Source organism: Ruegeria sp. YTSC003, from assembly GCF_059609785.1.
The window spans coordinates 109,857-165,780 of sequence record NZ_JBXWMK010000010.1 but is presented as its reverse complement, the minus strand read 5'-3'; the positions used below and the strand labels follow the sequence as shown (position 1 = coordinate 165,780).

General features: G+C 58.7%; 56 protein-coding genes (2 of these 56 only partly in view). 33 read left to right on the top strand and 23 right to left on the bottom strand.

The window, feature by feature from the left end; all coding sequences use genetic code 11:
* On the bottom strand, positions 1 to 80 hold the start of the coding sequence (locus tag AC2FFH_RS18025) for a DUF1365 domain-containing protein (RefSeq protein ID WP_496765383.1). It extends 694 nt beyond the left edge of the window; the window shows 80 of its 774 coding nt (coding positions 1–80); it begins with the start codon at positions 78 to 80; the stop codon falls past the left edge of the window.
* Between the two features lie 149 nt (positions 81 to 229).
* Between AC2FFH_RS18025 and AC2FFH_RS18020 the strand changes: the two genes are divergently transcribed.
* From AC2FFH_RS18020 to AC2FFH_RS18010, 3 genes are read left to right on the top strand one after another with little or no spacing between them, the layout of a single operon-like run.
* Entirely contained in the window at positions 230 to 886 is a 657-nt protein-coding gene (locus AC2FFH_RS18020) for a sigma-70 family RNA polymerase sigma factor (protein WP_496845029.1), read from the top strand.
* 10 nt (positions 887 to 896) lie between these two features.
* Positions 897 to 1,547, top strand: a complete 651-nt coding sequence (locus AC2FFH_RS18015; protein ID WP_496845018.1) for a ChrR family anti-sigma-E factor — start codon at positions 897 to 899, stop codon at positions 1,545 to 1,547.
* 59 nt (positions 1,548 to 1,606) lie between these two features.
* Positions 1,607 to 2,011 (top strand): hypothetical protein, encoded by a 405-nt coding sequence (locus AC2FFH_RS18010; RefSeq protein WP_496845016.1) that lies wholly within the window; start codon positions 1,607 to 1,609, stop codon positions 2,009 to 2,011.
* Between the two features lie 3 nt (positions 2,012 to 2,014).
* Here the strand turns inward: AC2FFH_RS18010 and AC2FFH_RS18005 are convergent, their stop codons facing one another.
* The 6 genes from AC2FFH_RS18005 to AC2FFH_RS17980 form a co-directional block, all read right to left on the bottom strand.
* Positions 2,015 to 3,244, bottom strand: a complete 1,230-nt coding sequence (locus AC2FFH_RS18005) for a DNA recombination protein RmuC (protein ID WP_496845014.1) — start codon at positions 3,242 to 3,244, stop codon at positions 2,015 to 2,017.
* Between the two features lie 52 nt (positions 3,245 to 3,296).
* Complete coding sequence (gene mutL, locus AC2FFH_RS18000; RefSeq protein ID WP_496845012.1) at positions 3,297 to 5,141, bottom strand: DNA mismatch repair endonuclease MutL; 1,845 nt, start codon at positions 5,139 to 5,141, stop codon at positions 3,297 to 3,299.
* 282 nt (positions 5,142 to 5,423) lie between these two features.
* A complete protein-coding gene (locus tag AC2FFH_RS17995) occupies positions 5,424 to 6,353 on the bottom strand; it encodes a metal ABC transporter permease (RefSeq protein WP_496845011.1) in 930 nt (309 codons plus the stop codon).
* Positions 6,350 to 7,555, bottom strand: coding sequence for a metal ABC transporter permease (locus tag AC2FFH_RS17990; RefSeq protein WP_496845009.1), 1,206 nt, complete (start codon positions 7,553 to 7,555; stop codon positions 6,350 to 6,352). Before AC2FFH_RS17990 ends, AC2FFH_RS17995 begins: the two co-directional genes overlap by 4 nt.
* Before the next feature lie 3 nt (positions 7,556 to 7,558).
* Positions 7,559 to 8,362 (bottom strand): metal ABC transporter ATP-binding protein, encoded by an 804-nt coding sequence (locus AC2FFH_RS17985; RefSeq protein ID WP_496845008.1) that lies wholly within the window; start codon positions 8,360 to 8,362, stop codon positions 7,559 to 7,561.
* 3 nt (positions 8,363 to 8,365) lie between these two features.
* Entirely contained in the window at positions 8,366 to 9,319 is a 954-nt protein-coding gene (locus AC2FFH_RS17980) for a metal ABC transporter solute-binding protein, Zn/Mn family (protein WP_496845027.1), read from the bottom strand.
* A 198-nt stretch (positions 9,320 to 9,517) separates the two neighbouring features.
* On the opposite strand from AC2FFH_RS17980, the gene deoC reads away from it, so the two are divergent.
* The 4 genes from deoC (at position 9,518) to AC2FFH_RS17960 (ending at position 14,511) form a co-directional block, all read left to right on the top strand.
* A complete protein-coding gene (gene deoC, locus AC2FFH_RS17975; protein ID WP_496845006.1) occupies positions 9,518 to 10,516 on the top strand; it encodes a deoxyribose-phosphate aldolase in 999 nt (332 codons plus the stop codon).
* A gap of 11 nt (positions 10,517 to 10,527) precedes the next feature.
* Positions 10,528 to 12,861 (top strand): aldehyde dehydrogenase family protein, encoded by a 2,334-nt coding sequence (locus tag AC2FFH_RS17970; protein WP_496845005.1) that lies wholly within the window; start codon positions 10,528 to 10,530, stop codon positions 12,859 to 12,861.
* Positions 12,862 to 12,885: 24 nt separating this feature from the next.
* Complete coding sequence (locus tag AC2FFH_RS17965; protein ID WP_496845003.1) at positions 12,886 to 13,701, top strand: SDR family oxidoreductase; 816 nt, start codon at positions 12,886 to 12,888, stop codon at positions 13,699 to 13,701.
* Positions 13,702 to 13,788: 87 nt separating this feature from the next.
* On the top strand, positions 13,789 to 14,511 hold the full coding sequence (locus AC2FFH_RS17960; RefSeq protein ID WP_496845001.1) for a cyclic nucleotide-binding domain-containing protein: 723 nt from the start codon (positions 13,789 to 13,791) through the stop codon (positions 14,509 to 14,511).
* Between the two features lie 6 nt (positions 14,512 to 14,517).
* Here the strand turns inward: AC2FFH_RS17960 and AC2FFH_RS17955 are convergent, their stop codons facing one another.
* The 7 genes from AC2FFH_RS17955 to AC2FFH_RS17925 form a co-directional block, all read right to left on the bottom strand.
* Positions 14,518 to 15,822 (bottom strand): M16 family metallopeptidase, encoded by a 1,305-nt coding sequence (locus AC2FFH_RS17955; RefSeq protein ID WP_496765409.1) that lies wholly within the window; start codon positions 15,820 to 15,822, stop codon positions 14,518 to 14,520.
* Positions 15,819 to 17,159, bottom strand: a complete 1,341-nt coding sequence (locus AC2FFH_RS17950; protein ID WP_496777356.1) for a M16 family metallopeptidase — start codon at positions 17,157 to 17,159, stop codon at positions 15,819 to 15,821. The genes AC2FFH_RS17955 and AC2FFH_RS17950 overlap by 4 nt, the downstream gene beginning before the upstream one ends.
* Positions 17,160 to 17,240: 81 nt before the next feature.
* The gene (locus tag AC2FFH_RS17945) at positions 17,241 to 17,759 is read right to left on the bottom strand and encodes a DUF3035 domain-containing protein (RefSeq protein ID WP_496705650.1); all 519 of its coding nucleotides are present in this window, start codon (positions 17,757 to 17,759) and stop codon (positions 17,241 to 17,243) included.
* 50 nt (positions 17,760 to 17,809) lie between these two features.
* On the bottom strand, positions 17,810 to 18,280 hold the full coding sequence (gene lspA, locus AC2FFH_RS17940) for a signal peptidase II (RefSeq protein ID WP_496726341.1): 471 nt from the start codon (positions 18,278 to 18,280) through the stop codon (positions 17,810 to 17,812).
* A complete protein-coding gene (gene purH / locus AC2FFH_RS17935; protein ID WP_496844998.1) occupies positions 18,280 to 19,869 on the bottom strand; it encodes a bifunctional phosphoribosylaminoimidazolecarboxamide formyltransferase/IMP cyclohydrolase in 1,590 nt (529 codons plus the stop codon). The genes lspA and purH overlap by 1 nt, the downstream gene beginning before the upstream one ends.
* Positions 19,870 to 19,891: 22 nt before the next feature.
* The gene (locus tag AC2FFH_RS17930; protein ID WP_496844997.1) at positions 19,892 to 21,631 is read right to left on the bottom strand and encodes a heparinase II/III family protein; all 1,740 of its coding nucleotides are present in this window, start codon (positions 21,629 to 21,631) and stop codon (positions 19,892 to 19,894) included.
* Positions 21,632 to 21,721: 90 nt separating this feature from the next.
* Positions 21,722 to 22,978 (bottom strand): RsmB/NOP family class I SAM-dependent RNA methyltransferase, encoded by a 1,257-nt coding sequence (locus tag AC2FFH_RS17925; RefSeq protein WP_496844995.1) that lies wholly within the window; start codon positions 22,976 to 22,978, stop codon positions 21,722 to 21,724.
* Between the two features lie 89 nt (positions 22,979 to 23,067).
* On the opposite strand from AC2FFH_RS17925, the gene AC2FFH_RS17920 reads away from it, so the two are divergent.
* Complete coding sequence (locus AC2FFH_RS17920) at positions 23,068 to 23,250, top strand: DUF1674 domain-containing protein (protein ID WP_496726345.1); 183 nt, start codon at positions 23,068 to 23,070, stop codon at positions 23,248 to 23,250.
* Between the two features lie 4 nt (positions 23,251 to 23,254).
* On the opposite strand, the gene AC2FFH_RS17915 is transcribed toward AC2FFH_RS17920, so the two are convergent.
* The gene (locus tag AC2FFH_RS17915) at positions 23,255 to 24,109 is read right to left on the bottom strand and encodes a LysR family transcriptional regulator (RefSeq protein ID WP_496726346.1); all 855 of its coding nucleotides are present in this window, start codon (positions 24,107 to 24,109) and stop codon (positions 23,255 to 23,257) included.
* 99 nt (positions 24,110 to 24,208) lie between these two features.
* Here AC2FFH_RS17915 and tmpA point away from each other — a divergent pair, with 99 nt between their 5' ends.
* The 4 genes from tmpA to AC2FFH_RS17895 all read left to right on the top strand — a co-directional run bounded on the left by tmpA (position 24,209) and on the right by AC2FFH_RS17895 (position 27,562).
* Positions 24,209 to 25,345: a 2-trimethylaminoethylphosphonate dioxygenase gene (gene tmpA, locus AC2FFH_RS17910; RefSeq protein WP_496765424.1), complete on the top strand. Its 1,137-nt coding sequence runs from the start codon at positions 24,209 to 24,211 to the stop codon at positions 25,343 to 25,345.
* On the top strand, positions 25,342 to 25,932 hold the full coding sequence (gene tmpB / locus AC2FFH_RS17905; protein WP_496765428.1) for a (R)-1-hydroxy-2-trimethylaminoethylphosphonate oxygenase: 591 nt from the start codon (positions 25,342 to 25,344) through the stop codon (positions 25,930 to 25,932). The genes tmpA and tmpB overlap by 4 nt, the downstream gene beginning before the upstream one ends.
* Entirely contained in the window at positions 25,929 to 26,597 is a 669-nt protein-coding gene (locus AC2FFH_RS17900) for an ureidoglycolate lyase (protein ID WP_496844992.1), read from the top strand. The genes tmpB and AC2FFH_RS17900 overlap by 4 nt, the downstream gene beginning before the upstream one ends.
* Positions 26,598 to 26,704: 107 nt before the next feature.
* Complete coding sequence (locus tag AC2FFH_RS17895) at positions 26,705 to 27,562, top strand: hypothetical protein (protein ID WP_496844990.1); 858 nt, start codon at positions 26,705 to 26,707, stop codon at positions 27,560 to 27,562.
* A 6-nt stretch (positions 27,563 to 27,568) separates the two neighbouring features.
* Here AC2FFH_RS17895 and dapB read toward each other — a convergent pair whose 3' ends face one another.
* Positions 27,569 to 28,378 (bottom strand): 4-hydroxy-tetrahydrodipicolinate reductase, encoded by an 810-nt coding sequence (gene dapB, locus AC2FFH_RS17890; protein WP_496844989.1) that lies wholly within the window; start codon positions 28,376 to 28,378, stop codon positions 27,569 to 27,571.
* Between the two features lie 91 nt (positions 28,379 to 28,469).
* Here dapB and rbfA point away from each other — a divergent pair, with 91 nt between their 5' ends.
* From rbfA to AC2FFH_RS17855, 7 genes are all read left to right on the top strand, one after another.
* Entirely contained in the window at positions 28,470 to 28,865 is a 396-nt protein-coding gene (rbfA, locus tag AC2FFH_RS17885) for a 30S ribosome-binding factor RbfA (protein WP_058274960.1), read from the top strand.
* Complete coding sequence (locus tag AC2FFH_RS17880) at positions 28,862 to 29,599, top strand: phosphodiester glycosidase family protein (protein WP_496765441.1); 738 nt, start codon at positions 28,862 to 28,864, stop codon at positions 29,597 to 29,599. The genes rbfA and AC2FFH_RS17880 overlap by 4 nt, the downstream gene beginning before the upstream one ends.
* A 60-nt stretch (positions 29,600 to 29,659) precedes the next feature.
* Positions 29,660 to 30,565: a tRNA pseudouridine(55) synthase TruB gene (gene truB / locus AC2FFH_RS17875; RefSeq protein WP_496726354.1), complete on the top strand. Its 906-nt coding sequence runs from the start codon at positions 29,660 to 29,662 to the stop codon at positions 30,563 to 30,565.
* Positions 30,566 to 30,586: 21 nt separating this feature from the next.
* Entirely contained in the window at positions 30,587 to 31,090 is a 504-nt protein-coding gene (locus tag AC2FFH_RS17870) for a DUF1643 domain-containing protein (protein WP_496844987.1), read from the top strand.
* A gap of 95 nt (positions 31,091 to 31,185) precedes the next feature.
* A complete protein-coding gene (locus tag AC2FFH_RS17865) occupies positions 31,186 to 32,193 on the top strand; it encodes a calcium-binding protein (protein WP_496726355.1) in 1,008 nt (335 codons plus the stop codon).
* A gap of 144 nt (positions 32,194 to 32,337) precedes the next feature.
* A complete protein-coding gene (gene rpsO, locus AC2FFH_RS17860; protein WP_039543122.1) occupies positions 32,338 to 32,607 on the top strand; it encodes a 30S ribosomal protein S15 in 270 nt (89 codons plus the stop codon).
* A 224-nt stretch (positions 32,608 to 32,831) separates the two neighbouring features.
* Positions 32,832 to 33,257 carry a VOC family protein gene (locus AC2FFH_RS17855; protein WP_496844985.1) on the top strand — a complete coding sequence of 142 codons (426 nt, stop codon included), beginning with the start codon at positions 32,832 to 32,834 and terminating at the stop codon, positions 33,255 to 33,257.
* Between the two features lie 45 nt (positions 33,258 to 33,302).
* Here AC2FFH_RS17855 and AC2FFH_RS17850 read toward each other — a convergent pair whose 3' ends face one another.
* Entirely contained in the window at positions 33,303 to 34,271 is a 969-nt protein-coding gene (locus AC2FFH_RS17850) for a LysR family transcriptional regulator (protein WP_496844983.1), read from the bottom strand.
* 80 nt (positions 34,272 to 34,351) lie between these two features.
* On the opposite strand from AC2FFH_RS17850, the gene AC2FFH_RS17845 reads away from it, so the two are divergent.
* Genes AC2FFH_RS17845 through AC2FFH_RS17830 form a run of 4 tightly spaced genes read left to right on the top strand, consistent with a single transcriptional unit; the run spans position 34,352 to position 41,944 of the window.
* On the top strand, positions 34,352 to 35,881 hold the full coding sequence (locus AC2FFH_RS17845) for a trimethylamine methyltransferase family protein (RefSeq protein ID WP_496844981.1): 1,530 nt from the start codon (positions 34,352 to 34,354) through the stop codon (positions 35,879 to 35,881).
* A complete protein-coding gene (locus AC2FFH_RS17840; RefSeq protein WP_496844979.1) occupies positions 35,881 to 38,247 on the top strand; it encodes a GcvT family protein in 2,367 nt (788 codons plus the stop codon). The genes AC2FFH_RS17845 and AC2FFH_RS17840 overlap by 1 nt, the downstream gene beginning before the upstream one ends.
* The gene (locus AC2FFH_RS17835) at positions 38,244 to 40,622 is read left to right on the top strand and encodes a GcvT family protein (protein WP_496844978.1); all 2,379 of its coding nucleotides are present in this window, start codon (positions 38,244 to 38,246) and stop codon (positions 40,620 to 40,622) included. Before AC2FFH_RS17840 ends, AC2FFH_RS17835 begins: the two co-directional genes overlap by 4 nt.
* A complete protein-coding gene (locus AC2FFH_RS17830) occupies positions 40,619 to 41,944 on the top strand; it encodes an aspartate aminotransferase family protein (protein WP_496844977.1) in 1,326 nt (441 codons plus the stop codon). The genes AC2FFH_RS17835 and AC2FFH_RS17830 overlap by 4 nt, the downstream gene beginning before the upstream one ends.
* A 94-nt stretch (positions 41,945 to 42,038) precedes the next feature.
* Here AC2FFH_RS17830 and AC2FFH_RS17825 read toward each other — a convergent pair whose 3' ends face one another.
* Complete coding sequence (locus tag AC2FFH_RS17825; RefSeq protein WP_058277077.1) at positions 42,039 to 43,640, bottom strand: BCCT family transporter; 1,602 nt, start codon at positions 43,638 to 43,640, stop codon at positions 42,039 to 42,041.
* 292 nt (positions 43,641 to 43,932) lie between these two features.
* On the opposite strand from AC2FFH_RS17825, the gene AC2FFH_RS17820 reads away from it, so the two are divergent.
* The 5 genes from AC2FFH_RS17820 to AC2FFH_RS17800 all read left to right on the top strand — a co-directional run bounded on the left by AC2FFH_RS17820 (position 43,933) and on the right by AC2FFH_RS17800 (position 48,180).
* Complete coding sequence (locus tag AC2FFH_RS17820; protein ID WP_496777314.1) at positions 43,933 to 44,286, top strand: ArsR/SmtB family transcription factor; 354 nt, start codon at positions 43,933 to 43,935, stop codon at positions 44,284 to 44,286.
* On the top strand, positions 44,267 to 44,689 hold the full coding sequence (locus AC2FFH_RS17815) for an SRPBCC family protein (RefSeq protein ID WP_496844975.1): 423 nt from the start codon (positions 44,267 to 44,269) through the stop codon (positions 44,687 to 44,689). Before AC2FFH_RS17820 ends, AC2FFH_RS17815 begins: the two co-directional genes overlap by 20 nt.
* Complete coding sequence (locus AC2FFH_RS17810) at positions 44,686 to 45,054, top strand: DUF1761 family protein (RefSeq protein WP_496777310.1); 369 nt, start codon at positions 44,686 to 44,688, stop codon at positions 45,052 to 45,054. The genes AC2FFH_RS17815 and AC2FFH_RS17810 overlap by 4 nt, the downstream gene beginning before the upstream one ends.
* Before the next feature lie 231 nt (positions 45,055 to 45,285).
* Positions 45,286 to 47,436 (top strand): polyribonucleotide nucleotidyltransferase, encoded by a 2,151-nt coding sequence (pnp, locus tag AC2FFH_RS17805; protein WP_496765468.1) that lies wholly within the window; start codon positions 45,286 to 45,288, stop codon positions 47,434 to 47,436.
* A 258-nt stretch (positions 47,437 to 47,694) separates the two neighbouring features.
* Positions 47,695 to 48,180 carry a PACE efflux transporter gene (locus AC2FFH_RS17800; protein ID WP_496844972.1) on the top strand — a complete coding sequence of 162 codons (486 nt, stop codon included), beginning with the start codon at positions 47,695 to 47,697 and terminating at the stop codon, positions 48,178 to 48,180.
* A gap of 30 nt (positions 48,181 to 48,210) precedes the next feature.
* Here the strand turns inward: AC2FFH_RS17800 and AC2FFH_RS17795 are convergent, their stop codons facing one another.
* Positions 48,211 to 48,846, bottom strand: a complete 636-nt coding sequence (locus tag AC2FFH_RS17795; RefSeq protein WP_496734973.1) for a DUF1326 domain-containing protein — start codon at positions 48,844 to 48,846, stop codon at positions 48,211 to 48,213.
* A 235-nt stretch (positions 48,847 to 49,081) separates the two neighbouring features.
* Here AC2FFH_RS17795 and AC2FFH_RS17790 point away from each other — a divergent pair, with 235 nt between their 5' ends.
* The 4 genes from AC2FFH_RS17790 to AC2FFH_RS17775 all read left to right on the top strand — a co-directional run bounded on the left by AC2FFH_RS17790 (position 49,082) and on the right by AC2FFH_RS17775 (position 51,532).
* Positions 49,082 to 49,354: a PepSY domain-containing protein gene (locus AC2FFH_RS17790; protein ID WP_282119574.1), complete on the top strand. Its 273-nt coding sequence runs from the start codon at positions 49,082 to 49,084 to the stop codon at positions 49,352 to 49,354.
* A 23-nt stretch (positions 49,355 to 49,377) separates the two neighbouring features.
* Positions 49,378 to 49,899: a helix-turn-helix transcriptional regulator gene (locus AC2FFH_RS17785; RefSeq protein ID WP_496734976.1), complete on the top strand. Its 522-nt coding sequence runs from the start codon at positions 49,378 to 49,380 to the stop codon at positions 49,897 to 49,899.
* A gap of 150 nt (positions 49,900 to 50,049) precedes the next feature.
* Complete coding sequence (locus AC2FFH_RS17780; protein WP_496844971.1) at positions 50,050 to 50,739, top strand: outer membrane protein; 690 nt, start codon at positions 50,050 to 50,052, stop codon at positions 50,737 to 50,739.
* Between the two features lie 58 nt (positions 50,740 to 50,797).
* Positions 50,798 to 51,532, top strand: a complete 735-nt coding sequence (locus AC2FFH_RS17775; RefSeq protein WP_496739560.1) for a glycosyltransferase family 25 protein — start codon at positions 50,798 to 50,800, stop codon at positions 51,530 to 51,532.
* 56 nt (positions 51,533 to 51,588) lie between these two features.
* Here AC2FFH_RS17775 and AC2FFH_RS17770 read toward each other — a convergent pair whose 3' ends face one another.
* Positions 51,589 to 52,239 carry a peroxiredoxin gene (locus AC2FFH_RS17770; protein ID WP_058274981.1) on the bottom strand — a complete coding sequence of 217 codons (651 nt, stop codon included), beginning with the start codon at positions 52,237 to 52,239 and terminating at the stop codon, positions 51,589 to 51,591.
* 206 nt (positions 52,240 to 52,445) lie between these two features.
* Between AC2FFH_RS17770 and AC2FFH_RS17765 the strand changes: the two genes are divergently transcribed.
* On the top strand, positions 52,446 to 53,885 hold the full coding sequence (locus AC2FFH_RS17765; RefSeq protein WP_282170196.1) for an aldehyde dehydrogenase family protein: 1,440 nt from the start codon (positions 52,446 to 52,448) through the stop codon (positions 53,883 to 53,885).
* A gap of 58 nt (positions 53,886 to 53,943) precedes the next feature.
* Here the strand turns inward: AC2FFH_RS17765 and AC2FFH_RS17760 are convergent, their stop codons facing one another.
* The 3 genes from AC2FFH_RS17760 to AC2FFH_RS17750 all read right to left on the bottom strand — a co-directional run.
* Positions 53,944 to 54,378 (bottom strand): glyoxalase superfamily protein, encoded by a 435-nt coding sequence (locus AC2FFH_RS17760; protein WP_496765489.1) that lies wholly within the window; start codon positions 54,376 to 54,378, stop codon positions 53,944 to 53,946.
* A 178-nt stretch (positions 54,379 to 54,556) separates the two neighbouring features.
* Positions 54,557 to 55,450: a cation diffusion facilitator family transporter gene (locus AC2FFH_RS17755; RefSeq protein WP_496844969.1), complete on the bottom strand. Its 894-nt coding sequence runs from the start codon at positions 55,448 to 55,450 to the stop codon at positions 54,557 to 54,559.
* A 51-nt stretch (positions 55,451 to 55,501) separates the two neighbouring features.
* Positions 55,502 to 55,924, bottom strand: the final stretch of a protein-coding gene (locus AC2FFH_RS17750; protein WP_496726374.1) for a methylated-DNA--[protein]-cysteine S-methyltransferase. 429 nt of this gene lie beyond the right edge of the window; only the last 423 of its 852 coding nucleotides appear in the window; its start codon lies off the right edge, out of view; it ends in the stop codon at positions 55,502 to 55,504.

The window sequence follows — 55,924 nt, the reverse complement described above, 5'->3', positions numbered from 1 at the left end:
ATGGAATACCGAAACGCATTCTCGATCCTGCCTTTTCGACCGTGGTAAGTATGGCCTGAAATATGGTCGATCCTGTTCATTCTCGGCTGTGTTCCAGTTTTCCTGTAAGCTGTTCAAGTGGCGCTGTTTTTTTCGTCATGTACATACTTATCATACGAAACATGGTCCGGTTTGGATTAATTTCGCATCACAATGTGATCCAGCTTGGGTGTCGCTGCGTATTGTTGTTATGTTTACCGAGATCGATACCGCGACCTTGGATGAACCGGTGGCCAGCAGGCCTTCACAGAAACCGTGGCGCGCAAAGAAACGCATCAAGGGAAAACCGGTGAACCGAGCGCAAGACAGTTGTGACAAACGAGCTGAGTGGGTGGACCACGTCAGACGTATAAGGGACACGCAGGACCAGGTCGCCTTTGCTGAGTTGTTTCAGCATTTCGCGCCGCGGATCAAGGCGTTCCTGATCAAGTCGGGTTCGGACGCGGCCATGGCCGAAGAGTGCGCGCAGGAAGTGATGGCCACTCTGTGGCACAAGTCGCATTTATTCGATCCTGCGCGGGCGACCGTGGCCACATGGGTGTTCACGATCGCCCGGAACAAACGCATCGACGTCCTGCGCAAACAACGCCGCCCCGAGCCCGAAGAACTGGGATGGGGACCCGAGGCTGAGCCGGAACAGGACGACATACTTGTTCTGCAACAGGAAACCGCGCAGCTGCGCAACGCCCTGACCGCGCTGCCAGAAGCGCAAAGACAACTGATCGAGAAAGCCTATTTCGGCGATCTGAGCCATCGAGAAATTGCTTCTCAGACCGGATTGCCACTGGGGACGATCAAATCACGGATACGGTTGGCGCTGGACCGCTTGCGCCATGCGATGAATTGAGATGACGGATATGAGCAATAAGATCAAACATCACCTGACAGACGACCTGCTGATGGCTTACGCCGCAGGCACTCTGCCCGAGGCTTTCGACCTGATGGTCGCGACACATCTTTCCCTGTGCAATCAATGTCGTGCGCAGGCCGAAAGCTTTGACGCCGTTGGCGGATATGTCCTGGAAGAACAGGACGAGACCGTTGCGATGAACGACAAGGCACTTGCGGAAACGATGGCTTTGATCTCAAACGGTGCGCCGATTGCCAAACCCAGGCGACCCGGCTGCTCGGTTTTGCCAAGCCCGTTGCAGGACTACGTGGGCGGTGACGTAAATGACATCCGCTGGCGACCAATCGGCATGGGGGTCAAGCAGGCGATCCTGCCGACGACCGGTGATGCAACAGCTCGGTTGCTGTTCATTCCGGCGGGCACCGCAGTTCCCGACCACAGCCATAATGGTGTAGAGCTGACAATGGTTCTGCAGGGCGCGTTTTCGGATGAGGTCGACCGTTTTGCCCGTGGTGATGTGGAGATTGCAGATGAAGACCTCCACCATACCCCTACAGCAGACATTACGGGGGATTGCATTTGCCTGGCGGTCACTGACGCGCCGCTTAAATTTAACAAGCTGATGCCGCGCCTGTTCCAACCTTTCCTGAGAATCTGACCCTATAAGCGTTCACGTGATACTCTGTTCCGGCACGCCGTTTTATGGAGGCATCTTAAATGATCAGAACTACAATCTTAGCTCTTGGCCTATTAGGCTTTGCATCGGTCGCATCAGCCCAACTGGTCGCTGATGTGAAATTTGAGCCCGGCAATTTCGGTACAATGGTCAATGGTACCGTCACAGGAAACGAGTACTTCGACTACAAGTTGGGTGCAAAAGCCGGGCAAGAGATGTTCGCCGATCTCAAGGTAAGCGACACAAATGGCTATGGCGTGATCTACTTCAACATCCTGCCGCCAGACAGTGATGGTTTCGCGATCTACAACGGGTCGATCGACGGGAACACCGCGCGCATCGAACTGCCTGAGGATGGACACTACACGATCCGGGTCTACCTTATGGGCAATGACCGCGATACGGACAAGACGGTCGGCTACAATCTGGATCTGTCAATCCAGTAATGCCTAGCCTTCGGACTGGCCCAGAGGCACAACGTTGGTCTGATCGTCCGGTGCCAACTCCTCGAAATCAAAATTATCCAACCGCTGCGCACGGCGGCCAGCTTTCTCCGCGCTGATCTTGATTTCCGAGATATCCTTGGCCGCCTGCCCGAAATGGCGGTCAAGGTTCGAGACACGATCCCCCAAACGCTCGACATCCTTGTGCAGCAAGCCCAGCTCTTTGCGGATAGCACCTGCCTGTTCGCGCATCCGTGCATCTTTCAGGATCGCCCGCATCGTGTTCAGTGTCGCCATGCATGTGGTGGGCGAAACGATCCATACACGTTTGCTGAAACTCTCCTGTACCAGTTCAGGAAACTTGGCGTGCAGTTCGGCATAGACCGCCTCGGACGGCAGGAACATCAACGCGCCATCGGCTGTTTCACCGTCCAGAATGTATTTATCGGCAATATCGTTGATGTGCTTGCGCACCGTGCTGCGGAACATCTGCACCGCTGCTTTCAACTCCATGTCATTGGTCGAACCAATCAACGCTTCATAGGCTTCCAACGGGAACTTGCTGTCGATGACAATTGGCCCCGGAGGGTTCGGCAGGTTGATCAGACAATCTGCCCGGCGCCCGTTCGACAGAGTAGCCTGCAGCTGAAAGCTGTCCGAAGGCAGCGCCTTGGACACGATATCATTCAACTGAATCTCTCCAAACGCACCACGGGTCTGTTTGTTCGACAGGATATCCTGCAGAGACAATACATCACCCGACAGTTTGGTAATATTGTCCTGCGCTTTGTCGATGGCGGCCAAACGTTCCTGCAACTGTGTCAGCGAAGTCGCTGTCTGTTTCGAGGACCCGTGCAGCGATTCCTTCATCCGCTCCTGCATCTCGGCCAGGGCGCGCGCCGATTTCATCGCGTTGTCGGCCAGTCGGTCATTCATCTGCTGCTGGACCGAGGACAGTCGGGATTCAACCGTCTGGATGACCTGCACCTGCGCATTGGCCTGCGTGTCCGAGACATGCTGGAGGCCACCGCGCAATTGTTCTTGGCCCTGCCCCAGTTGCTGAACATGCTGGCCCAGATGCGCCATCTGCCGGGCCAGCGGCTCCGCCATCCGAGCCGACCGGTTGGACGCTCGCAAAGACAAGAATAGCAGCAGCAGGATCAGCAGAACAACGCCACCGCCGATCAGCAAAACCGGATCATTCAATGCATATTGGGTGCCTGCAATCTCAATCATTTCAACTCGCGTGTTCTTGTTTTATTCTTCATAGCCCCGCCGGGCCTTGGGATCAACTGCGGCCGAACAATCGCTCGATATCGCTCAGTTTAAGCTCCACATAAGTCGGCCGTCCGTGGTTGCATTGACCGGAATGGGGCGTGGCCTCCATCTCGCGCAGCAGGGCGTTCATTTCCTCGGCCCGCATACGACGACCCGACCGGACCGAGCCGTGACAAGCTACCCGGCTAAGGATCGCCTCGATCCGCGCCTGCACTGTTTGGCTTTCGCCCTGATCGGCCAGTTCGTCCAATATGTCCAGAATCATCGCCCGCGCATCGACCTCGCCCAGGATGGCAGGCGTTTCACGCACGGCGACCGCGCCGCCGCCAAATGGCTCCAGCGTCAGACCAAGGCGCGAGAGATCATCAGCCACAGCCATCAATCGCGCGCAATCGCTATCGGACAATTCAACAATTTCCGGGATCAGCAGTGCCTGCGCTGCGACGCCATTCTCTGCCATCTGTTTTTTGAGCTTTTCATAAACCAGCCGCTCATGTGCCGCATGTTGATCAACGATCACCATGCCGTCTGCGGTTTGGGCGATGATGTAGTTCTCGTGTACCTGCCCACGTGCCGCGCCCAAAGGCAGGTCTTCGACCGGCGTTTCCGCGACCGAAGCCGGTTCGACAATGCTGCCGCTGTAGTCCTGAGACAGTTCCGCAAATCCCGGCGCCTGCGCCTGATACGCCACTTTCCGTACAGCCGGTGAGGGGCGGTCCATCTGATAGACTCGCGCCGGTGCAGGCTGTGCTGGTTCCGGACGCATAGCCCCCAAAGTCGCATTCGCCACTGTGGAGGATGCTCTGTGCCCGGCCTCGGCCAGCGCGTGCCGCAGAGCCGAGACGATCAACCCGCGCGCCACGCCCGGATCGCGGAACCGGACCTCGGACTTTGCCGGGTGCACATTCACGTCCACCAGCGTCGGATCGCAATCAATGAACAGGGCTGCAGCGGGATGGCGATCGCGGCTGAGGAAATCGAAATAGGCCGCCCGCAGCGCGCCCGTCAGCATCTTGTCGCGCACAGGACGACCATTGACGAACAGATACTGCTCCACCGCCGCACCGCGCGAATAGGTCGGCAAGGCGGCGTAACCGTACAACCGGATCCCCTCGCGCGTGGCATCGATCTGCAGGGCATTTTCAGCAAACTCGCGCCCGATCACGCGGGCCAGTCGGGCGTGAAGCGCGTCAAACAGATCACCATTTTCGCGGTCGGCGCGGAAGGTCACGCGCCCCTCTCCACCACCAGAGACGTCACGCAGAGTGAAAGTTACCGCAGGTTCGGCCATGGCAAGACGTTTGACTGTATCGGAAATCGCCTGCGCTTCAGCCCGGTCGGTGCGCATAAATTTCAATCGCGCAGGCGTGGCGAAAAAGAGATCGCGCAGTTCAACCACCGTGCCAGCACGTAAGGCGGCAGGTTTCACCGCCTCGATCCGACCACCCGCCACATGGACCGAGGCCGCCTCGCCCCCCGGCACCCGGCTGGTAATGGTCAGGCGCCCGACGGCGCCGAGCGATGGCAGCGCCTCACCCCGAAACCCGAAGGTGTGGATATTCAACAAATCGGACCCATCAATTTTCGAGGTCGCGTGGCGCGACAGGGCCAATGGCAGATCCTCAGCGGCAATCCCACAGCCATCATCGGTGACGCGAATCAGCGTCTTACCCCCATCGGCAATGTCGATCGCGACGCGGGTTGCGCCAGCGTCGATGGCATTTTCCACCAATTCCTTGACTGCAGAAGCCGGACGTTCAACAACCTCGCCTGCGGCAATACGGTTGATTGCTGCGTCGTCAAGTTGCCGGATGACCGGTCGATTTTCGCTGATATTGGGGTGTGCCTGCGCCATACCACCAGACCTAGCACATACGCGCGCGATTCTGCCACCGCTTTGGCTTGCATTTAATGTGAGGAGGGGGCGTTCGAACAATCGCACGGTGCCAGCCTAGACTTGCGGTCAGTCTGGGCGCGATTGCTCGAACGATCCGGAGTGAGTGGTGGTCATCCAATAATCAACGGGTCATTTCATACCACGAATACGGTTTCACGATGCGAAGACTCTCTGGGCCTCAAGTCGGGTGGCGAAGTTTGGCCGATACCACGCAGGACCCAGCGGCGAGAAAATGCCGGGTCACGCGGTTCCGGGTGCACCCGCCCGGGTCCGGCACGGCCCCCACAAAGCCGTAAGCGCAAGGATCAGGCCGGACATTGTTGCGATCATGCCCGCAGCACTGACCGCGTCCGCCGCCCCCAGCCAGAGCGGACCATATCCGGCCAGCACATACCCGGAGACGGCCGACAGGATGGCAAAGACGATGCTCCATGCGATCTGGGTTTCCAGCCGGTTGGTCATCATGCGCGCCGCTGCGGGTGGGCAAATGAACATGGCAATCACAATGATCGAACCCACGGCGTCAAATGCCGCCACGGCGGCAATAGCTGCCGTGATCACCAAAGCCATACCCAGAACTCCGGTCCGAACACCAATGGTACGCGCAAACCCTTCGTCAAAGGTGGAAATCTTCAGCGGCCGCCAGAACAGCCATACAAAGACAGATACCGCCAGCAAAGTCAGCGCAATCCGAGGCAATTCCGGCGGCAACCCCGCCAGCGCCACAGGATCCAACACCGAAGACCAGCCCACAGCGTCCAACCAGATCAGGCTTTCCAGATTGCCATAAAGCGCATGTTCAACATCCAGGTGCACAGTCGAAGTATCGGTTTGTTCGAGCAGCAGCACACCAGCAGCAAACATCGTAGTGAAAACCACCCCCATCGCGGCACCCGCCTCGATCTGCCCCAGCCGCCTGACGGCTTCGATCAGAACCACGGCCACCACCGCCGCGCCCGCGGCGCCCAGCATCATTGGCCAGGTTGAAATCGTTCCGGTCAGCAGAAAGGCCACAACAATACCCGGCAGCACCACATGGCTGATCGCATCCCCGATCAAGGCCTGTTTGCGCAGGACCAGAAAATTCCCGGGCAAAGCACAGGCGATGGCGGCAAACGTGCCGATCAGCAATGGAGTCAAAGATAGGGGTACGAATTCTTCGCCGTTCATGCCGGAACCTCCTGCGGGCCGCCGATCTGGCGGTCGATCTCGGCGATCTGATCTTGGGTCAGGACGGTTTCGATATCGCGCAACCCGTCGTACAGCGCTGCCGTTGCCTCATGCATCTGATCAGCCCTGACGATTTCCCAGCGCCTTTCATCGCGCAACGCCTTGGCCGCGCGCGCCTTGCCTGTTTCGGTGGCCACGCCATCCGCCCGCGCCAAACCGGCACGCCGCAAGAGACGCAAGGTCAGCGGCTCATAGATCTTTTGCCCTTGCGCCAGTGCCAGCAGACCTTGCCGAATGTGAACCCGGCGCTGGAACCGAAGGTGCCGCAGAACCGCTGCCAGAACACCACGGACCGGCGCAAGCAACAGGGACAGGGCGAAAAAGCCGAAGCTGACCAGAACAATAATTGGGCCGGTGGGCAGATTGGGGGCCGAGGCCGACAGCGCCGCCCCCAGATAGCCCGCCAACCCTCCGGCCAGGCCAGCCAGCAGCACCACGCGGTCCGAGCGGTCCGTCCAGAACCGCGCCGTGACGGGCGGGATGATCAACAGCGCCACAATCAGGATTAGCCCGACAATTTTCAGGCCCACCACAGTAACTGCCATGACCAGCCCCATCATCGCCAGATCAATCCGGTGCACCGGCAGGCCCCTGGCGGCAGCGTATTCCGGGTCGAAAGCCACCATGGTCATAGGTCGGCGGATGATCATGACCAGCAACAGCGTCGCTGCCCCACCGATTGCGATGACCAGCGCATCGGCCCACAACATCCCTGCGGTTGAGCCCAGCAGGAACCCTTCCAGCCCGGCCTGACGACCGACGCCCATGGTCTGGATCACGGTCAACAGCACGATGCCAAGGCCGAAGAACACCGACAGGATGGCACCAATGGCGGCATCCTCGGCTAGTCGTGTGTGGCGAGTCAGCCAGTTCATGCAAAGCAAACCGACCCAGGCCGACACCGCCGATCCGGCCAGTAGACCGATCAGGTTGCGCCCATCGCCGCCAAAGGCGACCAAAACCATGAACCCAAGACAGACGCCGGGCAGAGTCGCGTGGCTGATTGCGTCGCTGACCAGCGCGCGTTTGCGCAGGAAAAGAAACGTGCCAGTCACTCCAGCGGATATACCCAGCAAGGTCGCACCAATCGCGACCAGCGTGGCGTTATAGCCCAGCTGAAGGGTCAAAGCATCCCAAAGCATGATTTACCCCAATGCGCGTGAAATCTGGTCGATCTGGGCTGTGGCCAGACGGCCGCCATACGCCGATTGCAGGGTTTCTGCGGTAAAGGCCTCGGCCACAGTTCCCTCAGCCACTTTGCGGGTATTGATCAGGAATACATGGTCGAAATAATCAGTCACGGTGGCCAGATCGTGATGCACGACTACGACGGTTTTGCCCGCTTCTTTCAGCGACTTCAGCACTGCGATGATTGCTTTTTCCGTCGCTGCATCGACACCTGCGAATGGTTCATCCAACAGGTAAAGATCAGCATCCTGCGCCAGAGCACGGGCAAGAAAAACGCGCTGTTGCTGGCCGCCGGACAATTGACCAATCTGACGATCGGCAAAATCGCGCATCCCGACCCGGTTAAGACAGTCCATGGCCCGGGACATATGCCGGGCACGGACACGACCCAGCAAGCCCAGCTCGCGGGACAGACCCATCAACACAACATCAATCACGCGCGTCGGAAAATCCCAGTCGACGCTTGCGCGTTGCGGCACATAGGCAATTCTTGCACGCTGTTTCTCCAGCGGTTCACCAAAGACGGACACCTGCCCGGACAGGGGCGAAACGATGCTCAGCGCCGCCTTCAGAAGCGTAGACTTCCCCGCCCCGTTTGGTCCGATGATCGCCGTCATCGCGCCGGGTTGCACGGTCATATCCACCGAAAACACGGCAGGTTTCTGACCGTATGAGACAGTCAGGCCGCGAATGGCCAGCGGGCAGTCCTTTGTAATTTTTTCAGCAACCGAAGCACCCTGATGCGCAGCCAGCGACAGCATCGTTCAAGACCCCGCCGACAGTTTGCCGTTCATGCCGCGTTCGGGCACGTCTGCGCCCAGCGCTCCGGCAATCACAGAGATGTTGTGATCCAGCATCCCGATATACGTGCCTTCATAGGTGCCCGGTTCACCCATTGCGTCGGAATACAGCTCTCCGCCGATGCCAACATCATGACCTTTGGCCGCAGCACCTTCGATCAGCGCGCGCATGGACCGATCAGAAACCGAGCTTTCGACAAACACCGCCGTCAGCTGCTGATCTACCAAGGTATCGACCAGTTCACCGATCCGGTTCAGACCAGCCTCAGACTGGGTCGAGATGCCCTGTATACCAAGCACCTCATAGCCGTATTCCTCACCGAAATAGCCAAAGGCGTCATGCGCCGTTACAAGCACACGGTTGTTTTCCGGTACGTCGGCCAGCACTTGTTTGCCGTAGGCTTCCAACTGATCAATCTCGGCCAGATGTGTCTGCGCGTTCGCGGCGAAAAAATCAGCAGCCTCGGGATGGGCTTCTGTCAGGGCTTCTTGAACCTCGACCACCACATCGCGCCAAACGGCCGGGCTCATCCATACATGCGGGTCATACTTATCGGCATAGTCGTCATGCGCGCGCAGTTTGGACTTATCGACACCTTCGGCCACGGCCACGACCGGACGTTTACGTCCGAGATCATGGAAGAAGTCTTCCATCTGCGCCTCAAGGTAAAGACCGTGCCACAGGATCAAATCCGCACGGGTCATTGCCACGATGTCGCTGCGGGTCTGACGGTAAGCATGCGGGTCGACGCCCGGCCCCATCAAGCCCTTGACCTCAACCTGATCACCACCAATCTGACGCGCCGCATCAGCGATCATGCCTGTGGTGGCAACAACCTTTAGCGGTGCCTCGGCCCATGCCACGACCGGCAAAGCGGCGGCAAAAGCCAAAGCCGCAAGAAAACTACGACGAATCATTTCTGACCCCATTTAGGTATCCTCTTGAGAATGAATATGCGAACCATTCGCAACTAAGTCAACGCTATTGCGAATTATTCGCAAGAAAACCTCAAATTTGTCCATTTGGTCAAAAAAATTGCACTCGGAAGGCCGCTATGCCTTCCAATTAGCGCCAAGCCGTGCGAATTTGGCGCAAACCTCCCAAAGGATGTGAAGATGGAAACGCAGAGCTCAGAAAGCCCCGTGCGCACCGCGCATCTGCCGCAAGTGACCGAGCCCAGAAACCCTGGAATGGAATTGGATCTGGACTGGGTACGCGCCGTGCAGGTCAATACTTCGGCCATTGAACGCCGCGCCGCGACCCTGCCTGGTCGTCGGTCTGTCAAAAAAGAGTATCAGGCCGCATGGCTGCTGAAGGCGATCACGATGATCGACCTGACCACCCTGTCGGGTGACGACACGGTCGGACGTGTGCGCCGTCTGTGTGCCAAGGCACGGCAACCCGTTGCACCTTCGGTTCTGAAAGCGCTGGATATGCCGCCTATCACAACCGGGGCCGTTTGCGTCTATCACGACATGATCGAAACCGCCGTGGACGCTCTGCATGGCACCGGCATCCCTGTTGCTGCGGTTTCCACCGGCTTCCCGGCAGGTTTGTCGCCATTCCATCTGCGCGTGGCCGAGATCGAAGAAAGCGTGAAGGCCGGTGCCGAGGAAATTGACATCGTGATCTCGCGCCGTCACGTCCTGTCTGGCGACTGGCAAGCTTTGTATGACGAGATGAAGGCCTTCCGCGTCGCCTGCGGCGATGCGCATGTCAAAGCCATCCTCGCCACCGGAGAGCTGGGCAGCCTGCGCAACGTCGCGCGCGCCTCGCTGGTCTGCATGATGGCCGGGGCGGATTTCATCAAGACTTCAACCGGCAAGGAAAGCGTCAACGCCACCTTGCCTGTTTCGCTGGTCATGATCCGCGCGATCCGCGACTATTATGACCGAACCGGATACCGGGTCGGCTATAAACCGGCAGGCGGCATCTCGAAAGCCAAGGACGCGCTGGTTTATCTGTCGCTGATCAAGGACGAACTGGGCGACCGCTGGCTGGAACCTGACCTGTTCCGCTTTGGCGCGTCATCGCTGCTGGGCGATATCGAACGGCAATTGGAACATTATGTAACGGGCGCGTATTCCGCCGGTTACCGTCACTCTATGGGCTGAGGACAAGAACAATGACAGTCAAAGAGATTTTCGAAACCATGGACTATGGCCCCGCCCCCGAAAGCGCGGCTGAAGCGCTGGCCTGGCTAGTCGATCAGGGCGACAAGTTCGGTCACTACATCGACGGTGCCTTTACCAAGCCGGGTAAGGGGTTTGAGAGCCGCAACCCAGCGACCGGAGAGGTGCTGGCTAAGCTGACACAGGCGAAACAAGCCGATGTGGATGCCGCCGTTACTGCCGCACGTAAAGCGCAGCCGAAATGGGAGAAGCAGGGCGGCGCAGGCCGCGCTAGGTACCTCTATGCCATCGCGCGCCTGTTGCAGAAGCATTCGCGTTTGTTTGCCGTGCTGGAAAGCCTCGACAACGGCAAACCGATCCGGGAGTCACGTGATATCGACATCCCGCTGGCGCAGCGGCATTTTTACTATCACGCGGGCATGGCGCAGCTGATGGAAAGCGAACTGCCCGATGCCGAGGCGTTGGGTGTCTGCGGGCAGATCATCCCGTGGAACTTCCCCTTGCTGATGCTGGCGTGGAAGATTGCCCCGGCACTTGCGATGGGCAACACCGTGGTTCTGAAACCAGCCGAGTACACTTCGCTGACCGCACTTTTGTTTGCTGACATTTGCACGCAGGCCGGGCTGCCCAATGGCGTGGTCAACATCGTCACTGGTGACGGCGCAGTGGGCGAGATGATCGTGAACGCGGATGTGGACAAGATCGCCTTTACCGGCTCGACAGTTGTGGGCCGCCGCATCCGTGAAGCAACCGCGGGTTCCGGCAAGGAACTGACATTGGAGCTGGGCGGCAAGTCGGCCTACGTCGTCTTTGATGATGCCGATATCGACAGTGCCATCGAAGGTCTGGTCGACGCGATCTGGTTCAATCAGGGGCAGGTCTGCTGTGCCGGCTCACGCCTGTTGGTGCAGGAAGGCATCGCTGATCGTTTCCATGACAAGTTGCGCGCACGGATGGACAAGCTGCGCATCGGCGATCCGCTGGATAAATGCATTGATGTGGGCGCGGTTGTAGACCCGGTCCAACTGCAAACCATCAAAAGCATGGTCGAAAGCAACACCGCTGGTCACGTGCACCAAGCCGCGTGCGATCTGCCGGCGAACGGGTGTTATTACCCCCCGACGCTGATCTCGGGCCTCGAAACTTCCGACCCGCTAATGCAGGAAGAGATCTTTGGCCCCGTGCTGGTGTCCTCAACCTTCCGTACACCGGAAGAGGCGGTCGAACTGGCCAACAACACCCGTTACGGGCTGGCCGCGACGGTCTGGACCGAGAATGTGAACCTGGCGCTGGATATCGCACCTAAGTTGGTCGCGGGCGTGGTTTGGGTGAATGCCACCAACCTGTTCGACGCGGCAGCCGGATTCGGTGGCGTGCGCGAAAGCGGCTTTGGCCGTGAAGGCGGCTGGGAAGGTTTGACCGCGTACACCAAGCCCAAAGGCAAAGCTAAGCCATTGGCGAAGGTCGAAGCGGGGACCGGCGAAGGCGCTCCGGTCGATCCGATTGACCGTACCGCCAAGATGTATGTCGGAGGCAAGCAGGCGCGGCCTGATAGCGGCTATTCGAAACCCGTCTGGGGTAAATCCGGGCTGTTGGGCCACGTGGGCCTCGCCAATCGCAAGGACGTCCGCAATGCAGTTGAAGCTGCGGCAGGGGCCAATGGATGGTCCAAGACCACCGGCCATCTGCGGGCACAGATCCTGTATTACATCGGCGAAAACCTCTCGGCCCGTGCCGATGAATTCGCCGCGCGCATCGACGCAATGACCGGCAAGAAGGACGGCGCGAAAGAGGTCGAGGCTTCAATCCAGCGTCTGTTCACAGCCGCAGCCTGGGCCGACAAGTACGACGGTCAGGTGCACGGCGTTCCGATCCGTGGCGTGGCGATTGCCATGAAGGAATCCGTGGGTGTCATCGGCGCGCTGTGCGCGGATGAGGCACCTCTGTTGGGTCTGGTCTCGGCCATGGCCCCGGCGATTGCGATGGGGAACCGGACAGTCCTGGTGGCTTCGGAGCCCTACCCGCTGGCAGCGACTGATTTCTACCAGATTCTCGAGACGTCGGACGTCCCCGCTGGCGTGGTCAACATCCTGACCGGCAGCCATGCGGAATTGGCGAAACCGCTGGCCTCGCACCTGAACGTCGATGCAGTCTGGTCCTTCTCGTCCACCGATCTTTCAAAAGAGATCGAGGTCGTCTCGGCCGGGAACCTGAAACGGACCTGGGTGAATAACGCGACGGCAATCGATTGGGGCGTGGACCATTCCCGCCGCTTCCTGCAGGCTGCGACCGAAGTCAAAAACATCTGGGTGCCCTACGGAGAGTAGGGCTCCCCGCCAAGGGAGGCCTACATGGACTTTTCAGGAAAAACCGTCGTCGTCATCGGCGGAACCAGCGGTATCAATCGCGGCATTGCCGAGGCCTTTGCGGCCTCGGGTGCCAAATTGGCGGTCGCCAGCCGGTCGCAGGAAAAGGTCGATGACACCGTTGCTGCGCTGAAAGCTGCAGGGGCACAAGACGCCATCGGCGCGGCCTTTGACGTACGCGACCCAGAGGCCGTGGCAGACGGGCTGAAACAGTTCCACGACGCGTTCGGTGACTTCGACGTGCTGGTATCGGGCGCGGCGGGCAACTTCCCGGCATTGGCGGCCGAAATGTCAGTCAATGCGTTCAAGACCGTGATCGATATCGACCTGATGGGCACGATCCACGTGATGAAGGGGGCCTATCCTTTCCTCAAGCGTCCGGGTGCCAGCATCATCAACATTTCGGCCCCGCAATCCTACCTGCCTTACGAAGGCCAAGCCCATGTCTGTGCCGCCAAGGCAGGCGTGGATCAGATCACCCGCACCCTGTCGATGGAATGGGGCGTCGAGGGTATCCGTGTGAACTCGGTCGTGCCGGGCTTTATCGAGGGTACCGAAGGGGCCAAACGTTTGGCCCCTACGCCAGATGCCGGAGAAGCGCTGCGTAAGGACGTCCCCCTGGGCCGTTGGGGTCAACCGCAGGACGTCGCGAATGCCTGTATGTTCCTAAGCTCCGACCTGGCCAGTTATATCAGCGGCACGGTATTGGCCGTAGACGGCGCGCTGTACCAGCGTGGTTCGGGCAAGTTCGGCCAGATGATGGGGCAAATGTTGCGCGCGCAGGCGAAAGCACGCTCATAAGACCCATTAACCTGTGAGGTTGTTCATTTACGGCTTCACGCAATTGGCACAGGGTAAGACCCATTCATTGCGAGGGTGGGTCCTTACATGCTGAATAGTCCATTTGAGTTTGTCGAACTGGCCACGATGGTCGGCGTCGCCGGGGCTGGCCTTTACATTCTGAACTACTTTTTACTGCAAATCGGCATAGTCCGCGGCAATGGCGTGCTCTACCCGATTCTGGTTATCGTTGCTGCAAGCTGCGTTCTGATCAGCATGGTTGAAGAATTCAATCTTGCCGGTTCGATCATACAGTTGGCCTATATCGCGATCTCGGTCATCGGATTGCTGCGCGGATACCTGTCGCGGCATCTCATTCGCTTTTCCGCAGCCGAGCGCCAGTTCATCTTGCATCATCTTGGGTCACTGAAACCGCATCACGCCCGAAAGCTATTGAACACTGCATCGGTTCAGGAGTTCGCCAAAGGCGACATTCTGATCGAAGAAGCCAAAACAACAGATTTCCTTGGCTATGTCCTGAGCGGGCGAACAACCATCCTGCAAAATGGTCAGGTCATCAATATTTGCGGCTCGGACGAGACACTAGGAGAGCTGACATTCGGCCTTGGCCTACCCGCAACGGCCACCGTTATCGCCTCAGAGCCGACAACTTGCTTGGTGTTCGACAATTTCCGTCTGTCCCGCCTGCTACGCCGCAACCGGCATATCGACGACGCGCTTAAAGCCGCACATTTCAGGCACGCGCGGCAAAAGCTTCTGAGCAGCAACAAGCATACGATTCGGGCACAGAAACAGCCCGTCGCGGCCTGAACGGGTTTAGCCGTCCAGACCCTCGGGCTTGCCGACAATGGTGAAGTGGAGCCCATCAGGGTCCAGCAATTCGCTGGCGACCCGGTTGATCTCTTCCAGCGTGATCGCATTCACCTTGTCGTTGCGGGTGGCGATATAGTCGATGGGCAGGTCTTCCATCTGCATCCCGACCATGATCCCCGCAATCTGGCCATTCCCATCAAACCTCAGCGGGTAAGCGCCCGTCAGGTAGGTTTTGGCATCGTCCAGTTCTTTCTGGGTCACACCTTCGGACGCGGCCCGTGCCCACTCGGCGCGGATCACTTCGACCGCTTCGGCAATGCGATCATTGCTGGATGAAACGGATCCCAGATAGACCGAGGCCAGATCCTTGGGCACCAGGTAAGTGCCGACGCCATAGGTCAAGCCGCGCTTCTCTCTTACCTCCTGCATCAGGCGGCTTTCAAACCCGCCCCCGCCAAGGATGTGGTTCAGGATAAAGGCGGCAAAGAAATCGGGATCATCGCGGTCAATGCCCGCATGTCCGAACAGGGCCACAGATTGCGGCGTGTCGAACTCGACCACGCTCACGCCACCAGGAATGGACACATCGGCACGTTCAGGGATCGGCTTGCCTGTTTCCGGTAGGTCGGCCAGCAGTTTATCCAGCAACGCGCCCAATTCTTCGGGGGTGATGTCACCCACCGCGCCTATATACATCCGGTCTTTGGCAAAGACATACTGATACGCTGTGACCACGTCTTCGCGCGTCAGGGCTGTCACACTTTCGATCGTGCCTTTGCCTTCTGTGCCATAGGGATGATCGCCATAGGCCATGCGCGCAAAGTTACGACCCGCAATGTCATTCGGGTCGGTTTGATCGGATTTGAGGCCGGACAGCACCTGCGCCTTTACCCGGTCCACCGCATCCTGATCAAAGCGGGGTTCGTGAATTGTGGTGCGAAGCAGGTCGAACACATCGTCCCGGTTTTCAGTCAGGAACTGCGCGGTGATCGACACCGTGTCATCAGTTGCATTGTACCGGAACGAGGCCGCCAGCGATTCCAGTTCACGCGCATAGGTGCGGGCATCCATGTCGCCTGCGCCTTCCTCAATCAGGCCGCTCATCAGGTAGACCGCACCGCGTTTGCCCGCGTCATCCAGCGATGTGCCGCCGCGAAAACGCAGCTCCAGCGCGGTGAAGGGGATTGAGTGATCCTCGACTAGCCATGCGGTGATACCACCCGGAGAAGTAACCTCTTCGATCTCGATATCGGCCCACGCGGGCAGAGCAACAACGAACGCGATCAGGGTTGCGAATATCCGTTTCATTGCGTCACCTCATCATCGCGCATCAACCAGCCGGTGACCGATGTTTCCGGCTGTATCACCTCGCGCGCGGCGGCGATAATCTCTTCCCCGGTGACAGCCTGCAGAATATCGGGCCAGGCCTGCACATCCTCGACCGTCAGACCACTGGTCAGAGCGCGACCATAGCGGTTGCCAATCCCATCCACATTGTCGCGCGCATAGGTCTGCGAAGCCCGCAGCTGCATCTTGATCCGGTCAAGGTCTTCTTCATTCACACCCTCAGCGATGAAGTCGGCAACCGCCTGATCCATTGCATCCTCGGCCTCTTGCAAAGATACACTGGCGGCTGGAACAACCAGAAGGTCAAAGGTCGTATCATCCAGCGAGACACCCCGGTAGAACGCCCCGGTGTAGACAACCTTCTGCTGCTCGAACTGCAGCTTTTCGTTCAGGTAGGATGTCGTGCTTCCACCCAACAGTTCTGCCAACAGAAACAGAGCAGCTGCCTTCTCCTGTTCGCCCGGATCACGTTCGGGGGCCAGATAACTACGCTGAACATAAGGCTGCGACACGCGCGCATCCTTGTAAGTAAGACGGCGTTCTGCCGTTTGCGGCGGTTCCTGTGACCGGACCCGTTCGGGTAAGTCAGGGTTGGCGGGGATCACACCGTAATATTGCTCGGCCAGCGATTTGACCTCGTCTGGTTCGACATCACCGGTGACGACCAGAATGGCGTTATTGGGCGCATAATGGGTCTGGTAGAAGGACAGCGCGTCCTCCATGTCCAACGTCTCCATCTCGTGGCGCCAGCCGATGATTGGCACGCCGTAGCGATGGTTGAGGTACTGCGACGCGCTCATCTGTTCACCGAACAGCGCACGCGGGCTGTTGTCGGTGCGCTGGTTGCGTTCCTCAAGGATCACGTCGCGTTCAGTGACAATATCATCTTCGCTCAGGCGGATATTGCGCATCCGGTCCGCCTCCATCCGCATCATCAATTCCAGCCGGTCAGCAGCGACGCGTTGGAAATAAGCGGTGTAGTCATATGATGTGAAGGCGTTGTCGGTGCCGCCATTGGCCGCAACGGTGGCGGAAAATTCGCCCGGGGCCAAAGTGTCAGTGCCTTTGAACAGCAGATGCTCAAGGAAATGCGCCACACCCGATGATCCTACGGGTTCATCCGCCGACCCGGCGCGATACCACACCATATGCTGCACAACAGGCGCGCGGTGGTCTTCGATCACGACGACATCCATGCCGTTGTCCAGCGTAAATGTAGTCACGGCCTCGTGCCCCTCGCTTGCGGCAAGAGGTGTTGCGGCGATCAGGGCAGCCAACAGTGCCAGGGCCCGAACCATAGGGCGTCCTCCGTTTGATTTATGCTGTTCAAACTACGGTTGCGCCGCGCGGGTTCAAGGCTAATGACGAAAAGTTAAAGATTATTCATCTACCGGTGGCGCCGATGGTGTTTCGATCCCGGCTTGGCGTGCAGCCTCATTCTGACGGTCGGGGTTCAACGTTTCGCGGCGATAAACTTGCGAATAACGATCCACGTTGAACAAGCGCAAGCGCGTCAGGCGGCTCTGCTTTCTGCGGAACTCTGCATCCTCGGCATCAACAACCTGCCGGGCATTCGCCGGAACTCCATACCGGCTGGAGGCCGTCACAAGGGCCGCGTCCGTGGACGGGATGGCCGTATTTGCGTTCAGCGAAGATTCGTTCCCGCCAAGGGCAACGACAGCTTCCGCCTTAGGGTTCGGATCGGTCAGGTTATTCCCCCCCAGCGTAGGCGCAGGCAGGAACTTGTAATCCTTGGGCTGAGTCAGTGGTTTGACAGGCAGGACCGAGAATTCGTCCGGCCCCTGCCCGGGCGCTTCCAAGTGGCGCAATCCGATATCGGAACAGCCCGCAGCCGCAAAGGCCAATGTCAAAGCAAATATGGAACGCGGCAGCCGCATCAGAGTCTCCAGCCTGTTTCAGGCGCTTTTATCGCATTTCAAATGGCACGTCACGAGGCCTTTTTGCCTTCGAACAGCACCAGACCAATCGCTCCTGCAAAAATGAACACATCAGCAAGGTTGAACACGAAAGGGTTGTTGATGCCGCAACAGGACATGTTCAGGAAGTCCAGAACATAACCATAAAGCAGGCGATCCACGACGTTGCCCAGCGCCCCGCCAATCAGCAACCCGCCGCAAACCAGCATCAGTTTCGACGGAGCTGTGCGCATAAGCCAGATCAACACACCGATAGCGATGAGCATGGAAACACCGATCAACGCCCATCGGGCAGCATCGGTATTGCCTTGAAACAGGCCGAAATTGATGCCCCGATTCTCACCGTATTTGAACACCAGCAGCGGCGGTAGGACATCAATGTTCCCTTCGGCTACGCGCATCACGTGAACGACCAGATACTTGCTGATCTGGTCGATCAGTAACGCAGCCAGTGCGGCCCAGAGAAGCAGAAGATAGCGCATCAGTGGCGGAAGTGGCGCATGCCGGTAAAGACCATGGCCAGACCGGCCTCATCCGCGGCCGCGATCACCTCGTCATCGCGCATCGAGCCACCGGGCTGGATAACACAGGTCGCGCCGGCCTCGGCCGCTTCCATCAGACCGTCCGGGAACGGGAAAAACGCATCCGACGCCACGGCGGACCCGATTGTCAGTGGTTGGGCCAAGCCCAGAGCATCGGCCATGCGCTCGGCTTTCTTCGCTGCAATCATCGCCGAGTCCAGGCGGCTCATCTGCCCGGCACCCACACCCACGGTTGCTCCGTCTTTGACATAGACGATGGCATTGGATTTGACGTGTTTCGCCACTTTCCACGCAAACAGAAGATCGCGCATCTGTTCCTCGGTCGGGGATTTCTTAGTGACGACCTTCAGGTCATCCAGGCCAACAAATCCGTTGTCCTTATCCTGCACCAGAAGGCCACCGGCTACCTGCCGGACGGTTTTGCCACCTGTGGTCACGTCTGGCAGGCCATCGGTTGTCAGCAGACGCAGGTTCTTTTTGGCGGCAAAGATTGCCTTGGCCTCATCCGACGCACCCGGAGCGATCACAACTTCGGTGAAAATTCCGGTGATTTCCTGCGCGGTTTCGGCATCCAGCGGCTGGTTCAGCGCAATGATCCCGCCAAAGGCCGAAGTGCGGTCACAATCAAACGCGGCCTTATAGGCCTCGATCAATGTCGCGCCCTTGGCAACACCGCAGGGGTTGGCATGCTTGATGATCGCGCAGGCTGCGCCTTGCGGCGGATCGAACTCGGCAACCAGCTCGAATGCCGCGTCCGTGTCGTTGATGTTGTTGTAGCTCAGTTCCTTGCCCTGGTGCTGTACGGCGGTCGCGACGCCGGGGCGGTTGGTGCCATCAGTATAAAATGCTGCCTGCTGATGGCTGTTTTCGCCATAGCGCAGGGTCTGTTTCAACTCACCGGCAAAAGCGCGACGGCGCGGGGCCTCGGCGGCCAGCGCATCGGCCATCCAATTCGACACGGCCGCGTCATAGGCAGCGGTACGAGCATAGGCCGTCTGCGCCAGGTTCTGACGGAACGCATAGGATGTCTGCCCATCGTTAGCCGCCAGCTCAGCCAGCAGCAGGTCGTAATCCTGAACATCCACAACCACATTCACAAAAGCGTGGTTTTTCGAGGCCGCGCGGATCATCGCCGGGCCACCGATATCGATGTTTTCGATGCATTCGTCGTAACCCGCACCTTTGGCTACCGTGGCCTCGAACGGATAGAGGTTCACCACCAGCAGGTCGATCGCGCCGATGCCATGTTCGTCCATCGCCGCCACGTGGCTGTCATTGTCGCGCAGGGCCAGCAGCCCGCCATGCACCATCGGATGCAGCGTTTTCACGCGGCCATCCATCATCTCGGGGAAGCCGGTAATCTCGCTGACATCCTTAACCGCAAGCCCTGCATCGCGCAGCGCCTTGGCTGTACCTCCGGTAGACAGCAATTCGACCCCACGCTCGGCCAGTGCCTTTCCCAGCTCGATCAGCCCGGTCTTGTCGGAAACGGAAAGCAACGCGCGGCGCACGGGGTGAAGATCGGTCATGGGGTCAAAGGTCCTTTTGGCGTCAGTCAAACTCGGGCTCGTCCCGGTGTATATCCCGCACGGCATAGGCTGTGTCCTGGGCCTTGCTCAGCGTCCACCGGATGCGCGTCGCATACTCCATTGCGCGGCCAGATAGAACGATCTGTTTTGTCGCGCGTGGTTTTAAACGCCCGTTTTCCAAATAAACGCTTGGTTCTACAGACAATTTTCCGACGCCGTCATGGCGAAAAACCCAGATCTCACCACTTTTCAGCGCCATCGACACCGCAGCGCCCCCCAGATCCAGTGCCGCATCCACGTCCGGATGCAGGTGAAACCGGATGTCAAAGGCGATGCCCTTCAGGCCCGAGGCGTCCATCGCCTTGTCAAATTGGCGCTTCGCCTTGTCGGTGGCCGTCAGCAGAATATCCTCGCAGGCCAGCTCACGCCCATCAAAGCGCAGCTCAAAGGTACGCGCATGAGTCAATCCGAAGACCTTGGTATACCCGTCATGCCCGGCCATGAATCGCGTGCCTTCAAAGGCATCCTCGAAATCAATGGGAACCTCATGCGGCGCATCCACCAGTGCCTCGCGTTCGACTCCCTGCGTCGGTGGCGCCAGCCGAGCGCTTGAATACCCATCAAGGCACAGTGTCGAATGCGACGGTGTCGCCCGACCCGCACGCCGCCATTCCGTCCCAAAGCTTTCGCCCGATCCGCAATTGACCACCAGTGGTCTGCGGCCCGACGTCAGTTCGAAAGCGAGGGTCGAAGCATGGGCGTTGTATGACGCCGCCCCCTTGGGTGGAGTGGCGGCATCCACAATCACGCTGGTTCTGGCCGCATAAAGTCGGGCAAATCCCATGGACAGCCCCGTGGTGTGATGTGGCCTGACACCGCTTTGCGCCAGTGCCTGATCCAAACGCCCTTCGACACCGCGCCCACCGCCGTGAAACCGGGCCAAAGCCCCGTCCGCATGGCGCAGGCTGCGCAAGGTGGGGGCCATGCGTTTGATGGCACTTGCCTGCGCCCCGGGCGTGCCCCGGCCCAACGCGCTGAGCGCAGCCGAGGTCCATGAAAGCAGCATAAAGACCTCAAGCAGCTCTTCGGGGTTGCGGGTTGGGATACTGCCCTGTTCGTCTACCTGACTGTCACACTCGCGTGCCAAAGCACGAAGGGCAGGATCAGCCATTTGCTCCAACCCCTCCAGCGCCAGACCAGCCTGCACCAGCCCGGCAAGCGCCTCAAACCGGGGAAGACCGGGAGTCGCTGCCTTCCAGCGCTTGGACAAAAACCATGTCTGTTGGGCCAACGAACGAAAAAACATCCTGCTTTGGTGTTCATCTGCGCCGCGCAACAGGAAAATCGCATGGTTGATCCAGCGTATAACGCGTCGACCGGTCAGATCAGGTGCCCAGCCCGGCCCCTGACCGCGGCCATGCGCGTTAATCCAGCCCCAGACCCACCGCTGGGCCTTTTCACGCGCGCGCATATCGCCAACAGCCGCCAGATCGTCGAGCCAGGCAAAGCCGTGGCGTTCATTGTCAAACCCGGTACTGGGCGCGGTCACATCCCACAGCTCGGTATCCTGAGCTTCGACCAGATAGCCTGCGAACAGCAGATTTCCGGCGACCAACTGACGCCCGCGCGCAAATGAGCCGACCGTGCGTGGCTCCGGATCGCCAACAAACCCCGAGACCGCTTTGCGTCGCTGACTGAGCCGCGCGTAGAGACGGTTCTGAAACCGTGTCCACTGATTGGTCATGGTATCTGTCTTCGACATGACGCTCGTTACTCTGCCCCTTGCGCTCTGCTGGCGCCTGAGACCCAACGATAGACCGGGGCGATCGTCAAGTCATCGAAAAGCATGCAACTACGCCGATTTGTTCAGGAGCGCGATGTAGAACCCATCCATTCCACCAAGATCAGCCCAGTAATCGGGCCGCAGACGCAGGCCGCCTTCCTCGGTGATCCATTCGGACTCGATTCCGGCAATGTTCAAAGCCGCCCGATCCACCGACATATCGGGGTGTTGGTCCAGCGCTTCTTCGACCTGCACCTCGCCCTCATCCGGCAGGAGAGAGCAAGTGCAATAGACCAGCCGCCCGCCGGGTTTCAGCAAGCTCCAGGCGTGGGCCAGCATCCGGGCCTGCAGCTCGATCAGCTCACCGAATTCCGATCCGTCTTTGGCAAAAGGCAAGTCAGGGTGCCTGCGGATCGTTCCCGTGGCAGAACACGGCGCGTCCAAAAGGATGGCGTCATACTGGCCCTGATGTTCAAGCGCGTCGCCCGCGACGACAGTGGCAGTCAGTCCGGTGCGTTTGAGGTTCTCATGCACCCGCGCCAATCGCGATTCAGAGACGTCGAGCGCCGTAACATCGGCCCCAGCCGCCGCCAGTTGCAGTGTTTTTCCACCCGGAGCGGCACAAAGGTCGAGGATTTTTTCGCCCGATTTCGGAGCAAGTATGCGCACTGGAATAGCGGCCGCCGCGTCCTGCACCCACCAATCACCTTTGCCATAGCCCGGAAGGGCGGTGACCTGACCGGCATCGTGCAGCCGCATCGAACCGGTAGGCAGGGCCTCACCCGGTCCGCTGGCGCCCGGCTTCACAGACAGGTCAAGCGGTGCGCCAGCAAATTGCGCCTTTTCCATTCCCACGATTGCATCCTCACCCCATGCCATGATCAGCGGATCACGCAGCCATTCGGGCAAACGCGGCACGCGCATTTTGGGCCATGCATCGGGGCCTTCGGCGGCCACTTTGCGCAACACGGCATTCACTAGGCCTTTCAGCCGCCCGTGCTTGCGTGAACGCCCTACGATGTCGACCATTGAATTCACAACACCATGTGCCGCTTCACCGTGGCACAGCTCGACCGCGCCAAGGCGCAGGGCGTTATGCACGGTCAAAGCCGGCGTGCGGTTCAGGTGGTTTTCCAGCAGACGATCCGCACGCTCCAATCCGCGCAGGGTTTCCAGCGTCAGGCGTTGCGCCCGCGCGCGATCTTCAGGGGCCAACCGGTCCAGCGCGCCTGCGGCCAGACATTCGGACAGCAGGCGCCCTTCGCCCAGTATCTGATCCAGCAGATAGATCGCGCTGCGTCGGGCCGCTGTTGCGTTGTCGGACATGGAATCGCCTTTGAATTAATCCTCGCCCGCATTGCCAATAGCGGACGCGGGCGTATATCAAGCCCATGCACGGAAAGGAACCCGATGTCATGAGTAACGACCGCAAAGACCTGCCGCCTGCTGCCCAGCGCGCCCTTGCCGAAGCTGAAGAGCGGCGCCGCAAAGCCGAGGCTGAGGCAAAAGATATGCCCAAGGAACTGGGCGGTCGCGACGGCCCCGATCCGGCCCGGTACGGTGATTGGGAGAAGAAGGGCATAGCGATCGATTTCTGATCGCCTATCCCCGCAAAGCTTCCAGAAAATCCGCGATCAGAGCGCGCTGTTTCTTGGATTTCGCCCGTTCCTCGGGCCAGGTCAGCCAATACCCATCCTTCGTTTTCAGCTCTGGTAGGCGTAACCGGCGCAACCGTCCGTCCTGCAGATCCGCCTTGGCCAAGGGCACCGACCCCAACGCTACGCCCATGCCCTGACGTGCCGCAGACAACGCGTGTTCCATTGAATCGAAGCTGATGTTCGACGTAGTCACATCGCCCTGATCTGCCTTTCGCGCCCAATCTCGCCACCCCGGTCGTTCTCCGCGCAGATCAATCAAAGGCGCGCCCCATTCCACGCCCGGTGCCGCCATAGGCACCAGCACTTCAGCTGCAATCAATTCGGAATCCCGCCCCGGCCAAGCGCCCCGACCATAACGGATCTGTAGCCATGTCCGCTCTTCATCCAGCGACGACCGCCGCGCCACGGAATCGGTCAGAACACGCACCTTCGGCTGCATCTCCTGAAACCGGGCAAGACTTGGCACCACAAGCGCATGGATGTGCGATGACAAACCGGCCACCCGCAATTCGCGCGGGGATTTTCCAAACAGATCCTCGGTATTGCGTTCAAGCGCCTGCAAACTGTCTTGCACCAGTGGTAGGTAGCTTTCGCCTTCGACAGTCAGTGACACGCCACGCGCCTCACGCACAAACAATGTTCGACCCAGCCAGGCTTCAAGGTTGCCGATCCGCTGGCTTACGGCCGCTTGTGTCAGACCAAATTCCCTCGCCGCTGCGGAAAACCCGCCCAGACGCCCCGCCGCCTCAAAAACGCGCAGCCAGTCCAAGGGTGGCAACCCGATCTTTTTCTTAGCCATAAGTTTTTCCAAGCCTCAGCAGAAAGAAGGATTAATTGTCGTAATGCCACAAGGGGCGTATCTCCTCAACCAAAGCCCGCGCTGAACAGGAGACCCCCCATGCTGCGCTTTGCCACCCATGACGCCTCGGTTGTGACCGTAGAATTCGACACCGGCACAAAGGCTCGCTTTCACGCCATCTGGCTACGCGACAACGCGCTGGACCCCGAAACCCGCGCGCCCGGCAATGGCCAACGTCTGATCACCATCGGCGATATCCCCTCAGACATTTCGGTCAGCGCCGCCGAAATCAGCAATGGTGATCTGACAGTCACCTTTCAGCCAGAAGGCAAGATTGTCACCTTTCCCGCCGACTGGCTGGCCGAGCACAGCTATGACCGCGATCAAAACCGCCCCATGGGTCGGACGGCTCCCGGCATCACCACCTGGGGACGCGGCATCGACGCGCCCAGCGCAGATTGGGACGAGGTCCACGCCAATCCCGTCGCCAAGCGTGGCTGGCTGGCTGCGGTGGCCGAATACGGCTTTGCCAAGTTGACCCGCGGACCGACCGAGCCGGAATCCCTGCTGAAAGTCGCTGATCTGTTCGGCTATGTCCGCCAAACCAACTACGGCCCCTATTTTGAGGTCCGGACCGAGGTGAACCCGACCAACCTCGCCTATACCGGCCTTGGTCTGCAGGCGCATACCGACAACCCCTATCGTGATCCGGTTCCGACGCTGCAAATTCTGTATTGCCTGGAAAACAGTGCCGAGGGTGGTGATTCCATCGTGGTTGACGGCTTCCGCGCCGCTGAAAAACTGCACGAACAGAACCCGGAAGGTTTTGCCTTGCTGGCAGGCTATCCCGCCCGGTTCGAATACAAGGGCTCGGACGGTATCTGCCTGCGCTCACGCCGCCCGATGATCGAGCTATCGCCAGATGGTGAATTGGTCGGTATCCGGTTCAACAATCGCTCATCCGCGCCGTTCGTCGACGTGCCCTTTGATCAGATGGAGGCCTACTACGCCGCCTATCGCCAATTGGGCGAGATCATCGACGACCCCGCCATGGGCGTGTCGTTCAAACTGGAACCGGGTGAAAGCTTCATCGTCGACAACACCCGCGTTCTGCATGCCCGTCTGGGCTATTCCGGCGCGGGTTCGCGCTGGTTACAGGGCTGCTATGCCGACAAGGACGGGTTGCTGTCCACATTGGCCGCGATGGAAATGAGTCAACCGGAGGCCGCAGAATGAAGCCCGATTTCTCGACCCTGAGCCGGGAAAATATCGTGGCTTTCATCGGCGATATCTTCGACCGCCGCGGCGGTGAGGAATATCTGGGTGAGCCCGTCACCATGGCTGAACACATGTTGCAAGGTGCAACGATCGCCGAGCAGAACGGCCAGCCCGAGGAAATCATCGTCGGTGCATTGCTGCACGATATCGGACATTTCACGTCCGAGTTCGGCACCTACCACCCGGACGATACCGAAGACCGCCACCATGAGGATGCGGGTGCCGAAGTGCTGGAACAGTTCTTCCCCTCGGTCATCACCGATTGCTGCCGCTATCACGTGGCGGCCAAACGGTATCTCTGCGCGACCAAGCCTGAGTATTTCAACCGTCTCTCCGCCGCCTCGGTCCATACGCTGGAATTGCAGGGCGGGCCGATGAGCGCTGAAGAGGTCGCTGAATTCGAGAGCAACCCAAACCTGAAAGAGATCATCCAGGTGCGCTATTTGGACGAGGCGGGCAAACGGGCTGACATGGAAACCCCCGATTTCACCCATTTCGCACCGATGGTGCAGCGCATGGTCGACAGGCATCTGGGGGCGTCATGAGTGCACCGGAATACATCTTCGAGGCCAGCTCGAAACCGTCACTGCCGTGGCACGAGGTTCCGCTGATCCGGGCCACGGACACGTCGGTCAAAGGCTATGGCTGTTTGGTCGACGATCCCGATATCTTCGAGATTGAAATCACCCGTTGGCCGCAACAAGGCTGGCGACCGATTGACGAGGGAACAGGCGACGAAGGCGGCTGGGTCGAAGGCACGTTCAAATGCGACTGGCGGGGTGACGTGCTCTATGGTGAGAACGAGGCCGTCAAGGGCCACTATGTTCTGGGTTGGTCCGCTGATCCGCAACAGGCGCAGACCGGACTGCAGACGGTACAGCGCGATCAGGTTCTGCTATGGCACATGAACTATCACCCCGATGGCGGACAGATGTTCTGGCCATTGGACAACAAGCCCTTCATCGTGCCTGTCGCGCTGCCCGGCGATAACCTGACGCCAGATAAGGTGGTGGCTTTCTGGTGTGATGGTACGCGTGGCCTCTATATTCATCCCGGTATCTGGCACGAGGGGATTTTCCCGGTCGAAGACAATCAGCGTTTCCTCGACCGGCAAGGCAAGGTTCACGCCCGTGTCAGTGCCGATATCGGGACTGAATTTGGCGTGTATCTCGCCTGCCCGCTCCAGGCCGACAAAATCAAGGACCTATGAATTACTGGGCAAAACGCCAGTATCGCGCATTTTCACAATCCCTTAACCGTTGGCGGCCACATCTGTGATACGCTCGACAGTGTCCAACTCAAAAGGGGAGGGCTCTGATGGGATTGAATAGGCGTCGAGTGGTTCAGCTTGGAACCGCAGCAACGGTCGGAACGCTGTTTCCGGGCGTCGGGGCTGCTGCCACTGACCAGAATGACACGTTCGAACAGGAGTTCGCAAACACGCTCAATCAACTGAGAACCGCGTTCTCCGAGCTTGGTTTTAATGAGGCTGAGTCCCTGTCGCTGGCCTCGGGGGTCGACGACTATAACGGCGGGTTGCGACATGATTTCGATCAGTCCGTTCTGCCTTCGGGCGCTTATGTGATTCAGCCGCTGGCGCGCGTCGCGGACGTTGATGAAAAATCACGCGCAGACGTGTTGCCGATGTTTCACGAGGTCGGCTGTCATCCCGCTGATGCTGATGGGCAAGCCATGACCCGGCTGATGATGCAAATTCTGACTCAGAGCTTTGGCCTCGACCCGTCCCGCATCGCATTTGTCAGTGTGCCGCAAGCCGATGACATGCGCCCGGTGCTGGACGCGTTAGGCTTGCCATTCACCGAAAAGGTTCTGTTGCGCGATGAGGCCGAGGCATTGGCTGCACGCGATGCCTCGGGCTTTTTCTTCCCCGACCCATTTGGTGATGAGTACCTTGTGACAATGGGCGTCTACTATCGGCTGGGCGGCACGGATGAAACGGCCCCCACCGCTTACCCGCCGTCGGACAACTGGACCGAAATCGGTGAGGTTGTGATTGGCGGGCAGGCAGCACCCCTTGGCATATCCATAGGGGCCGAACGCCTGACTTATGCGCGTACAGGCCAATACCCGACCTGGGATCAGCGACTAGGCGCACTGTTTTCCAGGATCGAGGACGAGGGCGCCGAACCGCCCGGTCTTGCGGCGTTCCGTTAGAGGCGCTTAAAGTCCCAGCACATCCACCATGTCATACTGACCAGGCACTTTGCCCTGCCCCCACAGTGCCGCCTTCAAAGCGCCACGGGCAAAGATGGCGCGGTCGGTGGCCAAATGGCGCAGGACGATGCGCTCTCCGGGGGCGGCGAACAGGACGTCGTGCTCACCCACAATGTCGCCGCCGCGAATGGCGTGGAAGCCGATGTCGCCCCGCTTGCGCGCGCCGGTGATGCCGTCGCGGCCCCGGTCAGACACATCTTCCAGCTTCACGCCGCGCCCTTCGGCAGCGGCCTCGCCCAGCATCAATGCTGTGCCCGACGGGGCGTCGACCTTGTGGTGATGGTGCCCTTCGATCACTTCGATGTCGAAATCCTCATCCAGTGCAGCCGCGACTTTCTTGGTCAGTTGCACCAGCAGATTGACGCCAAGACTCATGTTCCCCGCGCGCACGATGACTGCATGGCGTGAGGCTGGTTCCAGCGCGGCGATCTGTTCATCCGACATGCCAGTGGTGCCGATCACATGCACGCAGCGGGCTTGCGCGGCCAGTGCCGCAAACTCCAGCGTCGCCTCGGGCGCGGTGAAATCGATTACGGCTTGCGCCTGCGCAAACGCCTCCAGCGGATCATCGGTGACATTCACACCCAGCGCCTGACCGCCCAGCGCCTCGCCCACATCCTGACCGATCCAGTCATGACCCGTCCGCTCGACCACGCCCACCAGACGCGCCTGATCGCTGTCGGTCACTGTCTTGATCAGCATCTGCCCCATACGGCCCGAAGCCCCTGTGATGACGATCCCCGGAATATGGGTCATTGCGCTGGTCCTTTTGTTGAATTCGGCTCAAAGCCTCCTACCCGGTTCGCGCCCGCTTGGCAAAGCCCTGCTTTGCGCTTAGATCGGGGATATGGCAAAGAACAAATTTCACGATGGCCCCGGCCCGTCCCAACGACAGCTGCGCGTCGGCGAACTGATCCGCCGCACCCTGTCCGAAGTTCTGGCACGCGGAGATGTCCACGACCCCGACCTGAACCGCATGTCGATTACCGTAGGTGAGGTGCGCACCTCACCCGATCTGAAGATTGCCACCGCCTATGTGCTTCCCTTGGGCGGCAAGGGGCAGGAGGATGTGATCGCGCTGCTGGCGCGCAACAAGGGTGAATTGCGGCGGGCGGTCGGCAAGAAGGTCGGTCTGAAATTCTCTCCCGATCTGCGGTTCCGGCTGGATGACACGTTTGACCGAATGGATGACACCCGCCGCATGTTCGATCAGGACGCGGTGCGCCGCGATCTGGACGAGTGATCCGCGCATTTGTCATTTTGGGCGCGGCCTTCTGGGCCGCGCAGGCTTCGGCGGTCACATGCGAGAAGGTGACCCATGAGGACAAGCGGTATACCGTATGTGAGGTGGATGCCGCAGGCGAAGAGCTGCGTTTATTTCTCAATGATGAAGAAGGCGACGTGCTGGGCCATTTCTCATCTGTGAACGAGGCACTGGCTCCACAGGGAAAGCGACTGGCATTTGCCATGAACGCGGGCATGTATCATGACGACCGCTCGCCCGTCGGGCATTATGTCGAAGGCGGTCAGGAACAGATGCGCGTGATCCCCAATGCAGGGCCGGGCAATTTCGGGTTGCTGCCGAACGGAGTGTTTTGTATCCGCGAAGGCCGCGCCGACGTGTTTGAAACCTTGGATTATGTGGATCAGGCCCCGCAGTGCCGTTTCGCCACGCAATCCGGCCCGATGCTGGTCATAGATGGTGAACTGCACCCGCGCTTCCTGCCCGATTCGACCTCGCGTTATGTGCGCAACGGTGTTGGTACCAGCGCAGATGGGACACGGGCAGTATTCGCAATCTCGGATGACTATGTCACCTTCCACGAATTCGGCAGCCTGTTCCGCGATGTCCTTGAAACGCCGAATGCTCTGTTCTTCGACGGCAATATCTCCCGGATGTATGAACGCGCAGGCAATCGGTCGGATGTCGGGTTTTCGCTTGGCCCGATTGTGGGCGTGGTCGAAGATACGCCCTGAAATTGACAGTAGCAGAGCGATCCGCTAGGTCGCGCGCCTCGGCAAGATTCAGGGTGTAGAATGGGACGCAAACGCAAGGGTCGCGACATTTCCGGTTGGCTGGTGGTGGACAAGCCCGCGGGCATGACCTCGACTGCAGTAGTCAACAAGGTACGCTGGGCGATGGATGCCAAGAAGGCGGGCCATGCGGGCACACTGGACCCCGAAGCGACTGGCGTACTGGCCGTGGCACTAGGTGAGGCGACCAAGACCGTTCCCTACATCACCGATGCGTTGAAAGCCTACACATTCACCGTGCGTTTGGGTCAGGCCACCAATACCGATGATGCCGAAGGCGAAGTGATTGCGAGCAGCGATGCGCGCCCATCGGATGACGATATCAAACAAGCACTGGCCCCGTTTCTGGGTGATATCATGCAGGTCCCACCCAAGTTCTCGGCCGTGAAAATCGACGGCCAGCGCGCCTACAAGCTGGCCCGCGATGGCGAAGATGTGGAATTGGCCGCACGTCCGCTATGGGTTGAGGAGTTGATTTTGGTCGACCGCCCCGACGAAGACCACGTGACGCTGGAAATGACCTGCGGCAAGGGCGGCTATGTCCGCTCAATCGCCCGCGATCTGGGCGCGGCGCTGGGATGCCACGGACACGTTCGGGAACTGCGCCGCATCTGGTCCGGCCCATTCGATGTCGAAGACGGGTTGAGCATCGAAAAGATCGACGAGATGGCAAAGACCACTGCGCTGGACGACTACCTGCACCCGCTGGAAACCGGCCTCGCCGATCTGCCTGAATTGAAATGCACACCCGAAGGCGCAACCCGCCTGCGCAACGGAAACCCGGGCATGGTTCTGGCCTCGGACGTGGAATACGGCGATGAAGCCTGGGCTTCGCTGGACGGCAAGGCCGTGGCGGTAGGGATCTACAAATCGGGCGAATTGCACCCCAGCCGGGTGTTCGTTACCTAAGCCACGTGCTAGGCGAAGGGCATGATTACCCGAACGCACACCAAGGGCGACGCGCCCTCGACCGCCATCTATTCCGACTGCGAGAATTATCGCTATAGCCTGACCCGTATCTGGGATCCTGCGGGGCGCAAAGCTCTGTTCGTGATGCTGAACCCGTCAACCGCGACCGAAGTTCAGAACGACCCGACGGTGGAACGCTGCGAGCGCCGAGCGCGGGCGCTGGGGTTCGGAGCGTTTCAGGTAACCAACATCTTCGCATGGCGCGACACGGACCCGCGCAAGATGCGCGCTGCTGCCGACCCGGTAGGACCCGAGAACGACGCGGCTATTCTGGACGGCGTGCAATGGGCCGATCAAGTCATCGCCGCCTGGGGCACCCATGGCGCGCATCTGGACCGTGGCCCTGCAGTTGAAACCCTTCTGCGCGACACCAGGCAGCCGCTGTTTCATCTGGGGCTGACCAAGGGCGGGCATCCCAAACACCCGCTTTACATCGCCTATACCCAACAGCCCGAACCTTGGTGATCAACGGTTAACCACAAGTTCAGCTTGGCTTTGACCAACTGACTGATCATATGGGATATTTCACCCTCGGAGCAGTGCGTTCTCGGAGGGTTGCCATGTTTCTGTTCGGATTGCTGAGCCTGGCCGCAATGGGCGGAGCAGCCTATGCGATGGGCGGTATTATCGAGGCTGACGACGACACCGAAGAAGACGAGATCATCGAAGATGAACCGCAAGAGATCTCTGACGGCAGTTATCTCGAGATTGATGAAACCATCGACAAAGTCGAAGAGGCCTCGACTGGGACCATAGTCTCAGAATTCGAAGGCGATTTGGTTGTGGCCGGGGACGACGACACAAACATTCTGACCGGGCAAGATGGCGACGACCAGATCAACGGCTACGGTGGCGACGACACTGTGCTGGGGGGCATGGGCGATGACACTCTGCATGGCGGCGTTGGCGTTGATACAATCCAGGGCGGCGAAGGCGATGATGTTTTGCATGGCGAAAGTAACGATGACGTCCTGTCCGGTGATGATGGCGACGACAAGATTTTTGGTCATTTCGGCGACGACAGGCTGGACGGCGGCGATGGGGATGACGATTTGTACGGCGGTCAGGACAACGACACGCTGACAGGAGGCGCGGGCGAGGATGCGCTGCATGGGGGCTATGGCGACGATGAGCTTGCTGGTGGCGCAGGTGAAGACGTCTTGTTTGGCGGCGACGGTGACGACGTGCTGACCGGTGAGGACGGCGAAAACGAAGACTCCGTGGATTTTCTGAATGGCGGTGCCGGCGACGACATTATAGCTGCCCATAGCGGTGACATCGTGACCGGAGGCGAAGGCGCTGACAGCATCCACCTGAACCCCGAGGAGGATGACGATGCCGTCAAGGTCATGGATTTTGAACCCGGGCAGGACAAGCTGTTGATCTCGTGGGAAGGCGAGGAATATCCGGAGATCAACATTGAAACAGACGCTGAAAACGAAAACCTGACCCGTATCATGGTCGACGGACAAGACGTCGCCCAACTGCTGGGTGCCAAAGGGTTGACCCTGGACGATATCCAACTGATCAACGGTCAGGAACTATCGCAGCTCAATGCGCTGAGTTGAAGCAATAGAATCCCTTTGCCATTTGCTTGAAATCCGCTTATACGCGCCCATCCGCATCGGAATCAGTGCGGTTTTCTCCATGGGCCTGTGCTGGACGACATCCCGGCCTGCGCCATCAACTCTAACCTTTTAAAGGAGACCCCGATGTCGATTACTGCCGCTGAAAAAGCACGCGTCATGAAAGAATTCGGCACCAAGGACGGCGACACCGGTTCGCCAGAAGTCCAGGTTGCCATCCTGACCTCGCGCATCACCACCCTGACCGAGCACTTCAAGACCCACAAAAAAGACAACCACGGTCGTCGTGGTCTGCTGAAAATGGTCGCCCAGCGCCGTAAGCTGCTGGACTACCTGAAGGGCAAAGAAGAAGCGCGCTATCAGGACCTGATCAAAAAGCTGGGCATCCGTCGTTAATTTCGGATCTTACCGCTTTTGGATTTCGGACGCCCGCCCTAATTGGCGGGCGTTTTTTGTTGGATCAGGGAACGCGCGCTCGGAGTAGCGGTATGGTGGGGCTCAATCCGGCTTGCAGTTCACTAACTCTGTCGGCACTATCCCGGGACCTGATCAACAGCTGCTCAATACCTCAGTCCCCCAAGCACACATCCAGTGTGTGACGACAAGTAAAATGGAACCAAATGAAGCTGGAATTTCATCATATTAACCTGGTGGCAGACGACGTTGACCGCCTACACGACTTTTATACAAACGTCTTGGGTTTGGGTGATATTCCGCAGCAGAATTTCCCGCGCTCTGAAGCAACCGAAGACGCCGGTTATGACGGCCAGATCCGCTTTGCAACGGACGGCAGCATGCAGATGCATCTGGCGGAACGGGACTTTGACGTCGCTTTCAAAAATGATCAGTTCATCAATCCAGTGAGCCGCGGACACATTGCGTTCCGAACGGATGATCTTGCCGCTGTCCTGAGGATACTTGATGAAAACGCGGTTCCTTATTCGGACTATGGCACTGCCTTTTCGAAAGAGTGGCACCAAGTGTTCTTTCGCGACCCCGAAGGCAATGTTGTCGAAGTTCACCAACAGGTAGCAACTTTAGGCTGAACCTGAGCCCGAAGTTCCCCGCGCTGTTCAGCTTGTGACGGCGCGCTAGACCATATCGTACTCTACGCTTTTTGCTCCGATGTCGCCCATGTGGCCGGTGATGCGCTGCACCAATTTCTGCCTGGACATATCTGCAAGCGCCTCCGGAAAGCTCTGAAGCTCTTCCTTTCTGGCGACAACTGTCAAAGTGCGCGAAAGGCCCGAGACCGGAAGATCTTTCAACTGCAGGCTCATATTCTCAACCAGACCATCGATCAGCAGTGTTGGCGTCAAAAGGCTGAACCCCTGACCTGCAGAAACACAGGACGTAACCATGCTGGAGCGGTCCGCCTGGATGACCTTGTCGGGCTCAAACCGCAATCGGCGCAGATGCTGCGCAATCTGGCGGCCCGCGTTGGTTGTATCTCCGAACCGCACCAGAGGAAGCCGCGTTTGGATCGCCTCCAGGCTGTCTGTCGGGCCGTCATATGCTTCGGGAAGAACCAGAAGGTATCTTTCGGTCAGAACGTGATGACGCTCCAAGCCATCCATATCCAGAAACGGGTTAGATGTGATCGCGAGGTCCGCTTGTTTCGTCCGCAGCAGGTGTTCATGGTTGCCGCTTTGGCCAGCATGCAGGGTAATATCTTCGACATTGAACTCACGCTGCGCGAAATCGACCAAAGAGGGCGTCAGCGTCGTGGCGATCGAGGCTTGAATGCCGACCCGCAGCAGCGTCAGGGATTTCTGGCCAACGTGGCGCAGCTCCGTTTCCATGTCGGAAAGTGCATCCAGAATTTTCTGCGCTCTTCCATGCAAACGCGCACCCGCATAGGTCAGCCGCGCCGGACGTGTACTGCGATCCAGAAGCACAGTGCCGAAGGCCTTTTCCAGCGCTGTGACGTGCTGGGAAGCCGCCGGCTGCGACAGATTCAGAAGTTTTGCGCCCGCCCGCATCTGACCCGTTTCCGCAACGGCGACGAAAACCTCAAGTGAACGCATCAGACTTGGTGAGAGTTTACGATGACCCAGCATTGCTCATCCTTAGTATAAATAATCTTTATACTGTTGGAATTTTCTTGGTTTACGTCAAGCACTCGGTCAACCCTTTGGCCATGACACGTTCGCGCTCATCTCGACGCCGTAGGGCCGCTGGACCTCGCACTCTTCCCGAGGCGCGCGCGCCGTATATTCTGCGCAAGCTTTCGACTTTCAATGTCCTCAGCGAGGCCGGCCTGCAACAGATCGAGGCCAATGCTGATACCATCCTTGCCGAAACCGGGATGGAGTTTCAGGACGACCCGGAAATCCTGAGCATTTTTGCCGATGCAGGCTGTGACGTCGACGGCTCTCGCGTTCGGTTCGCGCCGGGGTTCTGCCGTAATACGATCATGGCAACCGCGCCAGCACAGTTCGTTCAACATGCCCGAAACCCGGCCAACAACGTTCAGCTGGGCGGCGACGCCAGCGTGTTATGCCCGGCTTGGGGTCCGCCCTTTGTGCACGATCTGGACAGCGGGCGGCGCTATGCCTCGCATCAGGATTTCGTCGACCTGATTAAGCTGCATCACAGCCTGCCCTGGCTGCACCATTCGGGCGGCGTGGTCTGCGAACCGGTGGATTTGCCTGCCAACAAGCGCCATCTCGACATGCTCTATGGCCATATTCGCTATTCTGATCGAGCCTTCATGGGTGCCTTTATCGGGGCCGAACGCGCGGGCCACGCAATCGACATGGCACGAATTGTGTTCGGCGAAGACTTCGTGGCGGAAAACGCCGCCCTGTATTGTGTCTCGAATACAAACGCGCCGTTGGTGATGGACAGTCACATGTCGGGCGCGCTGAAAACCTATGCCCGGGCCGGGCAACCGGTCGCTTGCACCCCCTGGGTTCTGACCGGGGCCATGTCGCCGTCAACCGTTGCCGGGACGCTGGCTCAGGTGCTGGCTGAAACCATGGCAGCAATGACGCTGACCCAACTGGTGAACCCCGGGGCACCCTGCTTGATGGGCAGTTTCGCCTCGACCATGTCGATGAAATCCGGTGCGCCCACTTTTGGTACGCCCGAAGCCGGGTTGATGGTTTTGGCGGCCGGACAGCTTGCTCGCAGGCTGGGGGTGCCGATGCACACGGTTGGCACGCTCAGCGCCTCAAAAGTTTCGGACGCCCAGAGCCAGCAAGAGGCCACATGGGGCCTTATGATGTCGATGTTCGCGGGTGCCAATCTGATCAACCATGCAACTGGATGGCTCGAAGGTGGGTTGGTGACCTCGTTCGAAAAAACGATCTTGGATCATGATCTTTGTGGCAAAGTCGGACGGTTCTTCGATGGAATCGACATGAGCGAGAACGCTCAGGCGATGGAGGCAATTGCCGCGACTGGACCGGGGCGGCATTTTCTGGGCTCTGAGCATACGCAGGCCAATTTCATGTCCGCATTGTTCCGGCCCTGGACCCCGGATGACAATTCTTTCGAACAATGGCACGCGGCCGGAGAGTTGGATGCCGCAGCCCGCTCCAATGCAATCTGGAAAGAGCGGCTTGACGCATATCAAGACCCCGGTCTCGACCCCGGCATCGACGCCGCGCTGCAGGACTATATCGCGCAGCGTAAGGCCGAGAAGCCAGATCAGGATTACTTCTGATGAGCCGTTTCTTGATTATCGGTGGTGGCGCCATTGGCCTCAGCCTGGCCTACCATCTGGCCAAACGCGGTTCGAATGACGTCACTGTTCTGGAGCGCAATCAGCTGACCTCGGGCACGTCCTGGCATGCGGCGGGGATTGTCGGTCCACTGCGTGCAACGCCAAACATGACCCGATTGGCAATGGCCGCACTTGAGGTTTTTCCGACCCTTGAGGCCGAGACTGGCATGTCCACTGGATATCGCCAAACCTCTGGCTATTGGCTGGCCCGCGACCCTGCCCGTTTGGACGAGCTGCGCCGGATTGCGGATCTGGGCCAGACCCTGGGATTGACACCACGCATGATCGAGGCCTCGGACGTGCCCCTGTCACACCTTGATCTGAGGAACCATTTCGGTGCGCTGCATGTGCCGGAAGACGCCAATGTGAATCCGGTCGATTTGTGCATGGCATACGCCAAAGGTGCACGGGATCGTGGCGTTTCAATCCGCGAACATACCGGGGTTCAGTCCCTGCGGAAAAAGGGTCAGCGGATCACGGGTGTAACCCTGACCGATGGGACGAAACTGGACGCCGATCAGGTCGTTCTTGCCACCGGCGCTTGGTCACGTGAGCTGGCCGCCAATGTTGGCGTCGCGCTTCCGTTACAGGCGGTCGAGCACATGTATGTTGTCACCGAACCCATGCTCGACCTGCCCAACCCGTTCCCGGTGATCCGAGATCTGGACCGGGGCATCTACATCAAGGGCGATGCGGGCAAGCTTGTGATCGGCGGCTTTGAACCCAACGCCAAATGCTGGGACGCATACGGCCCCGAAGGCGACCGACCCTTTCTTGAACTGGCCGAGGATTGGGATCAATTTGCCCCTTTCATGAAGGCCGCATTAGAGCTGTGCCCCAGCCTTGAAACGGTCGGCATCCAGCATTTCATGAATGGCCCAGAAAGCTTTACCGCAGACACAAGGCCGCTTGTTGGTGAAACCACGGTCGATGGATTGTTTGTGGCTGCGGGTATGAACTCGGTCGGGGTCATGTCTTCGGCGGGGATTGGGCGGGCGCTGGCGGATTGGATGGTCGACGGCCACCCCCCGATGGACATGTGGGAGGTCGATGTCGCCCGGGTCGACCCGCACACAGCCAGCGCTGAACATATGGCCGACCGCATGGAAGAGGCCGTCGCGGATCTTTTCGCTTTGCATTGGCCATATAAACAGCCCAACGCCGGCCGAGGTCTGCGCACCACAGCACTGCACGATTTCTGGGCTGAGGCTGGGGCGCATTTTGGCCTGACGGCCGGGTGGGAACGCGGGCTGTATTACGGCCCGGCACAGCCCTATTCGACAACAGATCAGGGGTGGTGGTCGCTGGCTGAGACCGAAGCGGCAATCTTGGATCAGGGCACTGCGCTGATTGACCTGAGTCCGTTTACCAAACTTGACATCACCGGGCCGGATGCTCTTGCAACGCTGAACCGCCTGACGACCGCGCAGATGGACGTGCCCATTGGTCGGGCTGTCTATACGCAGATACTCAACGCGCGAGGTGGGATCGAAATGGATGTGACCATCACGCGGTTGGGTCGGGATGCATTTCATCTGACCTCGGGCGCCGCCACGCGGATGCGCGATCTGATGTTCCTGCGCAGGCATTTGAAGGGCGATGTGTCTGTCGAGGATTTGACCGAAGCATTCTGCACAATCGGTGTAATGGGAGGTGGCAGCCGGACGCTGCTACAGGGTCTTGGCAGCCTACCAGAAATGGCATTTGGCTATACCGCCACCGCCGAAATGGCAGGCATTACTTGCCGCGGCACGCGCGTTAGTTTTGTCGGAGAATTGGGCTGGGAACTAACCGTACCCAACGCGCAGGCCCCTCAGCTGTTCGACACCCTCCACAAGGCAGACGCGCGCCCGCTGGGTCACTATGCGGTGGATGCCTGCCGGTTGGAGAAGGGTTTCAAACACTGGGGGCATGAACTTGGCCCCAAGATCACTCCGCTGGAAGCCGGCCTGGGGTTCACCATCGACTGGGACAAGGAGTTTCAGGGCAAAGCGGCGCTGGAACAGCAAAAGTCCAACGGCTTGCAACAGCGCCTGATCCTTCTGCAGGTTCACGGCAATGCCCTGATGCTGCATGACGAACCGGTGTTCGAGCATGGCACCCATGTGGGGCTGACAACCTCGGGCGGGCGCGGGCCGCGTACGGGGCTGAACCTGTGTTTTGCCATGGTCGCGGTCCAACCGGGCGAGACGTTGGCCCAGACATGCGATCGAAAATTCACGGTTCGGGTCGCCGGGCAGGACTATCCCGCTCAGCCCTTGCGACGCCCACCCTTTGATCCCTCAGGCGAAAGGATGCGCGCATGATCAAGGCGCAGGTTACTATCATCGGCGGCGGGGCCATGGGCGTGTCGCTGATGTATCATCTGGTCAAGGCTGGCTGGTCCGATGTTCTGCTGGTCGAGAAAAACGACCTGACCCACGGATCGACCTGGCATGCGGCGGGACTGTGTACTCATTTCGCGCATAATCCCACCATTCAGGAATTGCGTGCTACCTCTGTTCGGCTTTACCGCGATATACTTCCGCAGGAAACAGGACGCGATTGCGGCTTTCACCGCTCGGGTGCGATGCGGATCACACGCAACCCCGACCGAATGGACGAGTTCCGCCATGTGGCCGGCCTGTCCGAATTCACCGGTTACCCGCTGGAGGTGCTGACGCCCGAGCGCATCGCCGAGCTGTTCCCTCTGGCCAAACTGGATGGGCTGATCGGGGGGATCTATGAACCCGATGACGGCCATGTAGACCCTACGCTGGCAACCCACGCAATGGCTGAGGTTGCTCGGCGTGGCGGGGCTCGGATCATACGCAATTGCGCAGTCACCGCGATTGAGCGTCAGCAGGACCATTGGCGGATTGCGACTGCGAAAGAGATCATCGAAACCACCCACATGGTCAACGCTGCAGGCACCTGGGGTTGGGAAATCGGACATATGATGGGCCTCAACATCCCGTCTGTTCCGGTGCTGCACCAATATCTGGTGACGGACACGGTGGAAGCCGTGTCATCGCGGATCAAAGAGGGATTGCCAGAGCTGCCGATCATCCGCGACCCCGAAGAAAGCTGGTATGTGCGGCAGGAACGCGATGGGCTGATCCTTGGGCCGTATGAAAAGGACGCCAAGGTCTGGTCCGTTGATGGTGTGCCACCGGAGTTTGGCGCGGATCTGATGCCGCCGGATCTGGACAGTGTGGAACATATCATCATGGCCGCGATGGATCGGATTCCGGCGCTGGAAACCGGTGGTGTAAAATCGGTGATCAACGGCCCGATCACGTTCACGCCCGACGCCAATCCGCTGATCGGGCCTGCGCATGGGCTTCAAAACGCGTGGCTTTTGACCGGCTCGTCGATGGGCGTCATGGAAGGCGGCGGCGCGGGCTGGTTCCTTGCGCATTGGATGACCCACGGCGCGCCGCCGATGGATGCGCTGGCCGTGGACTCGCGCCGCTTTGGGTCCTGGGCTGATCGTGATTATCGCGTGGCCAAGGCCGTCGAGTGCTTCGGCCTGCAATTCGGCGTGCACTATCCGCACGAAGAACGCCCCGCCGGGCGCGGTCTGCGCCTGTCTCCACTGCATGACCTAATGGTCGAACGCGGCGCGGTGATGGGTGCGGCCTATGGGTGGGAACGTCCAAACTGGTTCTCGGACACACCCGGAGCAGTCGCCGACGAAACCTTCCGTCGCGCCAATTGGTTCGAACCCGTGGCGCAAGAGGTCGAGGCCGCGCACAACCGCGTCGCCATGGGCGACCTGTCGGTGTTTTCGAAATTCGACGTCACCGGCCCCGATATCGCGGCCTTCCTACAAGCATTGGGCGCAAACCGCGCCATCCAGCCGGGCCGGATCGGTCTGACCCATGCGCTGACACCCAAAGGCGGCGTATTGTCGGAATTCACCGTCACACGCTTGGCCGAGGATCACGCCTATCTGACCAGCGCCGCCGCGGCCGAGCAGATCGACCAGGATCTTCTGACACAGGTTGCCAAAGGCTTTGACGTCACCGTTCGAAACGTGTCTGAGGATCTGGCAGTTATCGGCGTCATGGGACCCAAATCCGCCGATGTGTTGCCCGAGTTGAACCATATGCCCTGGCTCACCGCGCAAGAGACCCATGTAGGCGGGATTTCCCTGCGCGCTCTGCGGGTGTCTTATCTGGGCGAATGTGGCTGGGAATTGCATGTGGCCAAAGAAAATGCCGTGCAGCTTTTCACGACGCTGGAAGAGGTCGCCAAACCGCTTGGTCTTGGGTTCTATGGGGCCTATGCAGCAAACTCCATGCGCCTTGAAAAAGGGTATCGCGGTTGGGGCAGTGACCTGACGACCGAACGCAGCCCGCTTGAGGCCGGTCTGACCCCGTTTGTCCGCAAGGACCTGCGCCACGGACTGGGCCGAGACAACACGTGGGATATGGTGCTGCTTGAGGTCGAGGCCGGTGAGATTGACCCGTTCTACTCCCACACGATCTGGAAAGACGATCTGCCCGTTGGGATCGCCACCTCGGGTGCCTATGGCCACCGGACCGGAAAAGTTCTGGCCCTGGCCTATCTGCGCGACCAGACCGCGCGAGACGGGCTGACCATCTCAATACTGGACCAGCATCGTGCGGCAACCATCCTGCCAAAGGCTCCCTTTGACCCCGAAAACTCACGCTTGAAAACCGGAGGTTCCGAATGACCGACCACGCCCTTCACACCGACTGGGACTTTTCGAACACCGCCGCGCGACGGGACCAGTACTATGCTGCCTCACTAACGCGGTTCACACCGTTTCGCGAACCTATCGTTTTCAAGAAAGGTCAGGGACAATACCTTTGGGATACGGATGGTCGGAAATACACCGATCTGCTGGGCATGAATGTCTGTATCTCGGTCGGGCACTCGCACCCGCGCGTGGTGGCGGCGGCAGCAGCACAGGCGCAGGAACTGACCCACTGCACGACAATGTTCTACCACCCGACACCAGCACATCTGGCCGAAGAACTGGCCGCGACGATGCCCAAAGGACATGACTGGGTGGTGCATCTGACCAACTCCGGATCCGAAGCGGTTGATCTGGCGATGACCATGGCGCGCACTTACACAGGCAATCTGGATTTACTTGCGCTGCGCACCGCATATCACGGGCCAACGGCTGCGGCGCAGTCGATTACCGGTATCTCGGGCTGGCGTCACCCGGGCATGCCCGGCAACGTGGCCTTTGTGCCGGAACCCAATCAATACCGCGGCATCTTTGGACAGGGGACCCAGCCCTATCTGGATGAGATTGATCACACAATCGCCACAGCCACATCCGGCAATGTAGCGGGCATATTTGTCGAAAGCGTGCAGGGCTATGGCGGCATCATCGAAATGCCCCCCGGCTATATGTCCGGCGCAGCCGAGCGCGTGCGCGCGGCAGGAGGTCTCTACATCGCGGATGAGGTGCAATCCGGCTTTGGCCGCACTGGCGAAAACTTCTGGGGGTTCGAAGCGGACGGCGTCGTGCCCGATATCGTCGTCATGGCAAAAGGTCTGGGAAATGGCTTCCCGATCGGGGCGGTTGTGGCCAAGAAACATATTGCGGAACCGATGGCGGAAAGGTTCATGTTCCACACCTATGGGGCCAACCCGACCTCGGCTGCCGCAGCCCGTACGGTTCTTGCTGTCATGCGGGACGAAGGGTTGCAGGAAAACGCCCGCGTTGTGGGGGCCGCCTTGCTGGAAAGGCTGCACGGCTTGAAAGACAAGTATCAGGTCATTGGCGATGTTCGAGGGAAAGGCCTTATGCTTGCGCTGGAATTCGTAAAAGACCGGGATAGCAAAATGCCGGACAAGGACATGACCACAGAGGTTTTCGAAGCCTGCCGCGCACAAGGAATTATCCTGTCAAAGTCCGGTCCGTTTCAACAATGCCTGCGGATGGTGCCGCCGTTGTGTTTGTCGTTAGACGACGTGGATCAGGTGGCGAACAGTCTTGATCAAGCGCTCGAAACTGCTGTGAGTGTCGAAGAAGTTTAAGCTTCAGGGCCTATAGCCTGTGCCTTGCTTTTTGTCCGGCGACAAAAGAACGCCCGCCAAAAGGCGGGCGTCCAAATTGTATCTGATCAAGGCCCTACATCTTGGCTTTTTCTGATTTCAGCGCTAGCCACAAGCAGTAGCACATGATCAGAACCACCAAGGTGAACGGGATACCTGTCGAAACCGCAGCACCTTGCAGTGCAGAGAGGCCCCCGCCAAGCAACAGCGCAATGGCGACCAGACCTTCCAAAGTGCACCAGAACACCCGCTGAACCACCGGTGCGTCCATCTTGCCACCCGCAGTAATCGTGTCGATCACCAGCGAACCGGAATCCGACGAGGTGACAAAGAACACCACGATCAGGACCAGGGCGATTGGCGCAACAATACTGTAAAGCGGCAGCTCCTTGAGGAATCCGAACAGGGCACCTTCAGGGGCGTAGCTGTCGATCACTGTGGCACGCACACCTTCGGCTCCACCTGCGTTCAACATGTCGATGGCGGCACCGCCAAAGGTCGACATCCACAAGGCACAAACAGCCGTTGGTGCGAGCAGGGCGCAAAGGATGAACTCGCGCACTGTGCGACCTTTTGAGATGCGGGCGATGAACATGCCCACAAAAGGCGACCATGCGATCCACCAGGCCCAATAGAAGGTCGTCCAGCCGTGGAAGTAACTGGTGTCTTCGCGTCCGAACGGGTTCGACAGCGCCGGCAGGTGGTACACATAATCCACCATCACGTTGAAATACCGTGCGATGGCCGTGCCGACGCCAGTAACAACAATCACGAAGATAAACAGGCCGACGGCCATGATCATGTTGATTTCACTCAACCGTTTGACGCCAGCATCCATCCCCATCAGGACCGAACCCAACGCAATCAACGTGATACCGATGATCAGCAGGACTGTGACGGTTGGGCTGGGTTCGATGCCGAACACCTCATTCAGGCCCGCCGCAACCTGCTGCGCACCAAGACCCAACGAGGTGGTCAGGCCAAAGAGCGTCGCAAACACAGCCAAGGTATCGATGATGTGGCCCCACCAACCCCAGACGCGTTCGCCCAGGATCGGGTAGAAGGCCGACCGCAGGGTTAAGGGCAGATCAAGGTTATAGGCAAAGATGGCCAGGCTTAGACCAACAGCGGCGTAGACCGCCCAGCCTTCCAGCCCCCAGTGATGGATTGTACCGACGACTCCAGCATATTCATTGCCCGGAACGGCGATGTCGATGCCCAGTGGCACCGCGTTGCCGTCTTCGGCAAAATTGTAATAGACGGGCTCCATCACTCCAAAGAACAACAGCCCGATGCCGATACCAGCCGCGAACATCATCGCAATCCACCCGGCATAGGAATAGTCGGGCTTTGCGTCCTTGCCACCGATCCGCACCTTGCCAACCGGCAGCACGATCAGAACAAGACAGAACAATGTGATTGCGTCGACCGACAGGACCAGGAACCAGTCAAACGTGCTGGTGAGCCATGGTCTTAGCCAGCCAAACAGTGCCGCGGTACCCTCTTGGTTGGCCAAAGCGATCAGAACGAACGCAAAGATCAGGATGCTCGAGATCAAAAAGACCGGGTTGTGGATGTCCAGACCGAATGGCCGGACGTTGTCTTGCCCAAGCTCGTATTCGGTCTCGAAGTCGTAAATCCGGGGGTCCGGATCCAGCATTTTCTTGGTTTGTGCCATTCGTCTGCCCTTCTGTTCGCTAAGTGCAAACGCCAAGGTATTCGACCAGCGGACGGAAACGAGATTTTGTCCCTTGGCGCTTCTCCGTCAATTCGACCGCGGGCTTCGTGATAACAGCTTACACTGACGACATAATTTCACCAAACGCATTCCCGTTAGTGAATTTATCTGGCTAGATTAACAACTTTGGGCGGCACCGGGACCATTGGTCCCAACTTCTGGCCAAAGGGCTTTATCCGTGTTATTCACCCAAATGGTTGACTGAAGCAGAAGAAGGATGTAATTCATCCATATGGTTGAACGAGAGAGTCGCTCTGATCTGAGCGCGATATTGAAGGCCGCGTCCGACCCGACCCGCCGTGCGATCCTGACGATGCTTGCGCAGCAGGGACCCTTGCGGGTGACGGACATCGCGCGGCAATTCGATATGAGCCTCAATTCGGTATCCAAGCACATCAAGGTGTTGGAAAACGCCGAACTGGTGCGGCGCCGGACGGAATGGCGCGAGCATTTGATCGAGGTTCAAATGGATCCCTTGTCAGCCGTGGATGAATGGTTTGCCGGTTTGCGTTCGATCTGGGCGCTTCGGCTGGACGCTTTGGAAACTGCTTTGGAGGACCCAGAAGATGACGGATCTGTCTCTTGAAATTACACGCGCAATCCCGCACCCACCTGAAAAGGTGTTCGACGCCTGGCTGAACCCGGATATGCTGGCCAAATTCATGCTGCCGGGGCCGGGTATGACAGTGCCCGAGGCGCATTCCGATGCAAAGGTCGGTGGACGGTTCAAGATCATGATGCGCGCTCCCGAGGCCGGGGATTTGCCACATGAGGGCGAATACAAGGTCATCGACCGCCCGAACCGGCTGCAATTTACGTGGAACTCTCCGTACAGTCAGGATGATTCCACCGTGACGCTGGATTTCACGCCAATCGATGCAGGGACCGAATTGCGACTGCATCACGTCCGCTTCCCATCACAGGAAAGCCGCGACAATCACGAGGGCGGATGGGCTGCGATCCTTGCAGCGCTGGAGACAGCGCTATGATCAACTGGCTGGCCCTTGCAGCGGGGGTGATCGCGGCCTTTCTGCTGGGATGGCTGGTCTATGGACCGGTCGGATTCCAGAAACGCTGGGCCGAAGGAACGCGGATTGATCCGACACCGCCGGAATCGCCGCCATTGCCTCAGATGGCCGCGCAGATCGTGTTCCTGATCTTGCTGGCCACCATGATCGCGCTCACCGAAACCACCAACAGCCTGGGCGTCGCCCTTCTGGCCATCCTTGCAGTGGCGGCACAGGCGGCCTCGGTCGGGGCCTGGGCGCAAAAAAGCGTGTTCGCGATCATGGTCGACACTGGCTATGCTCTGGGATGCGGCGTGGTGATGATCCTCGCGCACGCACTCTTTTGAACGGCTCTGGCCCGGTCCAAAATGGATCGGGCGTAGGCTGCGCAGTCCTTCACCGGCCCTGCGCGGTTCCCCTTTCCTTCTACACCAATCTCATGTATGCGCGCGGTATCTGAGACGTTGTGCCCTGATCCCGGCACTCAGACGAAAGCTAAAATGGGATCGGCGGCAATGGGGCCGCCATGCAAACGGGAGACCCGCAGGGGCGGGAGTGCTCCCATCTAGGATACGCATATGTTTGATGTAACGAAAAAATCTATGCAGTGGGGCGAAGAGACGCTCACACTGGAAACCGGCAAGGTTGCCCGTCAGGCCGACGGCAGCGTGATCGCGACACTGGGCGAAACCAGCGTCATGGCGAACGTGACCTTTGCACGGCAGCAAAAACCGGGTCAGGACTTTTTCCCTCTGACCGTCCACTATCAGGAAAAATACTATGCCGCCGGTAAGGTTCCGGGTGGCTTCTTCAAGCGCGAGGCGCGCCCGACCGAAAAAGAGACGCTGACTGCGCGTCTGATCGACCGTCCGATCCGCCCGCTGTTCGTTGACGGCTTCAAAAACGAAGTTCTGGTGATGTGCACCGTGCTGTCTCACGATCTGGTCAACGACCCCGACATGGTTGCGATGATCGCTGCCTCGGCTGCGCTGACTATTTCCGGCGCGCCGTTCATGGGTCCGATCGCCGGTGCCCGCGTTGGTTTTGAGGACGGTGAATACGTTCTGAACCCGACCGTCGATGACATGCAGGACCTGCGCCTGAACCCTGAACAGCGCCTGGACCTGGTTGTTGCCGGCACCAAAGACGCCGTAATGATGGTTGAATCGGAAGCGTACGAGCTGTCCGAGGCCGAAATGCTGGGTGCGGTCAAATTCGCACATGAACAGATTCAGCCGGTCATCGACCTGATCATCTCGCTGGCCGAAGACGCCGCGAAAGAGCCGTTCGACTTCCAGGCGCCCGACTACTCGGAGCTGTCCGCCGCAGTCAAAGCTGCTGGGGAAGAGCAGATGCGCGCCGCTTTCGCGATCACCGACAAGCAAGAGCGCACCACCGCTGTTGCCGCTGCGCGTGAAGCGATCAAAGCAGCACTGACCGAAGAGCAGCTGGAAGACGGCAACCTCGGTTCCGCAATGAAGAAGCTGGAAGCTGGCATTCTGCGCGGCGACGTCGTCAAAGGCGGCAAGCGGATCGACGGTCGTTCGACCACCGATATCCGTTCGATCGTTGCAGAAACCTCGATGCTGCCCCGGACCCACGGTTCCGCCCTGTTCACCCGCGGTGAAACGCAGGCGCTGGCTGTAACCACGCTGGGCACTGGCGACGATGAGCAGTTCATCGATGCGCTGCATGGCAATTTCAAATCGAACTTCCTGCTGCACTACAACTTCCCTCCGTATTCGGTTGGTGAAGTTGGCCGCGTAGGTGGCCCGGGCCGTCGTGAGATCGGCCACGGCAAGCTGGCATGGCGCGCCCTGCAGGCGGTTCTGCCCGCGGCGACTGACTTTCCCTACACGATCCGCATCGTGTCCGAGATCACGGAATCCAACGGCTCGTCCTCGATGGCGTCGGTCTGCGGCGGCTCGCTGTCGATGATGGATGCGGGCGTTCCGCTGAAAGCACCGGTTGCCGGTGTGGCCATGGGCCTGATCCTGGAAGATGACGGCGAATACGCCATCCTGTCGGATATTCTGGGTGACGAAGACCACCTGGGCGACATGGACTTCAAAGTTGCGGGCACCGAAAACGGCATTACCTCGCTGCAGATGGACATCAAGGTCGCAGGCATCACGCCCGAGATCATGGAGAAAGCCCTGGCGCAAGCCAAGGACGGCCGGATGCACATCCTGGGTGAGATGGGCAAAGCCCTGTCCGAGACCAACGATTTCTCGGTCCACGCCCCGCGCATCGAGACCATGAACATCCCGACCGACAAGATCCGTGAAGTGATCGGTTCGGGCGGTAAGGTCATCCGCGAAATCGTCGAAGTGTCAGGCGCTAAGGTCGACATCAACGACGACGGCGTCATCAAGATCGCCTCGCCCGATGGTGAATCGATCAAGAAGGCGTATGAGATGATCCACTCGATCGTCGCTGAGCCGGAAGAAGGCCAAGTTTACACCGGTAAAGTCGTTAAGATCGTCGACTTCGGTGCCTTCGTGAACTTCTTTGGCAAGCGCGACGGTCTGGTCCACGTGTCCCAGATCGAAAACCGCCGCCTGAACCATCCGTCGGATGTTCTGAAGGAAGGTCAGGAAGTAAAGGTCAAGCTGCTGGGCTTTGACGACCGCGGCAAGGTCCGCCTGTCGATGAAAGTGGTCGATCAGGAAACCGGCGAAGAGATCGTTCCCGAGAAGAAAGAAAAGAAAGAGGAAAGCGCAGAGTAATCTGTTCTTCTTTCAATTGATCAAGGCCCCGGTGGAAACGCCGGGGCCTTTTTTCGTTTCGAGTTATGACCGCCCAGCCAAGGACGGATCGGTCAATTATTGCCATAAATATCTGAATGTGTGCGAGTTCACAGTCAGATGTATTTCTTCATGAAAGGTTACGCTAGGGAAGCAATCCATCCCTTAAGACCACCCGTATTTCAGCGGCCGGGCAATCCGCTCGGCTGAACGGTAATCCTTTGTTTTGAAAGGCGTGACATGACCCTGAGGACCTTCAAGGAACGCGTCATCCAGACCGGCAGCTTCGAGCTGATCGGGATCGCTTTTGTCTCACCCGTATACGCTTATTTGACCGGCGCATCGATGGTGCACGGGTTCGCTATGATCGCCATGCTATCGATTGTGATCATGATCTGGTGCCCGATCTTCAATACTATTTTTGATCTGATTGAGCGGGACAAAACGGCCCGGCTGGCCTGCAAACGCCCCCAATCGGTGCGTGTTCTTCATGCCACATTGCATGAGGTTACGGCAGTCATGATCACCTGCCCACTTTTGATGATGGTTGGTGGGCATTCTCTGGGATCAGCGCTTGCGCTCAATGTCGGTCTGACACTGACTTATACGGTTTACACCTACCTGTTCCACATCATCTATGATCGCGTGCGGCCGATTAAGCCAAGCTTGGAAAAGAACGAAGCTGGCCAAAGCGAACATCTGACTGGTGAAACCGCTGCTGCCTGATCCTTGCTGACAAGTCAAATACCCAGAACGTCAGTGCGCCACGCCAGACGGCCCGTGTTTCATCACATGCCACTGCCCATAACTGTCGTTCAAATCCAGTTTGATCGCCGCATCTGCCTTGGTCGATGCACTGCCAATCTCGGCCAGGGTGAATTCTATACCACCGGGAATGTCGATCCGTACACGATGCGGGCCACCACCATGTGGGGCCTCGATGGGACGGCCGGTTGAGCTCAGCACCTCACCGATTGAGACTTTGGCGGTGCGCCCATCCATGTCCATCTCAAAATCAATCGGCACATACAGGGTCTCGTGAACGGTGTCGCACATCGTGCGGAAGACATGCCAGTGGGTTGCCATTTCCTCGGTCTCTTCACCGTGAAAGACCTTTTCCAATGCGGCCCGTTGCGCGTCCGAGGCGCTTGGGTCGATGATCACCTGCATCTGGCCGCCGCCCTCAAAGATCGGGCCGGGCCAGGCGTAGATCAGCGCAGCTTTTGTGCCAGCAAGGTCGGTGTCGCCAAAATGCCCTTTGGAAACCTCAAGCACCTCAAAGCCGCGGCAATTTCCATGGGTTGGTAATTCTTCGAACTGGCAAGGGCAGGCATAGCCGCAATTGCAGTTCCCGAATGCTTCGCCTTCAACGTACCAATCTGTGAATTCCATCGTCTTCTCCTGTTTTACACAGTCTGAACGCCCGACGCCGTGTTTAAATGCCTGTAGATTTCCCCCGCATAACCCTAGCACAATTCGGGCAAATGCAGAACCAGGCGACCTGAATCCGCATTTTCCGGGATAAACCTTGGTCCAATTCCCTGCGTTTCAACCAAAAGCCAATCGCAGCGCACTCGGCTTGCCCCCAGTTCCATCCCGTCACCGAGACACAAAAAGGAGATGTAAAATGGAAACCTTGAAACTGCTGACACTGACCGGATTGATTGCAACAGCGCCGGTTCTTGCACTGGCCAATGTCGGACTGGGCGACAAACTGGGCACCAGTGAGGCTGATATCCGCACGACCCTAGAGGCGCAGGGATACCAGATTGAAGAGATCGAATTCGAAGACGGTGAGATCGAGGTTGAACTCATCAAGGATGGCGTAGAAACTGAACTTGTCCTGTCCGAGACCGACGGCGTGGTAACTGCCATCGAACTCGAAAAGGACGATGACTGACCCGACGAACTCTCAGGAGCCTCATGAAGCTTTCACAAACGTCATTGCTTTGGCTCCTTCTGGTGGTGCAGGCCGTCTGCGCCGCCTTTTTCGTGACCGACGCGATGTTGGACTGGACTGGTGGGGAAAGCGCGGGCTTTCGCCACCTGCATAGTTTCGAACTGGTTCTGGCGCTGGCATTGATCGGCGGCCTTGCCGCGACGATTGCACTGATCAGGTCCCAGAACAGGCGTGTGCGCGACATGCAGCGACAGCTGAATGTCGCGCAGGGCGCGTTTGCTCAACTCATTGTCTCTCAATTCACTGAGTGGAACCTGAGTGATGCCGAGCGCGACGTTGCCCTGTTGTCTATCAAGGGTCTGTCCATTGCGGACATCGCGACATTGCGGCAAACCAAAGAAGGCACGGTCAAAGCGCAATGCGCCGCGGTGTATCGCAAGGCAGGAGTCACGGGACGCGTGCAATTGCTGAGCTACTTCATTGATGAGCTGCTTTCCGAACCTTTGCTGACAAACAGTTCTGAAAAGCCGAATTCGACCACATAGAACGTGAACCAAAGTTTTAGCTCGGTGCTGATCTTATTCACTCACACGTTCCCAATATCCTGTGAATTGAAGTGAAGGGCTGTTGCCTTTCATTCCTGCCTCTACTGCCCACATGTGCGCCATAACAAATGTGGAACAAAGGACATGGTCATGGTTACGCGTCTTCTTCTCGCCTCGACAGCTTTGACGATCAGCGCGTCCGCGCTGGCCGCGCAGAGCCTGTCGGATGGTCTCTATCTTCAGGGCTTTGCCGGGTACAGCCAGCTGCAGGACAGCGACTTTAGCGGCACAATCAATGGATCGTCGCAGTCAGTGGATACCGATTTCGATGGCGGCTATGGGCTGGGCATCGCGGTCGGCAAAGAGATCCCGCAGTGGTCGAACGATCAGTTTGGCACCCGGATCGAGCTGGAGCTGTCCTACCGCGACAACGACGTGGATGGCGTCAATTTTTCAGGCAACGGACCCGGCGCAGAAGGCAACATTTCGGGTGACGTGTCGCAGACATCGCTGTTCGCCAATGTGCTGGTCGATTTCAAACAGGCAGGGGCCTTCACGCCCTATGTCGGTCTGGGTCTGGGTGCCACCTATTCTGATCTGGACTTTGTCTACGGGCCGGGCGTTAAACTTAACGACACCGACACCACCTTTGCTGCGCAAATTATTGCCGGTGTAGCCTATGAGATCAGCCCAAATACCTCTCTGACCCTGGACACCCGATATGCCCGCGTATTCGACGTATCCTCGGCACGTTTGGCACCAAACGGTGCGTCTACGGGTACGGTCGAGGATGATATCGACGCCTTCAGCGTCAATGTCGGACTGCGTTACGGTTTCTGATGGATCACGGGGAAGTGTTTCTTTCGGGTTTCTCTTCCCCCTTTCGTTATCGTGTTCTATGCACTGTGGCATGAGGACTTTTGTCATCCATATGACAGCAAGCACAGCGCGGCGACCCAATGCCGAAAGGCTGTGTGCCAGTCTGCCCGATGCGGAACTGTTCGAGGCCGTCAATGGGAAGGACCCCGCTCAGATCGCGGATGTACAATTGTTTCCGGGCGATTTGTATCGCCCCAGATACCCTTTTCCGCTACGCCCTGCGGAGATCGGAATTTTCGCGAGCCATCGGCGAATCTGGCGCAAGCTCGTTGATGAAAAGATCGACCGCGCTATCATTACCGAGGATGATTTGCGCATAGATCCGTGTCGTATGGCCTATGCGTTAGAGATGTTGGATCCGCTTGCAACCCCGGATCACTATATCCGAATTCCCGTGAAACAACGCGAGGATGCGGCACGAACGCTTATAAAGCAAAATGGATTGCGTCTGATCCTGCCAAAAGTCATTGGCTTGCAATGCGTCTGCCAGGTGGTCGGGCGGCGTGCGGCTGAGCGGTTGCTTGCCGTAACCGACCAGATTGACCGACCGGTCGACACGTTCCTGCAAATGCACTGGGTGACTGGGCAGCCGATCCTTTCCTTGCAAGGAAGCGGCAATCAGGAAGTCGCACAAGAAATCGGCGGTTCGACCATACAGGCAAGCCCGCCGCTGGCCGACAAGCTAACGCGTGAGTTCAAACGCGCTGCCTACCGTCGGAAACTGTATCAGCACCCTCAACGATACGCAGCTTAGTCACCCTTGAAGGCGGATTGGAATCGGGCAGAGCTTATCGCCCTGCCCGAGCTACTTTAGCTGGGCGCTTTGGTTTTACGCAGATACGGAAAGATGGTTTCAAACTCACCGAACTTTTCTTTTGCCTCATCATTCGAAACGGCCGGCGGGATGATCACGTCTTCGCCCGGCACCCAGTTCGCGGGGGTGGCCACGCCCTTGGCGCTCATCTGCAGACCATCCAGCGCGCGCAGGATTTCGGCAAAATTTCGGCCCACGGTCATCGGGTAGGTCATCGACAGTTTCAACTGTTTGTCAGGGCCGATGATGAACACCGAACGCACGGTTGCACTGTCGGCAGGCGTGCGGCCATCGGGCAGGTACGCCTCGGCGGGCAGCATGTCGAACGCCTTGGACACGGCCAAACCGTCATCAGCGATGATCGGAAAACCGGGGTTGGCGTTGCCATACGCCTCGATGTCCTTCTTCCACTTCTTGTGGTCCTCGACGCCATCGACTGAGACGCCCATCACCTTGGTGTTGCGGGCTGCCCATTCGTCGTTCAGCTGCGCAACGGCCGAGAACTCGGTAGTGCAGACCGGCGTGAAATCCTTGGGGTGTGAGAACAGGATCGCCCAGCTGTCACCGATCCAGTCATGGAACTGAACAGTGCCCTGATCCGTCTCTGCAGTGAAATTCGGAACGGTGTCATTGATGCGCAAACCCATGGGGCATCTCCTTTTTTGTGAAACAAACCGAGTCGGTTGCTGGAAACCTAATAACTCTGCGCCATTGTTAAACCATTAGCTGCTTGAAAGGGTATTCATTTTTGAGGAAATTAATTTGATCAAATTGCGCCTTGCCACACCGATATGCCGGTGCCAGAGTGGCGCAAATTCCCGCCATCCGGGCCACGGGATCAGGAGGATACGTGATGATCGAGAAACGCAATTTCTACATTGACGGAACATGGGTCGCCCCATCTGCAGCGAATGATTTCGAGGTAATCAACCCCTCGACCGAGGAACCCTGCGCGGTGATCTCACTGGGCGCACAAGCTGATACCGACGCCGCAGTTGCTGCCGCAAAGGCCGCCCTGCCCGGCTGGATGGCCACACAGGTCGAAGATCGCATCGCGTTGGTCGAGAAACTGATCGAGATTTACCAATCCCGGTCCGAGGATTTGGCACAGGCGATGTCACTTGAGATGGGCGCGCCAATCGACATGGCGCGCACCCAACAATCAGGCGCGGGCATGTATCACCTTGCGAACTTTGTGCGCGCAGCCAAAGCGTTCCAATTCGACCGCCCGCTGGGCGATCACGCGCCCAATGACAGGATCATCTATGAGGCCGTCGGTGTTGCCGCCCTGATCACACCATGGAACTGGCCGATGAACCAAGTCACGCTCAAGGTTGGCGCGGCGGCGATTGCAGGCTGCACCATGGTTCTGAAACCCTCCGAACAAAGCCCGCTGAACGCGATGATCTTTGCCGAGATGATGGATGAGGCCGGCTTCCCCGCCGGTGTTTTCAATCTGGTGAACGGCGATGGCGTGGGCGTCGGTTCCCAGCTTTCGGCGCATCCGGATGTGGATATGGTCAGCTTTACCGGCTCGACCCGCGCAGGCACAGCGATCTCAAAAAGTGCTGCAGACACCTTGAAGAAGGTACATCTGGAGCTGGGCGGCAAGGGTGCAAACGTGGTCTTTGCCGATGCCGATGAAAAGGCCGTCAAACGTGGCGTTCTGCACATGATGAACAACACCGGCCAAAGCTGTAATGCGCCCAGCCGCATGCTGGTGCAGCGCCCGATCTACGATCAGGCTGTGGAAACGGCGGCTAAAGTGGCCAGCATGGTTTCGGTGGGCAGCGCGCAGGAAGAAGGCCGCCATATCGGCCCCGTCGTGAACGAGGTGCAGTGGAACAAAATCCAGGACCTGATCCAGAAGGGCATCGATGAAGGCGCCCGATTGGTGACAGGCGGCACCGGTCGGCCCGAGGGGCTGAACAAGGGTTATTATGTACGTCCGACCGTCTTTGCCGACGCCAATAACCAGATGACCGTCGCGCGCGAAGAGATCTTTGGCCCCGTCCTGACCATGATCCCCTTCGACACTGAAGAAGAGGCGGTCGAGATTGCCAACGACACGCCATACGGCCTGACCAATTACGTTCAGACACAAGACGGCGCGCGGGCAAACCGAATGGCGCGGGTATTGCGTTCCGGCATGGTCGAAATGAATGGCCAGTCGCGCAGTGCAGGATCACCGTTTGGCGGCATGAAACAGTCCGGCAACGGGCGCGAAGGCGGCTTGTGGGGGTTGGAAGACTTCCTTGAGGTCAAAGCCGTCGGTGGCTGGGCGGCAGAGTGACGCCAGACCAGAACTTAACAATTGGGCGCGGCGGTGGTTACCCGCCGCGCCCTTTTCTTTACGTGGGTCGCACGATCAGTTGCGGTTGGCCGTCCGAGGTATGTCGCGTGGATCGGCCATCCCAGCCAATCTCACCGGTTACGCGTTGCCGATAGGCCGAGAAGCTGTCGAATTGAACGACATCCACGGGGGTGTCAAAGTGTAAGGTAACGCGCCGATGCGACCCGTCACCCAACAGGGTCATACCACGGATCTCCGCCCTGAACGGCTGCCCCAGATAGAACCCTTCAACGCGATCACCAACACGCAAATGCATGCGATTTCCGGCCATTGCGTGCAACGTATTCCAATCGCGCACCCCATGTTGATGCGCCAGCAATTCCAGCGATTCACTATGCGAGAGCGTAACCCCCGCTCCGCGCAGCCTGTCGCGCAGTCGTTTTGCTTGCGCTTTTAGCTCCTCAAGTGGAGCAATACTGTTTGAACGTGTCATTTCTTGCCTCGTTTCCTTAAACGGGCGCCAAGTCAGGACGGAGTTCGCATTACCATCCGCGCGCCAGAAAAGGGCAACAGATGTTCATCAACCGGGTTTCACCAATGCCAAATGGCAGCGAACGGCAGGGGACCCAAACCTGAAGGAAACCTTTGGCACCGGCGAGCGTATCTGTCAATCAGGCGCTGGCACTTTTCAACTCGCTGTCCGGTTCCAGATGGATGACAAAGACTGACCCCGGAAACTTCCTGTTCAGGGCCGCCTCGATATCGTCGCAGATGTCATGCGCGGCCGCGACCGACATGGCACCGTCGACGACAAGGTGAAACTCAACGAAAATCATGTTGGCTGACCTGCGACCGCGCAGATCATGATACTCAAGCGCCGGGTCTAAATTGGCTTCGATCGTTTCGCGGACAGACGTCAATTCTCCGTCGATCAGCGAAGCATCCATCAACCCGTCGACCGAACTGCGGATAACCTTCCACCCCTCCCACAGAATATTGACGGCCACCAGAATCGCGATAATGGGATCAAGGATCAACCAACCTGTCGCCATCGCAATCAGCAACCCGACAACAACACCGACCGAGGTCATAATGTCGGTCAAAATGTGCTTTCCGCTCGCCTCTAACGCCGGTGAGGATTCTCGTCGCCCAACCCGCAACAGCAGAAACGCCCAGATACCGTTCAGACAGGTCGCGCCCACGTTTATGGCAATACCCAGGAACGGTTCTCCGGCCAGATGCGGATCAGGCAAGGCAGAAACGGCTTCACGAATGATCAGCAGCGCGGCCAGAACAATCAGCGTCCCTTCGGCCACGGCCGACAGATACTCGGCCTTCTTATGCCCGAACGGGTGTTTCTTGTCTGGCGGCATGCCAGATATCCGCACCGCGAAAAATGCAAGCAGAGCAGCCGCCACATTCACCACCGATTCCAAGGCGTCCGAGAGCAGGGCGACCGAGCCCGTCACCCACCAGGCCAGCAGTTTCAGCAGCAAAACCGCCACTGAAACCGGAATGGCCCACGCCGCGAATGTCTGTGTGATCTGCCTGCTGTCCTGCTTCATAGAATCTCACTATCACAGGATGCAGCAGCGCAATGTTTGTTTTTGACGTGACTATGCGTCGGCCTGAGCGGCCTCGAATGCCAGCATTGCGCGTTTGACCGGCAAGCCCCAATGATAGCCACCCAGCCCACCGGATTTGCGCAACGCCCGATGGCAAGGGATCAGCCAGCTAACCGGGTTGCGACCAACCGCAGTACCCACGGCGCGGACGGCTTGTGGCGATCCCACACGCTGCGCGATTTCGGAATAGGTGGTGACCTGACCCGACGGGATGTGCATCAGCGCCTCCCAAACCTTGATTTGCAGGGGCGAACCAATAAGGTACAGCGGCGTAGGTTCCAGCCGGTCACTTGCCGCACCAAAAGCACTCAGCACCCAAGGGCGCAGACGCATCGGATCCTCAATGAAATCCGCTTTTGGCCAACGCGAGATCATATCCTCCATCGCGGCCTCTTCACCGGTTTCAGCACCAAA

Excerpts from the sequence above, each read along its gene's own strand:
- AC2FFH_RS18020 (WP_496845029.1), top strand. The coding sequence starts at position 230 with ATGTTTACCGAGATCGATACCGCGACCTTGGATGAACCGGTGGCCAGC.
- AC2FFH_RS18015 (WP_496845018.1), top strand. The coding sequence starts at position 897 with ATGAGCAATAAGATCAAACATCACCTGACAGACGACCTGCTGATGGCT.
- AC2FFH_RS18010 (WP_496845016.1), top strand. The coding sequence starts at position 1,607 with ATGATCAGAACTACAATCTTAGCTCTTGGCCTATTAGGCTTTGCATCG.
- AC2FFH_RS18005 (WP_496845014.1), bottom strand. The coding sequence starts at position 3,244 with ATGATTGAGATTGCAGGCACCCAATATGCATTGAATGATCCGGTTTTG.
- mutL (WP_496845012.1), bottom strand. The coding sequence starts at position 5,141 with ATGGCGCAGGCACACCCCAATATCAGCGAAAATCGACCGGTCATCCGG.
- AC2FFH_RS17995 (WP_496845011.1), bottom strand. The coding sequence starts at position 6,353 with ATGAACGGCGAAGAATTCGTACCCCTATCTTTGACTCCATTGCTGATC.
- AC2FFH_RS17990 (WP_496845009.1), bottom strand. The coding sequence starts at position 7,555 with ATGCTTTGGGATGCTTTGACCCTTCAGCTGGGCTATAACGCCACGCTG.
- AC2FFH_RS17985 (WP_496845008.1), bottom strand. The coding sequence starts at position 8,362 with ATGCTGTCGCTGGCTGCGCATCAGGGTGCTTCGGTTGCTGAAAAAATT.
- AC2FFH_RS17980 (WP_496845027.1), bottom strand. The coding sequence starts at position 9,319 with ATGATTCGTCGTAGTTTTCTTGCGGCTTTGGCTTTTGCCGCCGCTTTG.
- deoC (WP_496845006.1), top strand. The coding sequence starts at position 9,518 with ATGGAAACGCAGAGCTCAGAAAGCCCCGTGCGCACCGCGCATCTGCCG.
- AC2FFH_RS17970 (WP_496845005.1), top strand. The coding sequence starts at position 10,528 with ATGACAGTCAAAGAGATTTTCGAAACCATGGACTATGGCCCCGCCCCC.
- AC2FFH_RS17965 (WP_496845003.1), top strand. The coding sequence starts at position 12,886 with ATGGACTTTTCAGGAAAAACCGTCGTCGTCATCGGCGGAACCAGCGGT.
- AC2FFH_RS17960 (WP_496845001.1), top strand. The coding sequence starts at position 13,789 with ATGCTGAATAGTCCATTTGAGTTTGTCGAACTGGCCACGATGGTCGGC.
- AC2FFH_RS17955 (WP_496765409.1), bottom strand. The coding sequence starts at position 15,822 with ATGAAACGGATATTCGCAACCCTGATCGCGTTCGTTGTTGCTCTGCCC.
- AC2FFH_RS17950 (WP_496777356.1), bottom strand. The coding sequence starts at position 17,159 with ATGGTTCGGGCCCTGGCACTGTTGGCTGCCCTGATCGCCGCAACACCT.
- AC2FFH_RS17945 (WP_496705650.1), bottom strand. The coding sequence starts at position 17,759 with ATGCGGCTGCCGCGTTCCATATTTGCTTTGACATTGGCCTTTGCGGCT.
- lspA (WP_496726341.1), bottom strand. The coding sequence starts at position 18,280 with ATGCGCTATCTTCTGCTTCTCTGGGCCGCACTGGCTGCGTTACTGATC.
- purH (WP_496844998.1), bottom strand. The coding sequence starts at position 19,869 with ATGACCGATCTTCACCCCGTGCGCCGCGCGTTGCTTTCCGTTTCCGAC.
- AC2FFH_RS17930 (WP_496844997.1), bottom strand. The coding sequence starts at position 21,631 with ATGTCGAAGACAGATACCATGACCAATCAGTGGACACGGTTTCAGAAC.
- AC2FFH_RS17925 (WP_496844995.1), bottom strand. The coding sequence starts at position 22,978 with ATGTCCGACAACGCAACAGCGGCCCGACGCAGCGCGATCTATCTGCTG.
- AC2FFH_RS17920 (WP_496726345.1), top strand. The coding sequence starts at position 23,068 with ATGAGTAACGACCGCAAAGACCTGCCGCCTGCTGCCCAGCGCGCCCTT.
- AC2FFH_RS17915 (WP_496726346.1), bottom strand. The coding sequence starts at position 24,109 with ATGGCTAAGAAAAAGATCGGGTTGCCACCCTTGGACTGGCTGCGCGTT.
- tmpA (WP_496765424.1), top strand. The coding sequence starts at position 24,209 with ATGCTGCGCTTTGCCACCCATGACGCCTCGGTTGTGACCGTAGAATTC.
- tmpB (WP_496765428.1), top strand. The coding sequence starts at position 25,342 with ATGAAGCCCGATTTCTCGACCCTGAGCCGGGAAAATATCGTGGCTTTC.
- AC2FFH_RS17900 (WP_496844992.1), top strand. The coding sequence starts at position 25,929 with ATGAGTGCACCGGAATACATCTTCGAGGCCAGCTCGAAACCGTCACTG.
- AC2FFH_RS17895 (WP_496844990.1), top strand. The coding sequence starts at position 26,705 with ATGGGATTGAATAGGCGTCGAGTGGTTCAGCTTGGAACCGCAGCAACG.
- dapB (WP_496844989.1), bottom strand. The coding sequence starts at position 28,378 with ATGACCCATATTCCGGGGATCGTCATCACAGGGGCTTCGGGCCGTATG.
- rbfA (WP_058274960.1), top strand. The coding sequence starts at position 28,470 with ATGGCAAAGAACAAATTTCACGATGGCCCCGGCCCGTCCCAACGACAG.
- truB (WP_496726354.1), top strand. The coding sequence starts at position 29,660 with ATGGGACGCAAACGCAAGGGTCGCGACATTTCCGGTTGGCTGGTGGTG.
- AC2FFH_RS17870 (WP_496844987.1), top strand. The coding sequence starts at position 30,587 with ATGATTACCCGAACGCACACCAAGGGCGACGCGCCCTCGACCGCCATC.
- AC2FFH_RS17865 (WP_496726355.1), top strand. The coding sequence starts at position 31,186 with ATGTTTCTGTTCGGATTGCTGAGCCTGGCCGCAATGGGCGGAGCAGCC.
- rpsO (WP_039543122.1), top strand. The coding sequence starts at position 32,338 with ATGTCGATTACTGCCGCTGAAAAAGCACGCGTCATGAAAGAATTCGGC.
- AC2FFH_RS17855 (WP_496844985.1), top strand. The coding sequence starts at position 32,832 with ATGAAGCTGGAATTTCATCATATTAACCTGGTGGCAGACGACGTTGAC.
- AC2FFH_RS17850 (WP_496844983.1), bottom strand. The coding sequence starts at position 34,271 with ATGCTGGGTCATCGTAAACTCTCACCAAGTCTGATGCGTTCACTTGAG.
- AC2FFH_RS17845 (WP_496844981.1), top strand. The coding sequence starts at position 34,352 with ATGACACGTTCGCGCTCATCTCGACGCCGTAGGGCCGCTGGACCTCGC.
- AC2FFH_RS17840 (WP_496844979.1), top strand. The coding sequence starts at position 35,881 with ATGAGCCGTTTCTTGATTATCGGTGGTGGCGCCATTGGCCTCAGCCTG.
- AC2FFH_RS17835 (WP_496844978.1), top strand. The coding sequence starts at position 38,244 with ATGATCAAGGCGCAGGTTACTATCATCGGCGGCGGGGCCATGGGCGTG.
- AC2FFH_RS17830 (WP_496844977.1), top strand. The coding sequence starts at position 40,619 with ATGACCGACCACGCCCTTCACACCGACTGGGACTTTTCGAACACCGCC.
- AC2FFH_RS17825 (WP_058277077.1), bottom strand. The coding sequence starts at position 43,640 with ATGGCACAAACCAAGAAAATGCTGGATCCGGACCCCCGGATTTACGAC.
- AC2FFH_RS17820 (WP_496777314.1), top strand. The coding sequence starts at position 43,933 with ATGGTTGAACGAGAGAGTCGCTCTGATCTGAGCGCGATATTGAAGGCC.
- AC2FFH_RS17815 (WP_496844975.1), top strand. The coding sequence starts at position 44,267 with ATGACGGATCTGTCTCTTGAAATTACACGCGCAATCCCGCACCCACCT.
- AC2FFH_RS17810 (WP_496777310.1), top strand. The coding sequence starts at position 44,686 with ATGATCAACTGGCTGGCCCTTGCAGCGGGGGTGATCGCGGCCTTTCTG.
- pnp (WP_496765468.1), top strand. The coding sequence starts at position 45,286 with ATGTTTGATGTAACGAAAAAATCTATGCAGTGGGGCGAAGAGACGCTC.
- AC2FFH_RS17800 (WP_496844972.1), top strand. The coding sequence starts at position 47,695 with ATGACCCTGAGGACCTTCAAGGAACGCGTCATCCAGACCGGCAGCTTC.
- AC2FFH_RS17795 (WP_496734973.1), bottom strand. The coding sequence starts at position 48,846 with ATGGAATTCACAGATTGGTACGTTGAAGGCGAAGCATTCGGGAACTGC.
- AC2FFH_RS17790 (WP_282119574.1), top strand. The coding sequence starts at position 49,082 with ATGGAAACCTTGAAACTGCTGACACTGACCGGATTGATTGCAACAGCG.
- AC2FFH_RS17785 (WP_496734976.1), top strand. The coding sequence starts at position 49,378 with ATGAAGCTTTCACAAACGTCATTGCTTTGGCTCCTTCTGGTGGTGCAG.
- AC2FFH_RS17780 (WP_496844971.1), top strand. The coding sequence starts at position 50,050 with ATGGTTACGCGTCTTCTTCTCGCCTCGACAGCTTTGACGATCAGCGCG.
- AC2FFH_RS17775 (WP_496739560.1), top strand. The coding sequence starts at position 50,798 with ATGCACTGTGGCATGAGGACTTTTGTCATCCATATGACAGCAAGCACA.
- AC2FFH_RS17770 (WP_058274981.1), bottom strand. The coding sequence starts at position 52,239 with ATGGGTTTGCGCATCAATGACACCGTTCCGAATTTCACTGCAGAGACG.
- AC2FFH_RS17765 (WP_282170196.1), top strand. The coding sequence starts at position 52,446 with ATGATCGAGAAACGCAATTTCTACATTGACGGAACATGGGTCGCCCCA.
- AC2FFH_RS17760 (WP_496765489.1), bottom strand. The coding sequence starts at position 54,378 with ATGACACGTTCAAACAGTATTGCTCCACTTGAGGAGCTAAAAGCGCAA.
- AC2FFH_RS17755 (WP_496844969.1), bottom strand. The coding sequence starts at position 55,450 with ATGAAGCAGGACAGCAGGCAGATCACACAGACATTCGCGGCGTGGGCC.